Below are 55,474 nucleotides of genomic sequence, written 5' to 3'. Positions count from 1 at the left end.
TGCTTCAATGGGCGGTGGCGCGATGCTTGCCGGTCCGCCCCCAGCTTGCCGTCCGGAGCGCTGCCGCCCGCCGCCACCCGCGTGCGTCGGCACGCTTCGCCCCCGGTGCAGCTTTGTCCGGGATCGGAGTCCAACGCTGAAGCATACGCTCCGATCGACCGTTTTACATGGGGCCCGAGCAGGCGCTCTAACGCCGAGCCGGGTCGATATCGGAGATCGCCCATGCGCATTGCCCAGATCGCACCGCTCTACGAAGCCGTTCCGCCGAAACTCTACGGCGGCACCGAGCGCGTCGTGTCCTACCTCACCGAAGCCCTCGTCGAGCTCGGCCACGACGTCACGCTGTTCGCGAGCGGCGACTCGGTCACGTCCGCCCGCCTCGAAGCGGCCTGGCCGCGCGCGCTGCGGCTCGATCCGTCGATCCGCGATTCGATGGCACCCCATATGCGCCTGCTCGAGCAGGTCGCCCGGGTCGCGCACGAATTCGACGTGCTGCACTTCCATCTCGACTACCTGCCGTTCTCGCTGATGTCGCGCCTCGACACGCCGTACGTGACGACGCTGCACGGGCGGCTCGACCTGCCGGAGCTGCAGCCGGTGTTCGACGCGTTCCCCGACGCGCCCGTCGTGTCGATCTCGAACAACCAGCGCAAGCCGCTGCCGCAGGCCGCGTGGGCCGGCACCGTGTATCACGGGCTGCCCGACACGCTGCTCACACCGCGACCTGGCGTGAAGCCCGAGTACCTCGCGTTCCTCGGCCGGATCTGTCCGGAAAAGCGCGTCGACACCGCGATCCGGATCGCCGCGCAAAGCGGACTGCCGCTCAAGATCGCCGCGAAGGTCGACAAGGCCGACGCCGACTACTTCAAGGAAGTGATCGAACCGCTGCTCGGCGAGGCGCACGTCGAATTCATCGGCGAGATCAACGAGGCGCAGAAGCCCGCGTTTCTCTCCGGCGCGAAGGCGCTGCTGTTCCCGATCGACTGGCCGGAGCCGTTCGGCCTCGTGATGATCGAGGCGATGGCGTGCGGCACGCCGGTCGTCGCGTTCAACCGCGGCTCGGTGCCGGAAGTGATCGAGGACGGCGTGACCGGCTTCATCGTCGAGGACGTGCAGGGCGCGGTCGGCGCACTGCACCGGATCGACAGCCTGTCGCGCGACGCGATCCGCGCGCGCTTCGACACGCGCTTCAGCGCGAAAGCGATGGCGCAGCGCTACGTCGACACCTACGAAACACTTTGCGCGGCGACCAAACAGCCGGCATTGCGCCGGGTCGCAGGCGGCTGACGCCCCGCGCAAATTCACCCGGAAACGGGCGAAGCGCGGCCGAAGAACGGTCGAAGAGCGGACGAGAAACGGGCGTGGAAATGCGCGCCGAAATCGGCCGCGAATCGGTCTCGAATCGACCGCAAATAGCGAAAGAGCCACATCGACGATGCGGCTCTTTTCGTTAGGTCCTCTGCATCAGCCGATCAGAAAACGGTCGCGGTTTTTGCCGACGATCCAATTCGGCGGCTTGCCTCGGCCACTCCAGGTGGCGCCCGACTTCGGGTCGCGGTATTTCGCCGGCAGCGGCGCCTTTTTCGGCGGACGGCCGCGCCGCGCGCGCTCGGCAAATCCCAGATCCTGGGCGGTCAGCCCGTATTCGGCGATCACCCGCTGAACATCGGCAATTACCGCCTCGACTTCCTGGCGGCGCACTTCATCCGCCTGGACCTGCAAATCAGCGATCTGCGCCTTGAGTTTCGCGTATTGAGACATTTTCGGCTCCCTGTTTCATGATGCGGCCCCGGCAATTCCAGCCTAGACACAAAGCATCCGTTACGCAATCCGCACTGCCACCGTGCCCGTCGCAATAAATGCTGGCATTTTTAACCGAAACGGCTATATCGAGAATGCGGACTTATTCTAATAAAAGCCGTTCGTCCAGCATTCCTATTTAACAATCGTTGACCCTCTTGGCCCCGATTCGTTTCCTATAATCCAGACCAAATCAGGGCGGCGGCGGCAAGCGTGCGCCGCCGTCGTCTCTCACTCCATTTGAACGAAATGACCTACATGAACCTTTCTCAGCGGCTGGCGGCAGAAGTATTCGGCACCTTCTGGCTGGTGCTCGGCGGGTGCGGCAGCGCCGTGCTGGCAGCGGCCTTTCCGGGGCTCGGCATCGGTTTCGCCGGCGTCGCGCTGGCCTTCGGTCTCACCGTGCTGACGATGGCGTTCGCGATCGGACATGTTTCGGGGTGCCATCTGAATCCTGCGGTGAGCGTGGGCCTGACGGTTGCCGGCCGCTTCCCGGCGCGCGATCTCGTGCCGTACATCGTCGCGCAGGTGATCGGCGCGACGCTCGGCGCATTCGTGCTGTACCTGATCGCGACCGGCAAGCCCGGCTTCGACGTCGTCGGCAGCGGCTTCGCGACGAACGGCTTCGGCGAACGCTCGCCCGGCCACTACGCGCTCGGCGCGGCGTTCATCTGCGAAGTCGTGATGACCGCCTTCTTCCTGTTCGTGATTCTCGGCGCGACCGACAAGCGCGCGCCGGTCGGCTTCGCACCGATCGCGATCGGCCTGTGCCTGACGCTGATCCACCTGATTTCGATTCCGGTCACCAACACGTCGGTGAACCCGGCCCGCTCGACCGGCCCGGCGCTGTTCGTCGGCGGCGAGGCGATCGGGCAGCTCTGGCTGTTCTGGGTCGCGCCGCTGATCGGCGCGGCGCTCGCCGGGGTCATCTATCCGCTGGTCGCGGGGCGCGACGACGCCCTCGACCGGCTGCCGTCGGCATCCACCCGCACAAGCGCATAAAACACTACGGGGTCAAGCGGGCAGGAGCAGCGAGCCTCACGCTGTCGAATAAAAGCGAGGCAGGCAGATTCAACGGGCGCCGTCGGCGCCCGTTTTTCATTTGGGCTGTTCACACGAATGACGGGCTTGCGCCGGCCGCCGGGAATGCACTTCGTAAACCAGAAGATTCAGCGCCCCGCGACGTCGCCCTCGAGCGCGAACAGCACACGCAGATGGCGCGCGACGCCCGCGTCGAAGTTGTTGCCGATCCGCGGAATGTGCGGCAGGCGCGCGACGAGGTCGGGGTTCGCGTTGTTCATCATGAACGCGTGGCCCGCGGTTTCGAGCAGGTCGATGTCGTTCATGTTGTCGCCGAACGCGATGCAGTGGCCCGTCTCGACGCCGATCCGCCCGAGCACCGCGCGCAGCGCGCGGCCCTTCGACACGTTCGCCGCCATCACTTCGAGACAGTCGGGCAGCGAGTACGTCACGTACAGCGCGTCGCCAAATTGCGCCTGCAACCGTTCGGAGACGACTGCCAGATCCGCCGGCTCGCCGATGTACAGCACCTTCGCGATGTCCGTGCCCGCATGCGCCGCCATGTCGATCACGTCGTAGCGGAAACCCGAATCCTGGTGGAAATCGAGCAGGTGCGGCGCATCGCGGTCGATCAGCCAGCCGTGATCGGCGAACAGGTTGACGATTACGCGGCCATGCGCGCCGGCGATATCCGGCTGCACGAGACGGCGCACGATCGCCGGATCGATGTCCTGCGCGTGGATCGTCGTGTCGTCGGGCGCATGCACGCGCGCGCCGTTCGACGTGATCAGGTACGGCCGGATGCCGAGCAGGTCGCGGATGCCCGCGACGTCCGCATAGTGCCGCCCCGTCGCGATGATGAACTGCAGGCCGTCGCGGTCGAGACGACGCACGGTCTCGATCGTGTACGGGTCGAGCTGGTGATCGCTGTTCAGCAGGGTGCCGTCGAGATCGGTGGCGATGACTTTGTACATGGGACGGGATAAGACGCGGTTGGCTCTGCGGAATCGCTATTCTAGCGTCGCGCGCCGGGCCGCGTCGGGCAGTTGTCAGGTTCGCGCGCGGCTTGGCCGGTGCCGCCCCCGGCAAGCCGGCGCCGCTCGGCCGCCCTGCGCCGCCTCAAATGCGAACCTCGGACGCGAACCTCAGCGCGAGCCTCAGCGCGCCGTGCGCGGAATCCTCGAGCGGCGCGCGCAGCCGCCCGGCGTGGCGCGCCGGCACCGCGGGCGCGAGCGCGTCGGCGAGCCCGCCGCACAGCGCGACCGGCAATGCACGCTGCGGATCGAGCGCGTCGATCATCTTGCCGATCTCGTCGCCCGCCTGCGCGATCAGCGCCGCCGCATATGGATGCGTGCGATGCGCGAAGACGATCGGCGCCAGGCGCGCATAGGCGGTCTGGTTCGCGTCGCACGACCACTCGACGAGCGTGTCGCGATCCGTCGCGCCGATCTCGGCAAGCAGCGCGTCGGCCAGCGCATCGCGCGGCACCCGGCCGTCGAGCGCCTGCTGCGCATGCGCGAGCGCGCGCAGGCCGAGCCACGCGCCGCTCGCCTCGTCGCCCGACGGGAAGCCGAAGCCGCCCGCGATCCGGCAGGCGCCGGCCGGATCGAGCGCCGCCGCGATGCTGCCGGTGCCGAGCGCGACGATCAGCCCCGGCGCGCCGCCGTGCGCGCCGACGACCGTCGTATACGCGTCGCTCTCGACCACCAGCGCGTCGAGCGGCGCCTGCGCGCGGAACGCCGCGAGCCAGCTCGCGTTGTTGACGCCCGCCAGCCCGCAGCCGAGCACGCAGCGCGACCAGTCGAGCGCGAAACCCGCTTGCGTGAACGCGTCCGCGCACGCGACGCCGATCGACGCCCACGCGCGCTCGATGCCGAGGCCGAGCCCCGACGGGCCGCCGCGCCCCTGCGCGAGCTCGCGGCCCTGCCGATCCGCCAGCACCGCGCGGGTGCCGGTGCCGCCGCCGTCGATGCCGATCGCGAAAAGAATATCCGTCATCACTTCATCCTGCCGATTCGAACAGGCGCCAAGCTTAACCGGATCGGCGCCGCGCGCCCATCCGCCGTTCGGCCGGCTTTGCCGCGTACCGGGCTTCCGCTATGCTGGCGCGATCGAATCGATACGGGAAGCGAGGCACACGATGTCGCAGCGGTGCAACTGGGTGAGGACGGAAGCGGACGCTCACTATCACGATACCGAATGGGGCGTGCCGTCGCACGACGACCGCCATCTGTTCGAGATGCTGATCCTCGAAGGCGCGCAGGCGGGGCTGTCTTGGTCGACGATCCTGAACAAGCGTGCCGGCTACCGCGCGGCATTCGCCGATTTCGACGTCGACGCCGTCGCGCGCTTCACCCCGCAACGCGTCGAGAAGCTGCTGCAGGATCCGGGCATCGTGCGCAACCGCGCGAAGGTACAGGCCGCGGTCGCGAACGCGCGGGCCGTGCAGCGGATTCGCGACGAGCACGGCTCGCTCGCCAAATTCCTGTGGTCGTTCGTCGATCACGCGCCGATCCAGAACGCGTGGCAGTCGTATCGCGACGCGCCCGCGTCGACCGAGCGCTCCGACGCGCTCAGCAAGGCGCTGAAGGCTTACGGCTGCAAGTTCGTCGGCTCGACGATCTGCTACGCGCTGATGCAGGCGACCGGCATGGTCAACGATCACGAGGTCGGCTGCCCGTGCCACGCGCAGTGCGCGGCGCTGGGCGGCAAGCGGCCGGCGCGCGGGCGGATAGCAGCGGGCGCCGCCCGTTAGCGGACGGGCGGCGCGTCTGTCCCGCGCCGCTCGCGCCCGCCTGGGCGCCGCCCAAAAGCAAAACGGCGGAGCGGCTTCTTTCGAAGCACGCTCCGCCGTTTCGCGGCGAACCGTCAGACGCTCTTAGTGGAGCTTCTTCGGCAGCATCTGGCTGCGCAGGCGCTTGTGCAGGCGCTTGACGGCAGCTGCCTTCTTGCGCTTGCGGACTGCGGTCGGCTTTTCGTAGGACTGGCGCTCGCGCAGTTCAGCGATCAGGCCATTTTTTTCGATAGCGCGGCGAAAGCGGCGAATCGCCACTTCGAACGGCTCGTTTTCTTTCAGAAGAATCGTCGTCATGTCGTTCCTAAATTGCTTAAACGGTCAAAAACGTAGCGGCCAAGCGCCACGCACCGGCCATCCGGGCGTTCCCACAACAGGCGAAACGAGCGGAAATACGGCCTCGGAGGCCGGAAAAGAGAGGCGGAAAGCACCGCGAGTACGCTTCACAAGCCGCGTGCAGCGCCGCGTTTGACTGCCAGCAAACGTGCCGAGCCGGCACAGGCGTGACAGAAAATCTCAATTCAGCCCGCCATCATATCAGGGAATCACAGAGAAAACCACCCTTTTCGCGACCGCCGCCGAAGGCCCTCACGGGCCGCGGCCAGACGGGCGACTTGCGGGCCGGCCGCCGGAACCGTCCGGCGCGCCCGCCGGCCTTGTGCTGGCCGAGGATTGGCCGAGGTCCGCGGGGCCGCCCGATCTTTCCGTCCCGAATTTCCTTGTACAACCCTCTAAAGTTTTCGCCGGGTGCCGCCGTCAACCAGGAAAGGCGGCCAGCGCAACTCGCGATAAGCGCAACGCCGAGATTGAAAACCTGCCTCACACAGGCGTTTTCCCAAACGAGGAAGCAAATGCTGAACATCAACACCAACATCCTGTCGCTGTCGACGCAGACGAACCTGTCGGGCACGCAAAACGCGCTGTCGCAGGCAATCAACCGCCTGTCGTCGGGCAAGCGCATCAACACCGCAGCTGACGACGCGGCAGGCCTCGCGATCTCGACGTCGCAAACGGCAGCGATCAACGCGCTGACGCAAGGCGTGGCAAACGCGAACAACGGCATCTCGATGATCCAGACCGCCAACGGCGCGCTGCAATCGACGATCGACAACCTGCAACGTATCCGCGTGCTGGCTCAACAATCGGGCGACGGCTCGCTGGATTCGGGCGCCCGCGCGAACCTGCAAGCTGAAGTGACGACGCGTCTCGGCGAAATCGACCGTGTCGCGACGCAAACGACGTTCAACAGCCAGACCATCCTGAGCGCGGCCGGCAACGTCACGTTCCAGATCGGCGCAGCAGCGAACCAGACCGTCGCCGTCAACTTCGGCGCAACGGTGTGGAACAGCTCGGGCATGAACGTGAACACGCTGAGCGTCAGCGACCAGACGGCAGCACAGTCGGCACTCACGTCGATCGACGCGGCACTGAAGCAAGTCAACACGTTCCAGGCACAGCTGGGTGCAGCACAGAACACGTTCTCGGCTGCGATCTCGACGACGCAAACCCAGGCAACCAACATGAGCGCTGCTCGCTCGCAGATCACCGACGCGGACTTCGCGACGGAAACGGCGAACCTGAGCAAGGCGCAAGTGCTTCAACAAGCAGGCATCTCGGTTCTGGCGCAAGCGAACTCGATGCCGCAGCAAGTCCTGAAGCTCCTCGGCTAATCGAGAAGCACGCGCGGCGGGCAATTCGCCCGCCCGCCTCCGGGCCCGGCGGCGTCGCCACGCCGCATCGCGACGCCGCCGGCACAGCCCCGACACGAATTCTCCAGGGAGGCATGCCTCCCTCTTTGCATTGAACCGCGGCCACCCGCCGCATCGCGCGCGTTGATTGCGCGGACGACCGGAGCAACGGCATGACCACTACCACCCCCGTCAGCAGCGCGGATATCAGCAGCATCCTCGCCCAGGCCGGGCAATCGCTCATCAGCGGCTCGACCAATTCGACGCTCGACGTCAATTCGCTCGTGACGACGCTGGTTCAGTCGAAGACGGCCGGACAAGCGGCCATCCTCAACGGCAAGCTGACCACCGACAACACCCAACTGACCGCGATCGGCCAGCTGAAGTCAGCGTTGTCCGCGCTGCAGACCGCGATCACCGGCCTGTCGAACGGCAGCACGCTCTCGAGCCTCGCCGCGACGGCGAGCGGCACCGGCATCACGACGACGATCAAGAGCGGCGCCGGCGCAGTGGCGGGGTCGTACCAGGTCAATGTCTCGCAGTTCGCGTCCGCCAACAAGCTGACGTCGGCCGGCCTCACGTCGTCGGATACGATCTCGGCCGGCTCGCTGAGCATCACGTACGGCAGCAACCCCGCGTTCAACGTCAACGTATCGGCCGGCGCGGCGCTGTCCGACATCGCCACGTCGATCAACTCCGCGTCGGGCAATCCGGGCGTCACCGCGTCGGTCGTCACGGGCTCGGACGGCCAGCACCTCGTGCTGCAATCGAACCAGACCGGCGCAGCCAATACCATCGCGATCACGGGCACGGGCGTCAATTCGAAACTGACGTCGGGCTACGCGACGACCACGCCGGCCGCCGACGCGAAGCTGACGATCGACGGCACGCCGGTCACGAGCGCATCGAACAGCGTATCGGGCGCGCTGACGGGCGTCACGCTGACCCTGGCGCCGGGCACCCTCGCGCTCAACACGCCGCAGACGATCACGCTGGCGCAGGACACGTCCGCGATGACGACCGCGATCAACAGTTTCGCGACCGCGTACAGCAACTTCGTGACCACCGCGAAACAGCTGTCGTCCTACGATCCGACGACGTCGAACGCCGGCCCGCTGCTCGGCGACTCGATGCTGACCTCGATCCAGAACACGCTCGCGACGGCGCTCAGCAGCGGCGTCACGACGGGCGGCAAGACCTATTCGCTCGCCTCCATCGGCATCAACCTGAACGCCGACGGTTCGCTGAAGGTCGACACGCCCACCCTGACCACGGCCCTCACGTCGAACAGCTCGGCAGTGTCGGCGATCTTCAACACGACCAACGGCATCGGCCAGACGCTCAATTCGCTGATCACCGGCTACACGCAGACGAACGGCCTGATCGACCAGCGCACCAAGGCGATCAACGCGGACGTGGCGAACCTGACGAATCAGCAGACCCAGCTGTCGACCTACGCGGCCCAGCTGACGAAACAGTACAACGCACAGTTCACCGCGCTGAACACGCTGATGGCGACGATGGCGAACAACACGAAGTACCTGACCCAGCTGTTCGGCGGCCAGAACAGCGCCGGCGCGCTCGCCACCAACAAGTAAGCGCCCGCTGCACCGCCCCCTCGGAGCCGAACCATGACGACCGACACCCTGTCCCGCGCCTTCGACCTGACCCGTGCCATGCAGTCGGCGACCGACGCGCGCGACTGGGTGCGCGTCGCCGCCCTCGCCGACGAACGCTCGCCGCTGCTGATGGGCCTGTCCAGTGACCAGACGCCGGACGCGCTGGACCTGCTCCGGCAGATCATGGCGATCGACGCGTCGATCACGAAGCAGGCCCATGCGGACCGGAACCGTCTGAGCGTGGAATTTGCGCAGTCCAGCGACCGGATCAAGGCCGCGAGCCTGTACCAGACCACCGGCATGCTGTGACCGGCCGGGCGCTTCGGGCGCCGCGCCTTTCGAACCACAAGACGCCGCCAGTCGAGCGGACCGTTGTCGCCGTACCGTCGAGCCGCTTCAGTGCGGCTTTTTTTTGTCCGATTGCAGGAAGCAACGGCCGGCGCGGCGCGCACGCCGCGCCGCACCCTTACCCGCGCGCCGCCGGCTCCCGCTCCGCGCGTTCGACGGCCGCGTCGACCATCTGCGCGAATGCCGTTTCCAGATGACGCGCAAAACGCGCCGCATCGCACAGCGGCGAGCTCAGCAGGCGCTCGCGCAGCCCCGCGCGCACCGCCGCGAGCCGCGGCAGGTCGCTCGCGAACGCGGCCGCCTTCGCGACATAGTCGTCGTCGTCCTGCGCGATCCATTCCGGCATGTCGAGCGTATGCAGGATGCTCTCGCCGATGTGCGACAGGAACCGCTCGCCGCGCCGCGTGACCAGCGGCACGCCCATCCACAGCCCTTCCAGGCTCGTCGTGCCGCCCGGATACGGGAACGGGTCGAGCGCGATATCGATGTCGTTGAACGTGCTCAGGTGCGCGAGCCGCGCCGAGCCCCCGCGCATCGGCAGGCGCTCCGCGGTGATGCCATGGGCGGCGAACCGTGCGGCCAGGCTCACGCGCAGCGCCATCTCGTCGAGCTGCGGCGATTTGAGCAGCAGGCGCGACCCCGGCACCGCATGCAGCACGCGGGCCCACAGCGCGATCACCGCGTCGCCGAGCTTGTTCGCGTTGTTGAGGCTGCCGAACGTCACGACCCCGTTGCCGGCGGCCGGCAGCGGTCCGACGGCAAGCGGCTGCTGCGGCGGCGTGAAGCACAGGTAGCTGTCCGGCAGGCGCCACGGCCGCTCGACGAAGTGCGTCTCCTCGCCGGCCGGCAGCACGTGGCGGTCGCCGATGATGTAGTCGATCTCGGCGATGCCGGTCGTCGCGAAATAGCCGAGCCAGGTCGCCTGCACCGGCGCGGGCTTCCACGCGAACAGCGGCAGGCGGTTCAGCGACGTGTGCCCGCTCAGGTCGATCAGGACGTCGATGCCGTCGCGCGCGATCAGGTCCGCCGCGGCCTCGTCGTCGAGCGCGGTGATGTCGCGCCAGACCGCGCAGTGCCGCTTCAGTGCGGCCGTCGTGGCGTCCTCGCGCGACTGCGTCGCGTACGCGGCGAGCACGACCTTCGACGGATCGAGCGCCGCCGCCACACCGAGCAGGAACACCGTGACCGGATGCGAGCGCAGGTCGCCGGACACGAGGCCGACGCGCAGCGTCCGCCCGCCAGCCGCGCGCGGCGTGTGCCGCCGCGGTGACGCCCGTTCCGCCATCCGCGCGCCGAATTGCATCGCATGGTCGAGCAGCTGCGCGGGCGGGCAGCACTCGATGCTGGCCTGGTAGAACAGGCGGCCCGAGTGCGCGCCGGCATAGGACGGATCGAGCTCGAGCGCGCGATCGTAGCTCGCGAGCCCGGCCTCGAAGTGCCACAGCGTACAGAGAATTTCCGCGGACACGGCGTGCATGTGCGCGGTCTGGCCCGGCAGCGCGAGCGCGATCCGGCAGCTTTCGAGCGCTTCCGGCCGCTTGCCCTGCCGCACCAGCACCTGCGCCAGATGGTGATGCAGCTCGGCGCGGTCGGGCGTCGCGGCGATCGCGCGCCGCAGGCTCGCCGCGGCGCTCTCGAGATCGCCCGCGCGGTCGAAGGCGGCAGCCAGGTTGAGAAGGGCTTCGGCGCTGCCGCCCTGCGACGCGCGCGTCAGGCTCTCGATCGCGGGCTCGAGTTCGTCGCGCTCGAACAGCACGCTCCCGAGGCTGAGATGCGCCTGGTGCAGGTCCGGCTGCAGCTCGACCGCGCGCCGGTAGCAGCGCACCGCGTCGTCGAGCCGGCCTTGCGCGCGACACACGTTGCCGCGGTTGTAGTGCGCGTCCGCATAGGCGGGCTCGAGCGCGATCGCCTTGTCGTATGCGCGCGCGGCGGCGTCGAGCTCGTCCTGGTCGCGCAGCGCGTTGCCGAGGTTGTTGAACGCCTGCGCGTAATCGGGGCGCAACGCGAGCGCCTGCGCGCAGCTCAGCATCGCGGCGTGCGGATCGCCCGCGTCGCGCAGCGCATTGCCGAGGTTGCTGTGCGCCTCCGCGTAGTCGGGCTTCAGCGCGACCGCGTGCCGGTAGGACGCGATCGCGTCGTCGAGCCGGCCGTGCGCGCGCAGCATGTTGCCGAAATTGTTCAGATAGACCGGATCGGCGCGCAGCGCGATCGACCGCTCCATCAATGCGATGCCGGCGGGAAACTGGCCGAGCTGGCAAGCGAGCAGGCCGAGGAAATGCGTCGCGTCGGGCTGGTCGGGCTCGCTGCGGCGAATCGCTTCGTACAACGCGCACGCGTCGGCCAGGCGGCCTGCCTGATGATGCGCGAGCGCCGCGTCCAGTTGCCGGGCGATGTCGCTCATCGCGCGTCCCCGGCGCTCGCGTCACCCTTCGCGTAGACGTCCCACATGCCGTGCAGCGCGTCCTCGAGGTTGCGCGCAAAGCGCGCCGCATCGCACAGCGGCGACGCCAGCGTGCGCTCGCGCAGCGTGGCGCGCAGCGTCGCCAGCCGGTCGCGGTCGCGCGCGAACGCGACCGCCTTCGCGAGGTACGCCGCTTCGTCGGCCGCGATCCATTCCGCCATCCCCGCCGCGTGCAGCAGGCTTTCGCAGATGTGCGTGACGAACCGGCTGCCCTTCATCCCGATCACCGGCACGCCCATCCACAGCGCTTCGGCCGTGGTCGTGCCGCCCGGGTACGGGAACGGGCTCAGCGCGATGTCGATGCGGTTGTACGCGCCGAAGTATTCCGCGCGCGGCGAGCCGCCTTCGAGGATCAGCCGGTCCGCGCCGATGCCATGGCGGGCGAAACGGTCGAGCGTCGCCTGGTTCAGGTCGCCGGTGCCCAACTCGAACGCCTTCAGCAGCAGGCGCGCGTCCGGCAGCGCATGCAGGATGCGCGACCACAGCGCGACGACGTCGTCGCTGATCTTGGTCAGCTTGCCGAAGCAGCCGAACGTGACGCCGCCGCCCGCCGCCATCGGCGGCGGGCCGACCGCGACGTCGTACGGCGGCGGCGTGAAGCACAGGTAGCTGTCCGGCAGCCGCCACGGCTTCTCGACGAAGTGGTGCGCCTCGTCGGCCGGCAACGTATGCGCATCGCCGATGAAATAGTCGATCGCGCCGCAGCCGGTCGTCGCGAAGAAACCGAGCCAGCTCGCCTGCACCGGCGCGGGCTTGTGTCCGAAGATCGGCACGCCGCTCCAGTTGGTGTGGCCGGCCATGTCGATCAGGATGTCGATGCCGTCGTCGTAGATCACCTGCGCGGCCTGCTCGCGGCTCATGCAGGTCAGCTTCGTCCAGCTCGCGAAGCCGGGCTTGAGCCGCGCGGTCACGTCGTCCTCGACGACGAAGGTCACGTACGCATGCGGCTCGATGCGCGACCGGTCGAGCCGCGCGAGCACGCTTTCCAGGAAGATGCCGACCGGGTGCTGGCGCAGGTCGCCCGACACGAAGCCGACGCGCAGCGGCCGCCCCCGCGCCTGCGCGACGCGCGCTGCGCGGTCGTGCACGAACGGGACCGCGTCGCGCGCGAGATATTCGCCGTAGCGCCGCGCTTCCGCGACCCACTCGTCGGGCGTGAACGCAGGCGAGCTCGACATGTTGAACATCAGCCGCGCGTACGCGCGATACGGGTCGTGGTCGATCGCCACGCGGAACGCGTCCATCGCACCGGCGAAATCGCGCTTCGCCCACCGGATGTCGCCGAGCGTCAGCTGGATCTTCACGGGATCGACGCCGAGCTCCCGCGCGATCTCGTAATGCTTCATCGCCTCGTCGAGCTTGTCGAGCCGGAACAGCGCGGCGGCGAGGTTGTGATGCGCGTCGGCATCGTCGGGGTTCAGGTCGATCGCGTGCCGGTGGCTCAGCTCCGCGGCGGCCATCCGGTCGAGGTTGTGATACGCGAGGCCGAGGAAGTTGTACGCGTCGGCCAGCTCGGGATCGAGCTCGATCGCGCGCCGGCACAGCTGCACCGACTGCTCGTATTCGCCCTGCTGGCCGCGCAGCTCGCCGAGCCGGGCCCACGCCTGCGCATGCGCCGGGTCGATCGCGACCGCCTGCTCGAACAGCTTGCCCGCGTTGTCGAAATCGTTCATGCCGCGCAGCAGTTTGCCGACCACGTAGTGCGCGTCCGCGTCGTGCGGATCGAGCCCCGCGCGCGCATGCTCGAGCGCGCCGTGCGGATCGCCGGCCGCGATCAGCGTCGCGCTCAGCCCCTGGTGCGCGACGCGAAACTCCGGCTGCAGCGCGAGCGCGCGGCGATAGGCGTCGGCCGCCGCGTCGAGCTTGTCCTGCGCGCGCAGCACGTTGCCGAGATTGTTGTATGCCTGCGCGTACTGCGGGTTGTGCGCGACCGCCTTGCCGTAGCTCGCGGCCGCCGCTTCGTGCTCGCCCAGGTCATGCAGCGCGTTGCCGAGGTTGTTGTACGCCTCCGCGTAGCCGGGACGCAGCTCGATCGCACGCGCGCAGCTCGTCATCGCGGCCGCCGGGTCGCGCGCATCGCGCAGCGCATTGCCGAGGTTGTTGTGCGCTTCCGGATAGTCCGGACGCAGCTCCACCGCGCGGCGGTAGTGCGCGATCGCGTCGTCGAGCCGGCCGCATTCGCGCAGCATGTTGCCGAGGTTGTTGAAGTACGACGCGTCCGGCCGCTCGACGAGCGAGCGCTGCATCAACGCGATCCCCGCGTCGTATTGCTTGAGCTGGCATGCGAGCAGCCCGAGGAAATGCAGCGCGTCCGGCTGGCCCGGTTGCGCAGTGAGAATCGCGTCGTACAGCGTCTTCGCTTCCGCGAGACGTCCCGCCTGATGATGCGCGAGCGCGGACTGCAGAGTGTCGTGGATATCGTTCATGCTTGGTGTGCCGTGTCCGTATAGCGTTGCCACATGCCGAGGAACGCCGCTTCGAGATGCGCCGCGAACCGGCGCGCGTCGCACAGCGGCGAAGCCAGCAATTGCGCGCGCAGCCCGGCGCGCAGCGCCGCGAGCCGCTCGCGGTCGCGCACCGCGTCGATCGCCTTCGCGAGATAGGCGTCCTCGTCGTCCGCGATCCAGTCGCCCATCCCCGCCGCGTGCAGCACGCTCTCGCAGATGTGCGTGACGAACCGGCTGCCCTTCATGCCGAGCACCGGCACGCCCATCCACAGCGCTTCGGCCGTGGTCGTGCCGCCCGGGTACGGGAACGGGCTCAGCGCGACGTCGATGCGGTTGTACGCGGCGAAATAATCGGCGCGCGGCGTCGCGCCCTCGAATTCGAGCCGGGCCGCGTCGATGCCGTGCCGCGCGAAGCGCGCGATCGTCGCGTCGCGCACGCTCGCGCGGTCGAGCTCCTGCGCCTTGAGCAGTAGCCGCGCCGCCGGCAGTTCATGCAGCAGCCGCGACCACGCGCGCACGACGTCGTCGCCGATCTTCACGAGCTTGCCGAAGCAGCCGAACGTCGGATGGCCGCGCGCCGCCATCGGCAGCGGGCCGACCGCGACGTCGTACGCCGGCGGCGTGAAGCACAGCCAGCTGTCCGGCAGCCGCCACGGCTTCTCGACGAAGTGATGCGCCTCGGCGTCGGGCAGCGTGTGGGCATCGCCGATGAAGTAGTCGATCGCGTCGCAGCCGGTCGACGCGAAGAAGCCGAGCCAGCTCGCCTGCACCGGCGCGGGCTTCCAGCCGAACACGGCGAGCCCGCTGTCCTGCGTATGGCCCGCGAGGTCGACGAGGACGTCGATCCCGTCGTCATGAATCATCCGCGCGGCCGCTTCCGGGGCGAGCCCGGCGATCGAGCGCCAGCCTCCCGCGTGCGGCTTCAGCCGCGCGGTGATCGCGTCCTCCTCGTCCGACGTCACATAGACGCGCAGGTCGATGCGCGTGCGATCGAGGTGCGCGAGCACGCTTTCCAGGAAGATGCCGACCGGGTGCTGGCGCAGGTCGCCGGACACGAAGCCGACACGCAGCGGCCGCCCTTGCGCGCGCGCGGCCCGCTCGCGCGGATCGTGCACGTAGCGCGTCGAACGCGCGGCCAGGTGCCGGCCGTAGCGCCGCGCATCGGCCAGGTAGTCGGCGGGGCTCACGCACGCGGACGCCGCCGCGCTGAACAGCAGCCGGCCCAGCACTTCGGCCGCGCCGTCGTCGGCGTCGTCGCGCATCAGTGCAAGCGCATCGCGATACGCGGGAACCGCCGCGTCGACGTTGCCCTGCGCGCGCAGGATGTCGCCGAGATTGACGTACATCGATGCGTTCGGCGCGCCGGCGTCCAGCGCACGCCGGCAATACGCGAGCGCCTCGTCGAGCCGGTTCAGCTTGAGCAGCACGACCGACAGGTTGTGGCACGCGCCGGCGTCCGCCGGATTCAGTGCGACGGCCGTGCGATAGGCGGCCTGCGCCGCGTCGAGTTGCTCCAGCCCGTGATACGCGTTGCCCGCGTTGTTGTGCGCGTCGCCGAGGTCCGGCGCGAGCCGGATCGCGTCCTGCGCATGCGCGAGCGCTTCCGCGTAGCGCATCTGCCGGCGACGCACGCCGCTGAGGTTCGCGTGCGCGACCGCCATCGATGCGTCCAGTTCGATCGCCCGGCCAAAGTGCGCGGCGGCGCCGTCGAGGTCGCCGGTGTCGCGCAGCAGGCCGGCGAGATTGTTGTGAACGCTCGCATCGTCGCTTTCGGCCGCGATCCGCAACGTGCTCACGGCTTCGTCCAGTGCGCCCTGCGACCACTGCACGAGGCCGAGACCGTGACGCGCGACGTGCAGGCCGGGCTGCAGCGCGAGCGCGCGGCGATAGGCGTCGGCCGCCGCGTCGAGCTGGTCCTGCGCGCGCAGCACGTTGCCGAGATTGCTGTGGGCTTCCGCGTACTGCGGGTCATGCGCGACCGCCTTGCCGTAGCTCGCGATCGCCGCGTCGTGCTCGCCCAGGTCCTGCAGCGCGTTGCCGAGGTTGTTGTACGCCTGAGCGTAGCCGGGACGCAGCTCGATCGCACGCGCGCAGCTCGTCATCGCGGCCGCCGGGTCGCGTGCGTCACGCAGCGCGTTGCCGAGGTTGTTGTGCGCTTCCGGATAGTCCGGACGCAACGCCACCGCGCGGCGGTAGTGCGCGATCGCGTCGTCGAGCCGGCCGCATTCGCGCAGCATGTTGCCGAGGTTGTTGAAGTACGACGCGTCCGGCCGCTCGACGAGCGAGCGCTGCATCAACGCGATCCCCGCGTCGTACTGCTTGAGCTGGCATGCGAGCAGCCCGAGGAAATGCAGCGCGTCCGGCTGGCCCGGCTGCGCGGTCAGAATCGCGTCGTACAGCGTCTTCGCTTCCGCGAGACGTCCCGCCTGATGATGCGCGAGCGCCGCCTGCAATGCCTGTGCGGTTCCGTCCATCTCGTCTGCCCGGCTCAATACGGATGCGGGTCGCGTCCGAAATCGATCAGGCTGCCGCCGTGCTCGATCATCACGGCCGACGCCGCGATCCCTTCGCGGGACATCTCGGCGACGATGTCGCGCGCGCGCCATTGGGTCGGGATGATGATCACGTCGGCCGGCGCGGTTTTCAGCGCGTCGCGGAACACGATCTGCTGCCCGGTGCCCGGCACGTAGGTACCGACCTTGTCGGGATCGGAATCGACGACGAGCGGGAAGCGGCCCGCGTCGGCGTCGAAGTAATGGATGAACGCCGCCGCCTTGCCGGTGCCGCCCCAGATCGCGACCCGCCGGCCCGACGTCGCCAGCTCGGCGAGCTGTTGCGCGATCCCCGCGCGATGCTCGACCGAGCGGGCCGCGAAGCGCGCCGCCGCGTCGGCGCGCGCGCGCACGGGCGCCGGCACGCCGAGCCGGACCAGCGCATAGACGACTTCGCCGTCGTAGCCGTGCGCGAGCGTGACGATCTCGCCGGCGCGCGCCATCAGCGCGCGGAACGATTCGGTGGTGAACTGCGACACGTGCTCGTAGAAGAAATCCGCGAGCCGCTCGGTCTCGAACACGCGGTCGATGCACGGCACCTCCGCGAACAGCCAGCACGGGTTCGGCTGGCTCGCCGCGCCCCACGCGAGCTGCTCGACGAGCTTCGCCGGCTCGGTCAGGTGTTCGAGCACGTGGCGAATCACGATCGCGTCGGGCTTGAACGCCGCCATGTCGGCGAGCGGTTCGAACAGGCGCGCATGGAACTCGATGCCGTTGCCGGTGCCGACGCTCGCGTTCGGATCGAAGCCGATGAAGCGCCCGCCGTTGCTCGCCTGCGCGAGGCCGCGCACGAAATGCGCTTCGCCGCAGCCGATCTCGACGACCGTCGGCGCGGCGGACAGGTTGCCGAGCAGCAGGTCGCGCGTGGCCGCCAGATGCCCCTTCCAGATGCCGCCGCTGTTGAACATGCGGTTCGGATTGCTCTGGTACGGAATCGCGTCGTAACGGAAGCGGTGGTTCCACACGTGCGAGCAGCGCGGGCATTGCACGAACTCGAGCGCATGGCGCGGCAGCGCGCGCGCGCATTCCGCGGAATTCGGCCACGCGAGCGTCGCCAGCGTGCAGGCGCCGGCATCGAAGAACGGCGCGGCGACCGCGTGCGCGCAGACGGGGCAGGCGGCGTCGATCAGTGTGAGACTCATGCTTTCACCAGGTTGCGGAAGTAGGCGATCGTTTCCTTCAGGCCGTCCTCGAGCTGGACGCCCGGCTGCCAGTCGAGCCGCCGGCGCGCGCGGCCGATGTCGGGCCGGCGCTGCAGCGGATCGTCGGTCGGCAGCGGGCGGTATTCGATGCGGCTCTTCGAGCCGGTCAGGCGCAGCACGCATTCGGCCAGCTCGCGGATCGTGATCTCGCTCGGATTGCCGAGGTTCATCGGCCCGGTGTCGTCGTCCTGGTCCATCATCCGCACGAGCCCTTCGACGAGATCGTCGACGTAGCAGAACGAGCGCGTCTGGCTGCCGTCGCCGTACAGCGTGATCGGCTCGCCGCGCAGCGCCTGCATGATGAAGTTCGACACGACGCGGCCGTCGTCGGCGCGCATGCGCGGGCCGTAGGTGTTGAAGATCCGCACCACGCGGATGTCGACGCCGTGCTGCCGGTGGTAGTCGAAGAACAGCGTTTCCGCGCAGCGCTTGCCTTCGTCGTAGCACGCGCGCGGCCCGGTGGGATTGACGTTGCCCCAGTAGCTCTCCTGCTGCGGATGCTGCTGCGCGTCGCCGTACACCTCGCTCGTCGACGCCTGCAGGATGCGCGCGCCGCACCGTTTCGCGAGGCCGAGCATGTTGATCGCGCCGAGCACGGCCGTCTTCACCGTCGACACCGGGTCGCTCTGGTAATGGACCGGGCTCGCGGGGCACGCCATGTTGAACACGCGGTCCGCCTCGACGTACAGCGGCAGCCACACGTCGTGACGGATCACCTCGAAATTCACGCGGCCGATCAGGTGCGCGATGTTCTGCTTGCTGCCGGTGTGGAAGTTGTCCACGCACATCACGTCGTGGCCGGCGCTCACGAGGCGCTCGCACAGGTGCGAGCCGAGGAAGCCCGCGCCGCCGGTGATCAGGACCGATGCGCCGTTCACGCGGACGCTTCCGGCGCGGCTTCGACGTGGCGCGCCCACATCGCGTGCAGCGCGTCCTCGAAATTGCGGGCGAAGCGGGGCGCATCGCACAGCGGCGACGCGAGCAGCTGCGCGCGCAGCGTCGTGCGCAGCACCGCCAGCTCGGCCGGCTTGCCGACCTGCGCGACGGCCTTCGCGACATACGCGTCGTCGTCGTCAGCGATCCACTCGGGCAGCCGCGCCGCATGCAGCAGGCTTTCGGCGATGTGCGACAGGAACCGGTCGCCGCGCCGGCACAGCACGGGCACGCCCATCCACAGCGCTTCGGCGGTCGTCGTGCCGCCCGGATACGGGAACGGGCTCAGCATCAGGTCGACGCGCCGGTACGCGGCCAGGTACTCCGCGCGCGGCGAGCGGCCTTCGAGGATCAGGCGCTGCGCGTCGATGCCGTGCGCCGCGAAGCGCGCGGCGAGCGCCTGCTGTTCGCGCGGATCGTCGAGATGCTCCGCCTTCACGAACAGCTTCGCGCCCGCGACCGACTGCAGCACGCGCGACCAGACCGCGACGACGCGATCGGTGATCTTCGCGAGCTTGCCGAAATAGCCGAAGGTCGGATGGCCGTTCGCGAGCATCGGCAACGCGCCGACGTCGATCGCATCGGCCGGCGGCGTGAAGCACAGATAGCTGTCCGGCAGATGCCACGGCCGCTCGGTGAAATGCGCGGCCTCGGCGGGCGGCAGCACGTGGCGATCGCCGATCACGTAGTCGATCGCGCGCACGCCGGTGCTCGCGAAGTAGCCGGGCCAGCTCGCCTGCAGCGGCGCCGGCTTCCACGCGAACAGGGGCAGGCGGTTGTAGATCGTGTGGCCCGATGCGTCGAACAGCACGTCGATGCGGTCCGCGCGGATCCGCGCGGCCGCCGCCTCGTCGCTCAGGCCGGCGAGGCAGGTCCACGTCGCGAAAGTCGGCTTGATGCGGGCCGTGACGTCGTCCTCGACGTCGCGCGTCGGGTACGCATGCATCTCGACCCGGTTCGCGTCGAGATGCTTCAGCATGCTCTCGATGAAATAGCCGACCGGGTGCGACTTCAGGTCGCCCGACACGATGCCGACCTTGAGCGGCCGCCCGACGCGCGCGGTCAGGTCGACGAGCCAGTCCGTCCACGGCTTCGCGCGCCGCGTGACGAGTTCGTCGTAGCGCGCGGCCTCGGCGAGATACGCGTCGTGGTCGAACGCCTCGCTGCAGTGGCTCGCGAACAGCAGATTGCTGCGCGGCTCCGGCAGTTCGGGGTGCAGCGCGACCGCGTGCTGGTATGCCTCGAGCGCGGCCGGAATCTCGTTCAGGTCGAACAGCGCGTTCGCAAGGTTGTTGTAGGCCTTGGCGTTGTCCGCCTGCAGCGAGATGACCTTGCAGAACGAATCGACGGCCGCGCGGGCGTCGCCGGCGAGCCTCTGCGCATTGCCGAGGTTGTTGTACGCGTCGACGTAGTCGGGCCGCAGCTCGATCGCGAGGCGGAAGCACTCGACGGCGGCGGCATGGCGGTTGTCCGCCTGCATCACGTTGCCGAGGTTGTAGTAGTAGATCGCCTCGGGCTTGACCTCGATCGCCGCCATGATCAGGTTGGACGCCTCCTGGTAGCGCCCGTACTGATGGCCGATCAGGCCGAGGAGGTGGAGCGCGTCCGCGTGCCGGGGATCGGTGTCGAGGATCTGCCGGTACAGGGTCTCGGCCTCTTCGAGGCGGTCGGCCTGATGGTGCGCCAGCGCGTGTTCGATCGTGGCGGTGGCGGGGGAAATGGGCATCATGAGATCTGTCGTCCTGCTAGTTCGAAACGCGGCCGCGCCGTGTTCGGTAAGGTCCTGAACCCTCTCCAGCCGACGGGCGCAGGTGAGTCGGTCACGTCGGCGGTGCGTCATCCGGTCGCAGTTCCACGAGGCCGTGCGGCGCCGCGCACGGACAGTCCCCGACGTGTCCGAATTCTCTCCGCGCGCAGCGCGTTCCAATCCGGCGATCAGGCGCCGGAATTGGTCGTATTTCCCGCGACTGCAAGCCCGCCGAAATCCTCGCCGAACACCGCGCATCCATCGAAATGCGGGGTGAAATGGGCCGCTAATCCGACATTCGATCCTGACGGCGGTCGATAGACTTGATCGCAGAAAGATGTCCGACTTGCGACATGCGGACGGCCGTGCATCCAGATGCGGGCGCAGCGGGCACGCGTTCGTCCGGTCTCACCCTTTGTGCCTGGAGCCTTGTGTATGCACGAATCAGCGATCATCACCAACGCAGACGGCGATCAGCTCGCGGCGCGCCGCGAACTGTTCGACCTGATGCAGACCTATCCTGCGACGCGTGAGGAGCTGGAACGCTCGCTCGGCCTGTTCGTGCGCGGCTCGCTGCTCGCGCGCATCCTGGCGACGTTCGAGGTGTACCAGCGGATCGTGCCGCTGCCGGGCGCGATCCTCGACATGGGCACGTGGCGCGGGCAGACCGCCGTGCTGTGCGAGAACTTCCGCGCGATTCTCGAGCCGCTGAACTTCCAGCGCCGCATTCACGCGTTCGATACGTTCACGGGCTACACGGGCTTCAACGAGAACGACGCGCGCGACCGCAAGCTGTTCTCCGACGGCACGTACTCGCTGTCGAGCGAGTACGCCGACCTGCTGCGCAAGCTGCTGAACCTGCACGAGCGCAACAACGCGATGGGGCACGTGCATGACAAGCACCGCGTGTGGGAAGGCGACTGCCGCGACACGCTGGCGGCGTTCGACGAAGCGCATCCCGGCGAGATGGTCGCGCTCGCATGGTTCGACCTGAACGTGATCGAGCCGACCCGGCACGCGTTCGAAGCGGTGATGGAGCGGCTGGTGCCCGGCGGCGTCGTTGCGTTCTGGCAGCTCACCCGCGGCGGCCAGTTGCCGGCCGAAGGCATCCATTACCTGCGCGACCTGCTCGGCAATCGTCCGCACCAGATCCACAAGGCGGCGGCGTATCCGTCGCTCTGCTACCTGTCGTTCCCCGAAGGCGGAGGCGCACGCAAATGAAAATCGCAATCCTCGGCAACGGCATTCTCGGTTTGATGACGGCCCGCGCATGGCAGCAGGCCGACCCGGGCGTCGAGCTCGTCATCGTCGGCCACGCGCATCGGCCCGGCTCGGCGACGCGCGCGGCGGCGGCAATGCTCAACTCCTTTACCGAGCTCGAAGGCGACTCGCTCGGCACGCCGATCGACCGCTTCAAGTTCGAACTGAGCCGCGCGGCGACGGCAGCCTGGCCCGCCGTGTTCGCCGAGATCTGCACGCCGGAACGCGCGGTCGCGCACGGCTTCGGCACCTTCGTGCTGAACAACGCGGCAACCGACGCGCTCGACGACGAGAACTTCGCGGCCATGCAGCGGTTCTGCCGCGAATTCGAGGAGCCCTGCGAGGCGGTCGATCCGTCAGGCATCCCGAACTATCACCCCGACCCTCGCTATCGCGCGCTGAAGGCGGTGTTCCTGAAGCGTGAAGGCTGGGCCAATCCGAAGCAGTTTCTCGATGCGCTGACCGAGTCCGTCGCGCAGGTCGGCAACGCGCGCTTCATCGACGCCGAAGTCGAGCGGCTCGACACGGCCGGCGGGCGCGTCGTCGCCGCGCGGCTGTCCGACGGCAGCGTGCTCGGCGCGGACCGCTTCATCCTCAGCAACGGCGCCAACCTGACGCGCGTGCTGCAGGCGAGCCTGCCGGAGCTGCCGGTGCAGCGGATGTTCTACGGCATCGGCATGTCGGTCGAGCTGCAGAGCGCGGAGAACGTGCACACGCACTGCGTGCGCACGACCAACCGCGGCCTCGCGTGCGGCGTGTATTCGGCGCCGTACGGGCCGGACCGCACGCTGGTCGGCGCCAGCAACTACATCAGCCCGGTGCCGCACGAGCACGGCCACGCCGGCAGCGCGTACACGCTGCTGAAATCCGCGATGGACCAGATCAACACGCGCTTCTCGCGCGCGAACCTGGTCAACGTCAACGTCGGCTGGCGGCCGACGACGTCCGACCTGTATCCGCTGTTCGGCGAAACCAGCGTGCGGGACCTGTGGATACTCGGCGGGACCAAGCGCGACGGCTTCCACCTGTCGCCGGTGCTGTGCCGCGACCTCGTCGCGGCGATGCGCGGCCAGCCGATCGATCCGCGCTACGCGGAACTGGCGCCCGAGCGTCCGCTGATCCGCAACATGACGCGCGAGGCCGCGATCGCGAAGACGGTGCGCCATCAGATCAATGCGGCCTACCAGCACGATTTCGTGCCGGCGCGAAACCGCATGGTCGAGCAGCTCCAGAACGCGATGCGCGCGGACCTCGAAGCGCTGCACGACAGGCTGGGCGCGACGGACTGGGGCATTCCGCCCGAGCTCGTCGACATGTACCGGTACGGCCACATCCCGGCATGAGCGGCACGCCCATGAGCCGCGACGCGAAGCGGGTGGCGATCGTCCAGTCCAACTACATCCCGTGGAAGGGCTACTTCGACCTGATCGCCGCCTGCGACGAGTTCATCCTCTACGACGACGCGCAGTACACGCGCCGCGACTGGCGCAACCGCAACCAGATCAAGACGCCGCAGGGCGTGCAATGGCTGAGCGTGCCGGTGAAGGTGAAGGGCAAGTATCACCAGTCGATCCGCGAAACGGAAATCGACGGCGCCGACTGGGCGCCGCTGCACTGGAAGCGCCTGCAGCAGAACTACGCGCGCGCGCCGCACTTCGAGCGCTACGCGGACGAGCTCGAAGCGCTTTACACCGGCCGCACGTACGGGATGCTGAGCGAGCTGAATCGCGCGATGCTGACGTGGGTTCTCCGGCAACTGGAGATCGACACGCGCGTGTCGTCGTCTTCGGACTACGAACTGCATGGCGACCGCACCGAGAAGCTGCTGAACCTGTGCGTGCAGGCGGGCGCGACCGAGTACCTGTCGGGCCCGGCCGCGCGCAGCTACCTGGACGAGAAGCTGTTCGCCGACGCCGGGGTCGCGGTGCGCTGGTTCGACTACCCGGCCTATCCCGAGTATCCGCAGCAGTGGGGCGACTTCGTCCACGGCGTGACGGTGCTCGACGTGCTGTTCCACTGCGGTCCCGATGCGCGCCGGTACGCGCTGACCTCGAAAGCGTGAGGTGATGCACATGAGCGATACCCCGCATGCAAGCCTGCTGCAGGAAGTGGCCGCGTACTACAGCGCGCGGCTGGCGGAGCACGGCGCCACCGCGCGCGGCGTGGACTGGAACGGCGAAACCGGCCAGTTCCTGCGCTTCGAGCAGCTGACGAAGATCCTGCCCGCGTCCGGCGGCCACTCGGTGAACGACATCGGCTGCGGCTACGGCGCGCTGGTCGATTTCCTGAAGGCGCGCGCGCTGCCGGACGGCTTCGCGTATGCGGGCAACGACATCTCGTCCGACATGGTCGACGCCGCGCGGCAGCGCTATCGCGACGACCCGAACGTCGCGTTTCATGTCGGCGCGACGCCGCAGGCCGCGTCGGACTACGGGATCGCGTCCGGCATCTTCAACGTCAGGCGCGGTCACGGCGACGACGCGTGGCTCGACTACATCCACGCGACGCTCGACACGCTGCACGAGACGAGCCGCCGGGGCTTCGCGTTCAACTGCCTGACGTCGTATTCCGATCCGCCGTTCATGCGTCCGGACCTCCTGTATTACGCCGACCCGTGCGCGCTGTTCGACCGCTGCAAGCGCCGCTATTCGCGCCAGGTCGCGCTGCTGCACGACTACGGCCTGTACGAATTCACGATCCTCGTCCGCAAGGACGCCTGAGCGCGCCGCGCGCACGCCGCGCGGCCGATCGTCCCACCCCTTACCGCGGAGCCTGACCATGTTCGGCCCACCCAATCTCGACAGCATTCCGTTCGGCCGCCCGTTCGTGGTCGGCAAGGAGCTCTACTACATCGCGAAAGCGGTCGAGCAGGGCGGCCTCGCCGGCGACCAGGCGTTCACGAAGCTCTGCCACCGCTGGCTGGAAGCGCGCATCGGCTGCCGGCGCGCGCTGCTCACGCACTCGTGCACGGCCGCGCTCGAGATGGCCGCGATCCTCGCCGACGTGCAGCCCGGCGACGAAGTAATCATGCCGTCCTACACGTTCGTGTCGACCGCCAACGCATTCGTGCTGCGCGGTGCGACGCCGGTGTTCGTCGACATCCGCCGCGACACGCTGAACCTCGACGAGACGCTCGTCGCCGCCGCGATCACCGAGCGCACCCGCGCGATCGTGCCGGTGCACTATGCGGGCGTCGCGTGCGACATGGACGTGATCGGGCAGCTCGCGGCGGACCACGATCTGTGGGTGATCGAGGACGCCGCGCAGGCGCTGCAGTCGACGTGGAACGGCAAGCCGCTCGGCAGCCTCGGCCACCTCGCGTGCCTCAGCTTCCACGAGACCAAGAACGTGATTTCCGGCGAAGGCGGCGCGCTGCTGGTCAACGACCCGCGCCTCGTCGAGCGCGCGGAGATCATCCGCGAGAAAGGCACCAACCGCAGCCAGTTCTTCCGCGGGCAGGTCGACAAGTACACGTGGGTCGACGTCGGCTCGTCGTTCCTGCCGGGCGAGCTGATCGCGGCGTTCCTGTACGCGCAGTTCGAGCACGCGGACGTGATCACCGCGCAGCGGCGCGCGACCGTGCAGCGCTACCAGGACGCGCTGCAGCCGCTGCACGCCGACGGGCTGGTCGAGCTGCCCGCGATTTCGCTCGCCGAGCGCGGCAACGGCCACATGTTCTATTTCCTCGCGCGCAACCTCGCCGAGCGCACCGAGCTGCTGCAGCAGATCCGCGCGCTGGGCGTGAACGCCGTGTTCCATTACGTGCCGCTGCACAGTTCGCCGGCCGGCCGGCGCTACGGGCGCTGCGGGTCCGGGCTGCCGGTGACGGACCTCGTCGCCGACCGGCTCGTGCGGCTGCCGCTGTACCACGACATGACCGAAGCCGAACAGGACCGCATCCTCGACGTGGTCTTCGATTTCTACCGCACCCGATAACGATGACGATTCCGACTTCCGGCCCGACGCACCGCGGGTCGCGCATCTTTGCGCGGCTCGACCACCCGTACTACGTCTGCGCACCGAAATTCCGGCAGACGTCCGGCGGCGTCCGCGCGATGCACTACCTGTGCCACGTGCTGAACCTGCTCGGCCACGAAGCGTACGTCAACACGGATGGCGTGCATCCGGACCTGCGCACGCCGCATCTGACCAACGACGTCGCGCAGGCGCACGCCGACGCGAATCGCAGCCCGATCGCCGTCTATCCGGAAATCGTCTCCGCCAATCCGTTCGGCACGCGCTGCGTCGCGCGCTATCTGCTTGCCGAACCCGGCCGCGTCGAGGGCAACGCGATCGACCTGCAGCCGAGCGACCTCGTGTTCACGTTCGGGCCGACGCTGGTGCCTGCGGGATGGCAGGCGGACCTGCTGCGCATGCCGCTGGTCGACACGCGCATCTTCAACAGCGACGGCGTCGACGACGCGCGCCGCAGCGGCACGGCCGTCTTCATCAACCGGCACCTGGTGCGCGGCGGCAGCCTGCATCCGGTCACCGCCGATTCGATCGAGATCTCGAACCGCGTGCCGGAACGCTCGGCGCACGAGCTCGCGGCGCTGTTTCGCCAGGTCGAATGCGTGTACATGTACGAGTGGTCGACCGCCGCGTTCGAGGCGCTGCTGTGCGGCTGTCCGGTCGTGTGCATCCTGAACGACGCGTCGATGCCGAAGGCCGAGCGCTGGGTGATGGACGGCAAGGGTATCGCGTGGGGGCTCGACGAAGCGGAGATTGCCCGCGCGAAAGCCACCGTTCACGAAGCGCGCGACGCGTACCTGCAGGAAGAGGAAACGTTCTGGCGGCAGTTGCAGACGTTCATCGACAAGACCCAGGCCCGCGCGGACGAACTCGACGCGCAGGCCGTCGCGGCCGGCGCCGCCGGCCGCCAGGCGGCCTCGCCGCGCAAGCGCATCGCGGTCGTGACCGCCGAGCCGGCCGCGCACGCACGCGCCAGCGTGCGCTTCGCGCAGCCGTTCGCCAGGCTGGAGCGCGAATGGGAGCTGAGCTTTCCCGTCTCGCAAGCCGGCCTCGATGCGGACGCGCTGCAACGCGCCGACCTGATCGTGCTGCAGGGCGACACGCCGGGCCTGCTGTCTCCGGCTGCGCTGGAACAGCTGTTCGCGCTCGGCAAGCCGGTCGTCTACGAGATCGACGCACCGCTCGACACGCTGCTCGCCGGCGCGCCCGGGGCCGCCGACAACGCGCGCCGCAACGCGAACATCCGCTACGCCGCGCAGCGCGCGCATGCGCTCGTCGTGCCGTCGGAGGCGCTGGCGCGGCAGTACCGGCAGGTCAACGCATCGGTCCACGTGCTGCCGACCGACATCGATGTCGAGCAGTTGTACCGCGCGGCACCCGGCGTTCGCGATCACGTGAACCTCGCGGTATCCGGCGCCGGGCTCGACGGCCCTCGTCTCGAACAGGCCCGGCTGGGGCTCGCCGAACTGCGGCGCCGGTATCCGGGCAAGCTTCGCGTGTCGTTCGTCGGGCCGGCGCTGCCGGCCGGCTGGGACGGCGATCCGGACGTCACGCTGATCGCGTCGCCCGCGCCCTATGACGCGTATGCGGACCAGTTGAAGCGCGCCGAGCTCGACCTCGCGCTGGTCGCGGCGCCGCTCGCGCCGCGCGACGACGATCCGCCGCGCGAATGGCTCGAATACTCGGCAGCCGGCGCGGCCACGGTGCTCGTCGTCGCGCCCGCTGAACGCAGCGCGATCGTCCACGGCCGCACCGGCTGGCTCGTCGCCGACGCCGCCGACGCGTGGGTCGACGCGATCGCGCACCTGATCGAGCATCCGCAGGCGCGCGCGCAACTCGCCGCAGCCGCGCAGGACACGATCCGCGCGCGGCACGACGTCGGCCGCAACGCCGCGCGCCACGGCGCGCTGTATGCGCGGCTGCTGGAGCAGAACCGGACGCCGGCGCCCGTCGCCGCGAGCGCGGACGCCGCGCCGCGCCGCAAGCGGCTCGTCGTGTACTCGGTCGAGCCGCCCGAAAGCGCGTCGGCGCGGATTCGCCTCGTGCAGCCGTTCGACCGGCTGCGCGACGAGTGGGAGCTCGTCTGGGGCATTCGCGACGGCCGGATCGACAGCAGCGTGCTGGCCGACGCCGACGCCATCCTGCTGCAGCGGATGACGCCCGGCGTGCTGACGGACGAAGGCTTGTGGGCCATCTTCAGCCTCAAGAAGCCGGTGATCTACGACACCGACGACCTGCTGACCGACCTGCCGGCCGCGCATCCGCTCGCCGCGCAGGGCGCGACGGCCCGCGCGGGGATCGAGTTCACGCTGCGCAACGCGGCTGCCGTGATCGTGTCGACGCCGTTCGCCGCGAGCCGCTACCGGATCGAGACCCCTCGCATCCACGTGCTGCCCGACAGCGTGGACTTCGTCCGCTTCTACCGCCCCGTGGCGACGCGCAGCGACGACTGCGTGACGATCGGCATCGCCGGCGCGGCGCTGCGCGCCGACAACTTCGCGCTTGTCGACGCGGCGCTGCAGGCGATCTGCGCGCGCCATCCCGGCAAGGTCAAGGTGTGCTTCGCCGGCCCCGGCGCGCCCGCCGGCTGGGCCGCGCACCCGGCGGCCACGTTCGAGCCCGCGCTCAACGACTACGACGCGTATGCGCAACGCCTGAAGGAGCAGCGCTGGGACATCGCGCTGCTGCCGCTCGCCGACGACGACTACCACGCCGGCAAGAGCACGATCCGCTGGCAGGAATACGCGGCGGCGGGCATCGCCGCGATCGTCAGCGACCGGCCCGCCTATCGCTTCGCGCTGAACGACGGCTGCGACGGCCTGCTGGTCGCGGATACGCGCGAGGCCTGGATCGACGCGCTCGACCGGCTGATCGCGAACCCGGCGCTGCGCCGCGGGCTCGCACGCACCGCGCAGGCGAAGGTCCGCAAGCATCACGCGCTGCAGCAGGCGCTGCCGCGCCATGGGCAGGTGTATCGGCAGTGCGTCGACAAGGGCGCCGTCGGCAGCCTGCCCGTCCGGCAGGACGCGCCGATTCCGGGCGCGCTGATCCTCGACGCCGAAGGCGACCTCGACAAGGTCCGGCTGAGCCTGCAGGCCGTCGCGACGCGGCCGGAACAGGATCTGCTGGCGGTCGTGCTGACCACGTCGCAGGCGCCGCTGCCCGAGTGGACCGACAAGGTGCGCTATCTGCACACGGCCGCGCACGACTACACGGCCACCGTCGAGCAGCTCTGCGCGCTGCCGGCGTTCGACTGGACGCTGATCGTCGAGGCGGGTGGCGGAGAGGCGGCGCACGCGCGGGCGGATGCGGTGACGGCCTAGCGCCCCCGGCTCACGGCGATTCGGCCGACCGCCGCCACGGCGCTACGCCGTGGCGGCGGTCCCACTTTCGCCGTCGGGGCCGAGCCGCGCACGCGCGCTCGCGAGCGCGCGCTCGATCCGCTCGATCGTCGAGCGCGTCGCCGCGCTGTCCGGGCTCGCCCGCAGCACGAGCCGCAGCCACGTCAGGCGTCGCGCAAGCATCGGCATCGCCAGTGCTTGCACGACCAGTCGCTGATCCCGGTCGGCCGCGTCGAAGCGCAGGCACGCGTCGGCGAGGGTCTCCACGGTGAGATCGGCATTGGTCAGGCACGAGAAGAGGTTCATCGGGCAAGCAGCCGTCCCCGTCACGGCGAACGGCGTTCGAAAGAGGCGCGCCGGATCGCGCGCGGCTTCGGGCGGCTTGCGCGCGCGGCGGCACGGAATCCGCGCCCCGCGCGCCGGCCGGCTTCACGCGGCCGCATCCGGCCGCGTGTGCTGCGGCGCGTGCGGCGTCAGAACGTCTCCCACGCCGCGCCGTCGGGCGTCGCGACCGCCGTTGCCAGCTTCGGCCGCTTGGGCGCGGCATGCGCGATCGCGGCGCCGGCCCGGGCACGTGCCGGGGCGTGCGCCGGGGCACGCGCATCCGCGATGCTGAATACGGCCATCGCGTCCTTCAGGCTGTCCGCCTGATCCTCGAGCGAGCGCGCCGCGGCGGCCGCCTGCTCGACGAGCGCCGCATTCTGCTGCGTGACGTCGTCCATCTGCACGACCGCCTGATTGACCTGCTCGATGCCGCGGCTCTGCTCCTGCGACGCGGCGGCGATTTCGGCGACGATGTCGGACACCTGCTTGATCGCCACCTTCACCTGCCCCATCGTCGCACCGACGTCGGTCGCCTGTTTCGCGCCGTCGTGGATCATCGCGACCGACGACGCGATCAGCTCCTTGATCTCCTTCGCGGCCGCGGCCGAGCGCTGCGCGAGATTGCGCACCTCGGTCGCGACGACCGCGAAGCCCCGCCCCTGCTCGCCCGCGCGCGCCGCCTCGACGGCCGCATTGAGCGCGAGGATGTTGGTCTGGAACGCGATCGACTCGATCACGCCCGTGATGTCGGAAACCCGGCTCGAACTGGCGCTGATCTCCTCGATCGTGCCGACCATGCCGAGCACCGCGTCGTTGCCGGCGTCGGCGATGCCCGACGCGCGCGTCGCCAGCGTGTTCGCCTGCTGCGCGTTGTCCGCGTTGTGCTTCACCGTTTCCGCGAGCTCGGTCATGCTCGCCGCGGTCTGCTCGAGCGACGCGGCCTGCGCTTCGGTGCGCGCCGACAGGTCGGCGTTGCCGCTCGCGATCTGGTGCGCGGCGATCGTCACCGATTCCGCATTGCGCTTGATGCCCCGCACCGTGTCGCCGAGCTGCCGGTCCATCACGGCCAGCGCGTCGAGCAGACGGCCGAATTCGTCGTGCGAATCGACGACGATCCCGTTCTCGAGCCGGCCGGCCGCGATCTCGCCGGCGACCCGCACCGCGCGGTCGAGCGGCCGCGTGATCTGCCGCAGCAGGTAGGCCGATACGCCGACCGCGACCAGCACGCCGACGCCGACGAGCGCGATCGCGGCATAGAAGATCCGCGCGAACGTCGCGGCGCTGTCCTCCGCGAACGTTTTCGCCTGGACGATGTTCAGCGCGATGTTGTCGTCGATCGCGCGCCGCAGCGCGTCGGCGGTCGGCGCCAGCCGGTCGAGGGCCGCGCCGGGCGCGTCGCTGCCGCTTTCCAGCACCGCGAGCGCGTCGTCCGTCCCGGCCCGGAAGCCGGGCAGCAAGTCCCGCATCCGCTCGGCGATCCGGCGCTCGCCGTCGCTCGTCACCGCGTCCGGGAAATAGCGGGCCCACGTCGCGTCGAGCCGCGCCTGCTCGGCGCGCACCGTCGCGATACCGGCCCGGGTCCGCGCCGGGTCGCGATCGAGCTGCATCTGGCGCAATTTCAGCAGGATGCCGAACTCGGCGGCGCGGATTTCGGACAGTTCGCTGATCGGCACCGTATTGCCGGCATACGCATTGGCGACGTTCGAATTGAGGCGGGCAAGGCCGTTGATTCCGAATAAGCCGATCGCCGCCATCAGGGCGACGCAGGCAGCGAATGCGAGAACGACCTTGAATTTGATGCTGTGCGCGAAGTACTTCATTTCAAGCCTCATCGTAAAAGTACGAATCAATGCAAAGTTGAATTTCCTCTTATGCATTCGTCGTTTACGGAGGTCTTTCGAATTTCTTTAATCTATTTATTTTTACATCGACTGAAATTGTTTTTTTATTATCTCAATAATATCTGTCGAGGCAATTTTTCAGCGCGGACGAGCTTTCAATTAATTAAGTCAGAAGCGGCATTCGATCGATTTCATCGTGATATCGCATGGCGTCATCGGCCGCCGCTTTTATCTCAAATTAAAAAACCCGAGCGCGGCCGGCCGTGCTCGCATCGCGTTCAGCTGCTCGAACATCCGCCGCAACTGCTCGAGCTGCATGAACTCGACGAACTGCACGAGCTCGACGCGCCGCAGGAACTCGAACTGCTGTTGTCCCCCGCATCCGAGTCGGACGAACCGCTCGACCCGCCGGTTTTCGCGGCGACGACGGGCGGCGGCGCCATCAGCGCGCCGATATGCTCGGCCCACACGGTGCCGGCGAGTGCACCGGCGCCGAACAAGGCGGCCGTCCACAGCAGCCCGTCCGGGGTTGCGCGGTCGCCCTGGCGTTCGTTCCGGTGCGCGTCGAGCGCCGCCTGGCCGCCGTGCGTCACGCCGCCGCGCCCGATGCCGGGCAGGCGTCCGACCACGAAGTGGTACGCCGCCATGAACGCCGCCATGAAGATCATCAGCAGCAGCACCGGCCGGCCGCGGCTCAGGCCGATCGCGAGTTTCACCGCCCCCGCGCCGAGCACGAGCAGCAGGATCGCGCGCGCGGCCATCCACGCCGCGCGCATCTCGCCCGGCGCCCAGAGCCAGCCTTTCCGGTGCAATGCAACCTCACAGTGGCCTTCGCGCGATGCGAGATGCTGACGAAACGCGTGGTAGCTCGTCTCGCCGCCGAACTCCTTCCTCAGCCATTCCCAGTCGGCGCCATAGGCGCCCGCGTGTTGCGGATCGCCGATCCGCACCCGCCAGCCGTTGGCCTGGCGCACCAGTTCGATCGCGCCGCCATGCACGAGCGACAGCGTCGCGACCTGCGCCATCCGCGAGCCGCCGCCCGCGAGATAGGCCGCTTCCTCCGCGCTCAGGTCGGGCGACGATTCGCGGGCGCGCGTTCCCCACGCGCGGTATCGGTACTCGATCCACTGCAGGCCGGCGATCAGCAGCAGCGCGGCGATGCAAAGCGGCACGTAGAACGCGAGAAACTCCGGTCCCGGGAGGTCCAGCACGTTGAAGTCGCTCGCGGACGCGCAAGTCGCCGCGACGCTGATCGCCGCCGCCGGCCACGCGAACTTCGCGACGCGCCGCCAGCCTTGGGCGCGCGCGGCACGCGACGGCGCGGCGCGCTCGTCCGACGGGCCGTCGCGCGGTTCGGCGCGCTGCGCCGGGGCGTCGGCGGGCGCGGCCAGGGGGCGCGGCCAGATCGCCGCGGGCGGCTCGCAGCCGAACAGCCGCCGGTAGCTGTCGAGCGTCTGCCGGTAGTGCTGCGCGTACTTCGCGGCCTCGTCGGGCGCGCCCACGCCCGGCACGTGATGCAGCGGCGCGCGCAGCACGTCGGCGCAGAACACGCTCCAGTATTCGTGCGTGTATTGCAGATGCAGGTGCCATGCGGCATCGACCGCGTGCGACGGCGTGACCGGATGGCCGGCCACCTGCGCGAGGAACGCGAAGCGCTTGTATTCGTCGATCACGGCCAGCGCATGCGCGTATGGCCAGTGCTCCGCTTCGGCGAGGCGGCGGCTGTAGGGCAGCGGCGCATCGGGTGCGTCGGGCTTATAGGCCTGCAGGCGTGCGAGCAGCGCGCGTTGCGGATCGGTCAGCGCATCCGCATCGGTTGCGGCGGCGGCGACGGAAGTCGGGAATGGAGCCATCGGAGGTCGGCGCGATGCGCGGACGGCCGCCGCGATCGACGCTTGCTGTTGTCGTTGCGGGGGATTCTCGCATGACGGCGCGGCGCGCGGCACGCGCTGCGCGTCGGCACGCTTGCCGTAGAATTTCACGCCCTTCCATCATCCCGCGCGAGGAGACGACATTGCCGACGAAGCAGAAGATCCTGGTCAGCATGTGCGTGCTCGGCCAACCGGTCCGCTACAACGGCTCGGCCAAGACGGCCGCGCATCAGGCGCTGGACCAGTGGCGGCGCGAAGGACGGCTCGTGCCGATCTGTCCCGAGCTGTCGGCGGGATTCGGCGTGCCGCGGCCGCCGGCCGAAATTGCCGACGGCGAATCCGGGCAGCGGGTGCTGGCGGGCGTCGCCCGCATCGTCGACATGAACGGAACGGACGTCACCGCGCCTTTCCTCGCCGGCGCGGAGTCGGCGCTGGCGCTGGCCCGCGCGCACGACTGCGGTTTCGCGCTGCTGGCCGACGGCAGCCCGTCATGCGGCAGCAGCTTCATCTACGACGGCAGCTTTGCGGGCAACCGACATGCCGGCGCGGGCGTCACCGCCGCGCTGCTGCGGCAGCACGGCATCGAGGTGTTCGCGGATACGGAGATCGATGCGCTCCTCGAGCGGCTGGCGCAGCAGGGGTGAGCGGCGCGTCAACCCCTGCCTTCGGAGTTTTACCTACGCATCGCCCTCCCTTTCCCATCAAGGCCCTGCGCCACTCTCCCACCGCAAAACCAAGGCTGCACAAGGTCAATCAAGGCCTCGCCAGTTCATCCAAGCTGCAATCCGGCTGCACGGCCCTGCCCCGCCGGCGGCCCTGCCGCGCCCGTTCCTGAAGCGTAAGACGCCCCGCCCGCCCGGACACGCACCGCGCTGCGTGCCCGGGCGGACGACGCACGCCGCTCGTTGAGCCCCGCCGCGCGAAGTTCGAACATGAGAACCCTCTTCACTGACTCACGGTTCGACACCTCGCCATGCCAAGCAACTCGACATCGACATTCTTCCGCGTCGCGTCGGCACCCGCGGCCCGCGACGCTCGCGCCGTCCGGCACCGAGGGGGCCGGCCATGATCGTGCGCACGCTGCAAGGCGACACGGTCGACGCACTGTGCTGGCGGCACTACGGCCGCACGGACGGCACCGTCGAAACCGTGCTCGAGGCCAACACCGGCCTCGCCGATCTCGGCGTCGTGCTGCCGACCGGCACGCCCGTCTACCTGCCGCCGCTCGACACCGTGTCGAGCACGAAGCCGCTGCTGCAACTGTTTGACTGACCCTGGAACGCCGCCATGGCCGAACCGAATACCACCACCGCCGCGGTGCTGTCGACCGCGATCGGGCTCGCCGGCCTCGCGCCCGGCATCGACGGCAACGCGCTGATCGGCGCGTTCACGGGCGCGGCGCTCGTCGTCGTCACGTCGAAGGAGATCGGCGTCGCGCGGCGCGCGGCCTACCTGCTGATTTCGCTCGTGATGGGCTATCTCGCCGCGCCGGAAATCGTCAGCGCCACGCCGATCCATTCGACCGGCGTCGCCGCGTTCTTCGCGGCCGCGCTCGTGATCGCCGTCACGCTGCAGCTCATCGAGCGGGTCAAGACCCTCGACCTGCTCTCGCTGTTCCGCAAAGGGGGATGACATGCACGTCCCGCTCGCGCTGATCGCCCTCGCCGCGCACCTCGCCGCGCTCGTGCGCGTGCTCGCCTACCGGCGCAACGGCGCGCGGCACCGGCGCCATGTGTCGTGGGTCGCGTGGGCCCTCGTCGTGGTGACGGGCGGCGCATCGATCGAGCTGCTGCTGCATGCCGAAGCCGTCGGCTTCTTCGAAGCGGCCACGGCGGTCCTGCTGGCGATGTTCGTGTACGCCGCGCGCGGCAACGTCGCGCGCCTTCTGCGAAGAGAGTGAATCATGAAAACCCGCCGCCTCGGCGACCACGGCGACGACGTGGGCCTGCTGCAACGCCGCCTGATCCGCGCAGGTTATCCGGTGCAGGTCACGCACATCTATGACGCGGCCACCGAAGCCGCCGTCATCGCGCTGCAACGGAAAACCGGCCTCGTCGACGACGGCGTCGCCGGCCCCAAGACGTACGCCGCGCTCGCCACCGGCCAGCGCGATCCGCAACACCTGGCGCTGGCCGATCTCGAACGCGCCGCGCGCACGCTCGGCGTGCCGCTTGCCTGCGTGCGCGCGGTCAACGAAGTCGAATCGCGCGGCGCCGGCTTCCTGCCCGACGGCCGGCCGGTCATCCTGTTCGAGCGGCACATTTTCTGGAAGCGGCTGCAGGCGCGCGGCATCGATCCGGCGCCGTTCGCGGCGAAGCAGCCGGACATCGTGTCGCAAACGCGCGGCGGCTATCGCGGCGGCACCGCCGAATACACGCGCCTCGCCGCGGCCGAAGTGATCGACGCCCGCGCGGCGTGGGAGTCCGCGAGCTGGGGCGCGTTCCAGGTGATGGGCTATCACTGGCAACGCCTCGGCTATGCGGGCATCGACGACTTCGTCGCGCGCATGGAAAGCGGCGAGGCGGAACACCTCGACGCATTCGTGCGGTTCGTCGCCGCGGACGCCGGGCTGCTCGCCGCGCTGCGCACCCGGGACTGGGCCGCGTTCGCGCGCGGCTACAACGGGCCCGATTACGCGGCGAACCTCTACGACGTCAAGCTCGCGCGCGCCTACGACCGGTATGCGTCACAGCCCGTTTCGCCGGCCGTTTCGCCGGCCGACGACGCCGATGCCGCGGCGGCAGCATGAGCGAGCTCGCCGCGAAACTCGCCGCCGGGCTGCTCGTGCTTGCCGCCTGCGCGGCCGGCGCGCTGTACGTGCGCGCGCTGCATGCCGATCTGGCCGCCGCCCGGCAGCAACTCGGCGACGCGCGGCAGGGCCTGGCCGACCGTGACGGCACGATCCGGCGCCTGCAGCAGGACGCCGCCGACCGCGCCAGCCAGCAAGCGCGGCTCGACCGCACGCAGAACGCGATCGCGTCGAAGCTCGACGCCGTTCGACTTGAAAACCGGAGATTGATCGATGAAAACGCCGCGCTTCGCGCCTGGGCTGACACTCGTTTGCCTGACGACGTTGTCCGCCTGCAAGCCACTCCCGCTCTCACCGGCGCCGACGATTACGTCGGAAGCCTGCCAGACGGTGAGCCCGTGCACGCTGCCGGCGCTCGCGCCGCGCACCAACGGTGAGCTCGACGCTGCGCTCACGACCGTCAAGGCGGCGTGGGCGACGTGCGCGGCCAAGGTCGACATGATCGCGACGTGCCAGGCGAAAACGCAGCCGGCCGATAACGGGGAGCATCCGCATGAATAAGCCAGACAGCCTGCGGCGCGCGCTCGTCGCCGCGGTTCCCGCGCTCGGGACCGACCCGGGCAAGCTGATCGTGCTCGTCGAGCAAGGGTCGCTCGCCGCGACCGGCACGCTGACGCCGTCGTTCGAATACCGGTACGCGGCCCGCGTGCTCGCGCCGAATTTCACCGGCGACGCGGACCCCGTGTTCGTCGCGCTGGTCGAATGGGTGCGCGCGAACCAGCCGGACCTCGTGACGAACCCTGCCGCGCGCGCCGACGGCATCACCTTCGAGATGAGCGTGCGCGATCCGGCCGCGGTCGATCTGTCGATCAAGCTCGCGCTGACGGAAAGCGTCGTCGTGACGACCGGACCGGACGGCAAGCAGGTGATCACGCATGTCGACGACACGCAGGTCGATGCGCGCGACACGCTGACGTGGGTCGCGCTGCCGCAGCGAGGTGCCGCATGACGGCCGCCGCGCTCATCGATCTGTCGAGCCTGCCCGCCCCCGACGCGCTCGAGGCGCTCGATTTCGAAACGCTGTACGCACGCAGGAAGGCCGCGCTGATCGCGCTCTGGCCCGCTGACGACCAGGCCGAAATCGCGGCGACGGTAGCGCTCGAATCCGAGCCGCTCGCGCGCCTGCTGCAGGAAAACTGCTATCGCGAGCTCGTGCTGCGCCAGCGCATCAACGACACCGTGCGGGCCGTGATGCTCGCGTTCGCGAAGGGCAGCGACCTCGACCAGCGCGCGGCGCTGTTCGGGATCGAACGGCTCGTCGTCACGCCGGCCGACCTTCCCGACAATATTCCGGCCGTCTACGAGGACGACGAGTCGCTGCGCCGTCGCATCCAGCTCGCGCCGCAGGGCTTCAGCGTGGCCGGCCCGGCTGCCGCGTACGAATCGAAGGCACTTGCCGTCGACGGCCGCCTGCTCGATGCGAAGGCCACGCGCCCGCGGCCGGGCGACGTGCTCGTCACGCTGCTGTCGCGCGACGGGGACGGCACGGTGGACGATGCGCTCTGTCGCGCCGTCGAGTCCGCGCTGTCGGCCGAGGATCAACGGCCGCTGAACGACACCGTACTCGCGCGCCCGGCCGAGATCGTCCGCTACCGCATCCGCGCGAAGGGCTATACGCGCTCGCCGGTCGGCGCCGACGTGCTGATCGCGCAGGCGACGAAGAACGCCCGCGCGTATGCGGACAAGGTGCGCCGCCTCGGCGTCGGTGTCGCGGAATCGGCGATCAAGGGCGTCTGCCAGGCTGCGGGGCTGTCGAAGACCGAGCTGATCGAGCCGGCCGGCGACCTCGCGATCGGCCCGACGCAGGCGTCCTGCTGCGTCGATATCGTCATCGAATACGGCGGCATCTATGAGTGACTTGCTGCCGCCGAACGCGACGCCGCTCGAGCGGCGCGCCGCGCGTGCGCTGGCCGCCGCCGAGCGCCTGCCGGTTCCGATCCGCGATTACTGGAATCCGGATCGCTGCGCGGCGGCCCTGTTGCCGTATCTCGCCGCCGAAGTGTCGGTCGACGGGTGGGAGCTCGCCGAGTCCGACGATGCGCGACGCGCGCTCGTCCGGGGTGCGATCCAGCTGCACCAGAAGCGCGGCACGCCGTGGGCGGTGCGCGAAGTGATCCGCAGGCTCGGCTTCGGCGAGGTGACGATCGTCGAGGGCCGGCGCGTGCGCCGGCGCGACGGGTCGGCGACCTACAACGGCGACTACGTGCACGGCCGGGAAACGGCGTGGGCGGAATACATCGTCAAGCTGTCGCGGCCGATCACGCGCGACCAGGCGGACAACCTGAAAGCGGTGCTGGAGCGCTATGCGCCGCGACGCTCGATGCTGGCGTCGCTCGACTACCGCGAGGCACCGATTCGCTACAACGGCTTCGCGCATCGCGACGGCCAGTACAACAGAGGGAGTATCAAGTCATGACTGACCTGGTTGAAAGCTCGACCTGGACGCCTGGTATCCGCCAGTTCGAAACGTCCGATCCGGTCGAAGGCGGGCCGGACGGGATCGACAACGTGCCGCTGCGGCAGTTGGCGAATCGGACGCGGTTTTTGAAGGACAGGCAGGACGCGCATGAAGGGGCCGTCGATCCGTATCCGCAATACGCGACGAAGGCGGATCTCGCGCAGAAGGTGGCGGCACTCGTCGATCAGTCGCCCGAGGCGCTCGATACGCTCCGGGAGCTGGCGAATGCGCTCGGCAACGATCCGAGTTTTGCGACGACGGTGACGAATGCGCTGGCGCAGAAGGCGCCGATCGAGTCGCCGGTTTTTACGGGGGTGCCGAAGGCGCCGACGCCAGGGCAGTTCGATAGCAGTGACAAATTGGCGCCGACGGGATTTGTGCAGCGCGCGCTCGGCAATATGCAGACCGGTACGCGGATTCAGTCGATTGCAAATTCCGTATTTTCCGCATCTCACGCGGGCGGCTCCTACTCGCTTGAAGTTGCGTCGACGACTTATACACTGCCGGCGCTTTCGTCTGTAAAGCCCGGAGCGACGTTCGAATTCCTCGCAACGGTGAATGCCGCGATCATTTCGACTGCCGGCACTGACAAGATGATGACCGGATCGCTGGTATCTGCGTCAACCTGCGTTCTCAATAACGGGGACACGGCGCGCTTCGTTTCAGACGGCGGGTTTTGGGTTCTCGTCGGTGGCTCTGCTGCTTTGCGCTTGTCGCTTGGGGATTTCGGAAATTCGATTGCATCGAGCGGCTTCCAGAAGCTGCCGAGCGGGCTGATTATCCAGTGGGGCTATGCGAACACGGCCGCGTCCATTCCTGGCGCGACGGTCGCTTTCCCGATTGCATTTCCTAACTCATGCCTATGGACATTCGCCGGGACCGCTGGGGGGAATAACACCTCAAACGTATCACCCTGGACTAAGACATCTGTTTCAATTACGACGTATCAGGGCACCAATCAGTCGCCGATCGCAGTGACTGGCGTTCCATACCTCGCAATCGGCTACTGATCGAGATAAATCATGGGTCAAAAATTCGCAGCCTTCGACGCGCAAGGCAATATCACCGCGTTCTACGACAGCATCGACAGCCCGGTTCCGTCCGGCGTCACGAGCGTCATCCAGATCACGCAGGCGCAGTGGCAAACGTGCATCAGCCAGCCGGGTCAGTGGCATGTCGTGAGCGGCGCGCTCGCGCAGGTTCCGCCGCCGACCGCTGCCGAGCAGCTCGCATCCGCCAAGGCATCGACAATCGCGGCGCTGAACGCAGCATGCCAGGCCGCAATCCTGGCGGGTTTCACGTCGTCGGCCATCGGCTCGGCAACGTTCTATCCGACGACAGACACCGATCAGCGCAACCTTCAGAGCTCCGCTCAGGCTGCCGCGTGGAGCGCTGGGACAGCGGACTGGCACGTATCCCTGTGGTGCCGGCACGGCGACGCATGGACGTATGTCGCGCACACGGCGCAGCAGGTGCAGCAAGTGAATGCAGATTGGGTGACTTTCCGCACGACTTCGCAGCAGAGGTATGCGGATGCTATTGCCCAGGTGCATGAGGCAACGACGATCGACGCAATGCGGGCTATCGCGGCAACAACCTGACCGTATCTTTCCCCTGTCCATCAATCCGGGGACGACTCCGCCCCGCGGATTCGCCACGACGCCCCCGCGTCATGCTGACCGGCGAAGGCCTCCCGATTCGCGTCCGCTGGACGGCCGTCGTTGTCATCGCCTGAACGATCGATGACGACGACGCCGCAATCACGCCCGACACGCCTGTCCGTCTGACCAACGTCGTCGCCGCGCTCGACCCGTCCCGCAAGACAGGTGACCTGCGCCGCACGCTCGATGAGATCGGTCGACGAATCGCCCCCCTCACGATTGCCCGGACCCGCCGTGGTCGGCCGCGCACAACGCCGCGTCCGGCACCACAATTCCACGAAACGTCCGCCTGACGTTCCGCGCGACGTCCATCAGCGCCTCGACGCTGCGCCCCCCTCGAACAAGAAGCTCAATCGGCCGCAATCATGGCGTCGGCCAGCATCCCCATTTCATCTCCGTGAAGGTGGAGAAAAAAGACGTGTTGCGCATGCCACACGTGCCACCACACCGATCGATGTGCATGTCTCGCCCCATTCGCCTCACACCCCTTCCGTCCTCACCGCCACGACACACGCAATCGCTCGCCCCACCGGCCCCCACCCGGCACCATGACCACATGGACGCTAACGAAATTCAACGGCAAGCACGCAACGCGGTGCGCAAAGGCACGATCCTCGCGGTCGACCATGGGGCCGCGTTGTGCCGCGTCTCGGTCGGCACGCCCGACGAAGACGGCGGCGGACTGCAAACCAACTGGATTCCATGGATCGCCTGCACCGCGGGCACCACGCGCGAGTGGCTGCCGCCGACCCCGGGCGAGCAGGTCGTGCTGCTCTGCCCGATGGGCGATCCGGCCCAGGGCGTCGCGCTGCGCGGCCTCTATTCCGACGCCGCCCCGGCGCCGGCGTCGAGCCCCGACACCCACACACGCGTCTATCCCGACGGCGCAAGCATCGCATACGACCACGCCGCGCATGCGCTCAAGGCCGAACTGCCCGCCGGCGCGACCGTGCTCGTCGTAGCACCAGGCTCGGTCACCGTGCAGACGAAGGAAGCGACCGTGCGCGCCGACACCATCACGCTCGACGCACAGCAGACCACCTGCACCGGCGCGATGACGGTCAAGGGGCCGCTCGCGTTCGAGTCCGGCATGACCGGCAAGGGCGGCGCAGGCGGCGCCACGATGCAGATCGACGGCGCGGCCAGCTTCACCCGAGAAGTGACTTCGCAAGGCATCAGCCTCCCGCATCACACGCATCGCGAACAAGGCGATGGACAACTGGTGAGCCAACCGCAATGAAGGGCATGAACGCGAACACCGGCCGCTCGATTTCGGGCCTCGGCCACTTCTACCAGTCGATCGGCAAGATCGTGACGACGCCGCTCGCGTCGTGCGTGAAGCGCCGCACGTTCGGCTCGGAACTGCCCGACCTGATCGACGCGCCCGGCAACGGCGCGATGCGCACGCGCCTCTATGCGGCCGTCGCGACGGCGCTGATGCGCTGGGAGCCGCGCCTCACGCTGACCCGCGTCGTACTCGCCGCGGACGACTCGAACGCCGCCGCCGGCGCGATCTATCTCGACATCGAAGGCTGGACGAGCGAGAGCGGCACGGCCGTGACGACGCGCGTGCCGGTCGCGCAAGGGAGCCCGGCATGAGCGTGACCCCGATCGATCTCTCTCAGCTGCCGTCGCCCGACGTCGTCGAAACGATCGACTACGAAACGCTGCTGGCCGAACGCAAGGCGCGGCTCGTGTCGCTGTATCCGGCGGCCGAGCACGCCGAGATCGCCGCCACGCTCGCGCTCGAATCGGAGCCGATGGTGAAGCTGCTGCAGGAAAACGCGTACCGCGAGCTCGTGCTGCGGCAGCGTGTGAACGACGCCGCGCGCGCGGTCATGCTCGCGTATGCGATCGGCGAGGACCTCGACCATCTCGCGGCGCTGTTCGGCATCCGCCGCCTGACGATCACGCCCGCCGACCCGGAACACAACGTTGCGGCAGTCATGGAAAGTGACGTAGACCTGCGCGCCCGCACGCAGCTCGCGCCGCAAAGCTTCTCCGTCGCCGGCCCAGAAGGCGCGTACGTCTCGCATGCGCGCAACGCGGACGGCCGTGTGCTCGATGCTTCGGCGGTCAGCCCTGCACCGTGCGAAGTGCTCGTCACCGTGCTCGCGCGCGACGGCGACGGTACGGCGGACCAGAAACTGGTCGACGCCGTGAAAGCCGCGCTGCAGGCCGACGACGTGCGGCCGCTCACCGACAAGGTGACGGTGCGCGCCGCGGAAATCCTGCGCTACGCGATCCGCGCACGGCTGGTGTTCTTCGCCGGACCGGATCGCGCCGTGGCGCTCGCTCAAGCCAACATGGCGATGAAGAAATACGCCGACGACATGCACCGGCTCGGGATGGAAGTCACGCTGGACGGCATCTACGCGGCCGCCCGCGCGGCAGGCGTGCAGAAGGTGATCCTCGAAAGCCCGCTCGCCGGCATTCCGGCGACGAAGCAACAGGCGCCGTACTGCACCGGGATCGAGTTGATCGACGGCGGGGTGTACAGCAATGAATGACATCCTGCCGCCGAATGCGACCCGGCTCGAGCGCAATCTCGCCGCAGTAAATGCGCGCATCGACGATGTGCCGACGCCGCTCGCGATGCTGATGAACCCGGACGCCATCCGCTCCGATCTGCTGCCGTGGCTCGCGTGGCATCTCGGCGTCGACGCATGGAAGGACTACTGGCCCGAACACGTGAAGCGCGCCCGTGTCAGGCAGGCGATTCCGATCGCGCGCCGCAAGGGCACTGCCGCGGCCGTGCGCGAAGTCGTCGCGACCTTCGGCGGCAACCTCGTGCTGCGCGAATGGTTCGAGCAGGCGCCGCCGGGCCGGCCCGGCACGTTCGACGTCGTGATGACGGTCAGCGGCCAGGAGGGCGAACCGCCGACCGCCGAATACGTCGCCGACATCGTCGCGGAAATCGACCGGACCAAACCGGTACGGGCGCACTACACGTTCACGCAGGGCTTCGCGATGCGGGGCCGGCAACGGATCGGCGCCGCCGCGCGCGTGGCGGTCTATCGCCGCCTGACTCTCACGGACTACTGATCGCATATGGCAACCCAGATCCTCATCACAGACGCCGGCCGCGCCGCGCTCGTCGCACCCGGCAACGGTGGCACGAACGCCCACCAGGTCGTGGCAATCGGTCTCGCGAATGCGCCCTTCGTCGCCGACAAGGGGCTCACGAAGCTGCCGAACGAGCTCAAGCGCATCACGACGTTCGGCGGCGCCAACATTGCGCCGGACACGATTCACGCGACGCTGAAGGACGACACCGCGGACCAGTACTCGCTCTACGGGTTCGGCCTCTATCTCGAGAACGGCGTGCTGCTGGCCGCCTACGGCCAGGCGACGCCGATCATGGAGAAGTCGCCGGCCGCGCTGCTGCTGATGTCGACCGACCTGCAGTTCGCGACGATCGACGCGACGCAGCTCGTGTTCGGCGACGCGTCGTTCCTCAATCCGCCGGCGACGACCGAGCGGCAGGGCGTGGTCGAGCTGGCGACGCAGGCGGAAGTGAACGACGGCGCAGACGATACGCGCGTGCTTACGCCGAAGACCGCCGCGTCGCGGTACGCGGCATTGACCGGCGCGAAATTCACCGGTCCCGTCGTCACCGAGTTCGACGCGGGCCCGAACACCGCGCACGTCACGGTTCGCCCGCCGTCCGGCAAGACCGGCCGGGAAAGCCGCATGCGCCTGCACGGCACGTTCGGCGGCAACAACGCTGATACCGGGACGCGCCTGATCGCGACGGTACGGGCGGGCTTCGACAATGGGGCGTGGGGGCGCGAATACGTCGATTTCTGGCTCAACAAGACCGCCAACGACACCGACGCCGATGCGAACCAGGCCCGCGCCGTACGCATCACCTACGGCGGCCGCGTGCTCGTCGGCGACGTCGCGAACGACGACGGCCGCAACGTGATCCAGGCCGGCGGAAGCGCCACATTCAAGGGTGGGGTGACGTCACGCGAGCTGGATGCCGGAGGCGCGAATTTCCGGATGACGTGCGGCGACTACGGCGCGTTCTGGCGCAATGACAGCACGAACGTCTATCTGCTTTCGACGAAGAAAGGCGATCCGGATGGCACGTTCAATGACTACCGGCCGTTCACGCTAAATCTTGAAACCGGGCGCGTCACGATTGACAACGGAGGTTCCGGCACGTGGATCGGCGGGGAACTTTCGGTCGGCCGCACCGCACCCGAAGCACGCATCAGACTCGGCCCCATCGACGGTTACCTCTACGGCAATACCAAGTCGTTTGGCTGGTACACCGGTAACAATGGCTCGTTCCAGTATTTCGTGGACGACCATACCTTCCGGATCGATGGCAAGCCGGTATGGCACACCGGAAACCTGACGCCGCTCGATCGCACCAAGGGCGGCACGATGTCGGGCGACCTCTGGTTCGATCCGGGCAAGCGGATTTACCTGGCGGAAGGCAGCGCGCAGGCGCCGTCGCTCACGTTCATCAACGACGGGGCACCGGACACGGGCCTCTACCACACGAGCGACGGGGTGTTCGGCGTCACGTGCAACGGGATCCCGCAGGTCTCGTTCACGCCGGGCGGCACCACCTTCCAGACGCCCGTGCAGGGCCCGACGCCCGCCGCAGGCGATCGCTCGAAGGCGCTCGCCACCACGGAATGGGTACTGGCCGCCCTCTCGACGACATCCATCGGCCAGATCGTATTCGAGCCTCGCACGACGGTGCGCGCCGGCTTCCTGAAGGCAAACGGTGCGCTCGTCAACCGCTCGGACTATCCGGGTCTGTGGGCATACGCCCAGGCAAGCGGCGCGCTCGTGTCGGAAGCCGATTGGGGGAAAGCTCACTGGGGCTGCTTTTCCAGCGGTGACGGCGCGACGACGTTCCGCGTCCCGGAAATGCGCGGCGAGTTCATCCGTTGCTGGGCGGACGGGCGGGACGACATCGATCCGAAACGGGATATCGGTTCGTTTCAGGACAGCCAGAACCGATGGCACGGCCACGGTGCGAGCGCAGCGGGAGTGGGCGACCACTCGCACTCGGCCTGGACCGACGCACAGGGCTGGCACGGTCACCACGGCTGGACCGCCGGCGTCGGCGACCACCAGCACGTTTCGCCTTGGGGCGAAAACCCGAGCTACCAGCCGCCGTGGGGAACATGGGGAGCCGCCAACAACGTCGGCTCCTCGAGCACTGATAGCGACAACCGGTGGGGGATGACGAGTCCGGCCGGCAGCCACAACCACGAATTCAACACGGAAGGCGCCGGCAACCACGGCCACAACATCGGTGTTGGCGGTTCCGGCGCACACAGCCACGCCATCACCGTCAACGGTGACGGCGGAGACGAAGCGCGCCCGCGCAATATCGCGCTGCTCGCCATGATCCGCGCCTATTAACCTGGACACCGAAACATGCTGATCCACCACTACAGCCCTTCGACCGGCGAATACCTGAGCAGCAGCCAGCCCGACGCCGATCCGCGCAACTCCGAACGCTGGCTCGTCCCGTCGTCGGCCACGTTCGACGAGCCGCCGGCGCGCACGTCGACGTCCTGGCCGTTCTACCGCAACGGCGCATGGGTTCTCCTGCCGGACTACCGCGGACGCACCTGCTATCGCACCGAGACCGGCGAGCCGGTCGAAATCACCGTCGCCGGCAAGACGCCCGACGAGCTCGGCCTGACGACCGAACCGCGGCCGTCATCGCGCCACGCTTGGATCGACGGCGCATGGACCGTCCCGCCCGAACTGCTCCAGCGCGAGAAGCGCGACGCCGCGATGGCCGAGTTCGAACAACGCCTGGAAACCGCTCGCAAGGCGAACGCCGGCAAGGCCGATGCGTACGCCGCGGGCCTGCTCGACGACGAAGGCACCTACTACTTCAAGGCCTGGTCGGCATACCAGATGGCGCTCGTGTCGGCCATCCAGGCGGACACGTTCCCCGATGCGGTGGCGTGGCCCGCCACGCCCGCGCCCTACGTACCGCCGCCGGCCGAGCCGAGCGCACCCGCAGCTCCGGTCGCGGAAACCGCGACCTGATCCGCACGGGATTCATCCCGTTTTCTCTCTTCCGTAAGCCAACACAGGAGCCACACACCATGCCGCAGGATTACCACCACGGCGTACGCGTCATCGAAATCAACGAAGGCACCCGTCCGATCCGCACGATCTCGACGGCCGTGCTCGGCATCGTCTGCACGGCAGACGACGCCGACGCCACCGCCTTCCCGCTCAACACCCCGGTCCTGCTGACCAACGTCGTCGCCGCGCTCGGCAAGGCCGGCAAGAAAGGCACGCTGCGCCGCACGCTCGACGCGATCGGCCGCCAGACCAAGCCCGTCACGATCGTCGTGCGCGTCGCCGAAGGCAAGGACGCCGCCGAGACGAACACCAACGTGATCGGCGCCGTCACCGCCGACGGCAAGTACACCGGCATGAAGGCGCTGCTCGGCGCGCAGTCGCGCTTCGGCGTGAAGCCGCGCATCCTCGCGGCGCCGGGCCTCGACACGCAGCCGGTCGCCGCCGCGTTCGCGACGATCGCGCAATCGCTGCGCGCGTTCGCCTACGTGTCGGCCAACGGCGCCAAGACGAAGGAAGAAGCCGTTGCGTATCGCAAGCAGTTCAGCCAGCGCGAAATCATGGTGATCTGGCCGGACTTCCTCGCGTGGGACGACGCGACCAACTCGACCGTCGTCGTGCCGGCCACCGCGTACGCCGCGGGCCTGCGCGCGAAGATCGACAACGACACGGGCTGGCACAAGACGCTGTCGAACGTCGGCGTGAACGGCGTCACGGGCATCAGCGCGGACGTGTCGTGGGATCTGCAGGATCCGGCAACGGACGCCGGCTTCCTGAACGAGCAGGACGTGACGACGCTCGTGAACCGCAACGGCTTCCGCTTCTGGGGCTCGCGCACGTGCTCGGACGATCCGCTGTTCGCGTTCGAGAACTACACGCGCACCGCGCAGGTCATCGCCGATTCGATCGCCGAAGCGCAGATGGCCATCATCGACGGCCCGCTCAATCCGTCGCTGCCGCGCGACATCATCGAGACCATCAACGGCAAGTTCCGCGAATGGACGTCGCAGGGCTACCTGATCGGCGGCTCGGCCTGGTACGACCCGGAGCCGAACACGACCGACGTGCTGAAGTCCGGCAAGGCGTATCTCGACTACGAGTACACGCCGGTGCCGCCGCTCGAAAACCTGATGCTGCGCCAGCGCATCACCGACCGCTATCTCGCCGATTTCGCCGCGCGCGTGAGCGCGTAACGGTCGGCCTCACCAGGAGTCAAACAAGATGGGTATGCCTCGCAAACTCAAGGGATTCAACCTGTTCCAGAACGGCGAGAACTTCGTCGGCCAGGTTGTCGAAGTCACGCTGCCGAAGCTCACGCGCAAGATGGAGGACTACCAGGGCGGCGGCATGAGCGGCCCGATCAAGGTCGACTTCGGGCAGGAAGGGATCCAGCTCGAATGGACCTGCGGCGGCTTCATGCGCTCCGTGCTCGGCCAGTACGGCATCACGAAGCACGACGGCGTGCTGCTGCGCTTCGCCGGCGGCTACCAGGCCGCGGATTCGACCAGCGTCGACGCGGTCGAGATCGTCATCAAGGGCCGTCACAGCGAAATCGACATGGGCACCGCGAAGCCGAAGGACGACACCACGTTCAAGGTCACGACCGTCGCCAGCTACTACAAGCTGTCCGTCAACGGCGTGGACCTGATCGAGATCGACTTCATCAACATGATCGAAAAGTACAACGGCACCGACCTGTTCTCGGCGCTGCGCAACGCGATCGGCCTGTAAGCCGCGGCCCGGCCGGCATTCCCGGCCGGGCCCGCCCGCCGTATTCCCTTCATCACCGCCAGGACCACCATGTATCCGACCCAATCCGAACAAGCCGCGACCGACCTGCAGGCCGACGCATCCGCCGCAGCCGTCACCGAGGCAGCGCCCGCGCAGGACGATCCGGCCACGCACATGCTCGACACGCCGCTCGTGCGCGGCAACCAGACGATCACGACGATCACGCTGCGCAAGCCGAATTCGGGCGAGCTGCGCGGCGTATCGCTGTCCGACCTCGTCAGCCTCGACGTCGTCGCGCTGTCGAAGGTGCTGCCGCGCATCAGCACGCCGATGCTGACCGAAGCCGACGTCGCCAACATCGACCCCGCCGACCTCGTGCAACTGGGGGGCATCTTCGCGGGTTTTTTGATGCCGAAGGCCGTGAAATCCCGACTGGCCTCCCAGACCGCATAGAAGACCCGATGGCGGACATCGCGGCGGTGTTCGGCTGGACACCGCCCGTGATGGACGCCTTCAGCCTGGCCGAGCTGATGGACTGGCGCGAGCGCGCGCGAGTGCGCGCCGGCGCCGAATGAGCGAAACGATCGACGATGGACAACACCCTGAAACTGCGCGTCATGTTCGACATGGTCGACAACATGACGAAGCCCCTGCAAATGATGCTGACCGGCAACAAGGGGCTGGCCGGCTCGCTGAGGGATACCCGCCGCGAGCTGGATGACATGGCGAAGACGCAGAAGCGCATCGGCGAGTTTCGCGAAATGCGCAAAGGTCTCGCCACTACTGCGTCCGAGCTCAAGGCGGCGCGCGCGCGCGTCGACACGCTCGCCCAGTCGCTGCGCGCGACACGCTCGCCGTCGCGCGAGATGATCAGTGACTTCGACAAGGCATACCGCGCGGCCACGAACCTGACGAATTCGCACGAGTTTCAAGCGCGCCGTGTACAGGCGTTGCGCACCCAGCTCGCCGGCTCGGGCATCGACACGCGCAACCTGTCGCGGGACGAGCGCAACCTGCGCGCGGCCATGGCGTCGCGCACGTCGATGATCGACGCGGGGGTGCGCGGGTACGACGCCCAGCGCCAGCAGCGCGCCGACGCCAGGCGCGCAAGGATCGAGTCGCTGCGGGGCGTCGGGGAGAAATTCTCGGCACGCGGCCAGGCCATCAAAGGCGTCGGCAAGGACATGTTCGGCATGCTGTCCGAGCCGCTCGACCTCGCAAAGCAGGCCGAGAGCGAAACGCTGCGCATGCGCGCGCAGGGTGCGTCGGCCGATGCGGTGAAGTTCGCGCGTGCGCAGCAGGCCTACGGCCAGTCGACCATCGACAACCTGAGCCTGATGCGCGAGTCGCTGTCGGCACTGGGCGGCGACGAGCAGCACGCACGGGTCGCGATGCCGATGCTCGCGAACATGAAATTCGCGAACGAGGCGCTGTTCGGCGCGGAAGACGCGAAGAAGAACGTCGACCAGTTCATGGGCATGCTGAAGGTGATCGACCTGCGCGGCGGTACCAGGAACGAAGCGGCGTTCGGCGCCGAAGCGAACATCGTGCAGAAGATGATGACGGCAACCGGCGGCAAGGTCAGCGGCGACGAGTGGAGCAATTTCGCCGAATCGGGCGGCGATGCGGCCAAGAAGTTGCGCACGGACGCGTTCTACTACCAGATGCAGCCGCTCATCGAGAAGCTGGGCGGCAAGGCGACCGGCGCAGGCCTCGCGTCGCTGTACGGCAGCGCGTTCGAAGGCAAGGCGTCCGGGCCCGCTGCGCAACGGCTGGCGGCGCTCGGCCTGGTCGATCCGAAGCTGGTCGAGCACAAGAAGAACGGCGCGATCAGCGGACTCAAGCCGGGTGCGCTGACCGGTAGCGACAAGCTGCAGGCGTCGCCGCTCGAGTGGCTCGAAAAGGTGCTGCTGCCGAAGCTCGCCGCCAAGGGGATCACCAGCCCCGACAAGGTGAAGGCCGAGCTTGCGAAACTGTTCCCCGACAAGGCCGCGGGGAACCTGCTCACGACGATGTACGAGCAGCGCGAGCAGATCCACGACACCGAACGGCAGAGTGCCGCCGCCGACGGCGTCGACGGGATGAAGGCGAAAGGCGCGGAGTCGACGCACGGCCGCGAGCTCGCCGCGCTCGCGCAGCTGCGCGACCTGAAGCTCGAGATCGGCGAGCGGGTCACGCCGATCTACAACAAGGCGCTCGACCTCACGGCAACCGCGATCGGAAAAGTTGTCACGTTCATGCGCGAGCACCGCACGGCCGCGAACGTGATCGTCACGACCCTGACGGTGCTCGCCGGGCTGTTCGTCGTCGTCGGCACGCTCGCGAGCGCGTTCGGCACCGTGCTCGGATCGATCGCGGTGCTCCGCTTCGCGATGTCGACGGTCAGCGCGTTCAACGTCGTCGGGCAGGCGCTGCTGGGCCTCGGCCGGCTGGCGCTGGCGAACCCGCTGCTGGCCGTGATCAGCCTGATCGCGATGGGCGCGGTCTACGTCTGGCAGAACTGGGACACGCTCGGCCCGAAGTTCATCGCGCTGTGGGACACCATCGCGGGTGCATTCGGCGCGGCTGGCGACTGGATCGCCGCGAAATGGGACGCCACGGTCGAGTGGGTGAAAGCCGCATTGGCCGGCATTGGCGACTGGTTCGGCAACATCGGCGCCCGCTTCATGGAAATCGGCGGCAACCTGATTTCCGCGCTGATCGACGGCATCACGAATCGCCTCGGCGCGCTGAAGGACACGATCGGCAACCTGGGCAGCTCGGCGCTCGGCTGGCTCAAGGAAAAGCTCGGCCTGCAAGCGTCGGACGCGCCCGGCGCAGCAAGCGGCCAGGGGCGCGTGGCGCTGACCGCCGCCACGATCACGACCGCGGCGGCCCTCGCCGGCCCGCCCGCCTACGCCGCGAACCCGTCGGCCACCGCCGCGTCGCCGCTCGCACGCTATAACACGTCGCTCGACTACCGCCAGCCGCTCATGGCGCCGGCCGCCGCCGCGAGCGCCGCGCCTGCATCCGGCCCGGTCGTCATCAACTTCACCGCTCCGCCCGGCATCAACGAGGCGGAGGTCGCCCGTCTGGTGCGCGTCCAGTGGGAACGCGCCGAACGCGAAAAGGCCTCGCGCACCAGCTCGCGCCTGTCCGATTGATTGTCCGCTTCAACGAAAGGAAACCCGCCATGATGATGTCGCTCGACCAGTTCGTTTTCAGCCTGGCGACCACGCCTTACCGGGAGCTCCAGCGCCAGCGCAACTGGAAGCACCGCGCCACCGCGCGCATCGGCGTGCGCGACGCGAGCCAGTTCACCGGCGCCGGCGACGACACGATCACCCTCAGCGGCACGGTCGCGCCCGAGAACGGCATCGGCGAGATCGCGTCGATCGAGACGCTCGCGCGGATGGGCGACGTCGGCGACGCGTACGTGCTCGTCGACGGCAACGGCTACGTCTACGGCGCGTACATCATCGACAGCCTGAACGTGACGGGCACGTATCACACGAAGGAAGGCGTGCCGCGCAAGATCGACTTCACGCTGACGCTCAAGCGCGTCGACGACGGCGTGCTGGCCGAAGCACGGCCGACGGAAGACGACGGCGCGCCGGCCAACGAAGACAACGGAGCAGCCCAACGATGAGCACGTTCGATTGCAAGCCGGGCGAACGGCCGACCCGCACCGGACGCACGCAGCCGCAGGCCGACTACCGGATCACGCTCGACGGCCGCGACCTGTCGCGCCTGATCGCGCCGAACCTCGTCAGCCTGTCGCTGGCGGAATCGCGCGCGGACGAGGCCGACATGCTCGACCTGGTGATCGACGACACGCAGAACACGTTCGCGATTCCGCTGCGCGGCGCGAACATCGCGGTGTCGATCGGCTGGGTCGGCGAGCCGCTCGTCGACAAGGGCACGTTCACCGTCGACCAGGTCGAGCACAGCGGCGCGCCGGACATCATCACGATCAAGGCGCGCTCGGCGTCGATGACGAACCGCATGCACGAACGCCGGGAAAAGAGCTGGCACCGGCAGACGATCGGCGCGATCGTGCAGGCCATCGCCGCGCGCCACGGGCTGAAGCCGACGGTCGACGCGACGCTCGCGCAGATCCTGATCGACCACATCGACCAGACGCACGAATCCGACATGTCGTTCCTGACGCGCGTCGCGAAGCGCTACGACGCCGTGATGACCGTGAAGACCCGCCATCTGCTGTTCCTGCCGATCGGCGGCGGCAAGACGGCGAGCGGCAAGCCGCTCGACGTGCTGCCGCTCACGCGCGCGAGCGGCGACCAGCATCACTACCAGATCATGCAGCGCGACAGCTACGCGGCCGTGCGCGCGCACTACCATTCGAACGGCAAGGCGCAGCGCAAGTCGGTAGTGGTCGGCGACGAGAAGGGCAAGAACACGAAGGTGCTGCCGCAGGACTATGCGACCGAAGCGGAAGCGCGCGCGGCGGCGCAGGCCGAATACGCACGCATCCAGCGCCAGCAGGCGACGCTGAACTACACGCTCGCGCTCGGCCGGCCCGAGCTGTTTCCCGAGATGCCCGTCACCGTGTCGGGCTTCAAGCCGGAAATCGACGACACGCCGTGGCTCGTGAAGAAGGCGACGCACAAGATCGGCAGCGAAGGCTTCACGACGGAGCTGGAGCTCGAGGTGCGCAAGGATTCGAAGAAGAAGCAAGGCGGCGCGGCGTCCGGCAAGCACTAGCGCGGCGCCGGATGCGCGGCCCGGATCGGGCGGAAGGAAAGGAAGGAGAGGCCGGACGGAAAGCCGGCCTGCGTGGCGATGCCTGGCGCCGTCGCGCGACCGGTCGCGACGGCGTCAGGCATGACCGCGGCTCAGCGGGAGGTCTGCTGCCCGCCGAGATTCAGGCGCGCGTCCCGCCCGTCGACGCATTGCGTCAACGTCGCGCGCGCATCGCGCAAGTTCGCCATCGCCTGCAGCGCGGCCTCGAGCACCTGGCCGACCGACTGCATCGCGGTGTCGATCGCCGCGTGCGCGTCAGCCCGCTCATCGTCGGTCAGGTCCGTACGGATTCGCGGGGTGAACATCGACGACCCGCGCGTGTCCGCGTGATGATCAGCCGGCATCGACGCGCCAATCGTGCCGGTGTTGTGCTCACTGTTGCTGTTCATTATTCCGGTCTCCACAAACACAGTCATCAACCGGCGGGGCCGCCTGACGCGACGGGGGTAGCCTCGGAATTCCCACCATCGCCAGCCTCGCCGGCTTTCAGAATGCTAAACCAATACTGTATGGATATACAGTGATTGTTCGGATTTTATCCGATGCGTTTGCGAAACGTCCGAACGCCACGGCCTGGCGCGTGCCCGCGCGCGGCAGCATGCGCCCGGGCCGCCGGCGGCGGGCACTTCAAGCGAACGGAAGGCGGGATTTCGCCGGATGGCGGGATGGCGGAACGACGGCGAAGCGGAAACGCCGGCGCCGTCCCGGCCGCCACTTGCGGCAGCCGGATGCAAAAAGGCCGGCGCGCGGCGCCGCGACCTACTTCTTCGGTTCCTTCGCCGCGCGCTCGGCCTTCAGCCGCTCGAGCTCGGCCATCGCGCGATCGACGTTTTCGGCCGTGCGCTGGTCGAGCGCCGCGCGGCGATTCTCCGGCAGGCGCTTCGCGCGCCGCGGCGTCGCCGTCTGCAGCATCGCGCCCGTGTTGATGCAGCTGGCGAGGAACGCATGCAGCGACGCCTTGCCGGCTTCGTTGAGCTGCCGGTACATCGCGAGCACTTCCGCCTCGTCGGCATCGCGCTCGCCCTGCTCCGCCGCCGCTCCATCGACGGCGAGCCGCTCGCCGGTCAGCACGTAGCCGATGTCGACGCCGATCTCGCGAACGGCCAGCAGATAGGCCGCGTCGGGAGAGCGTTCGTCCGACTCGTACGCGGACTGCGAGCGTCTCGCGACGCCGCCCACGGTCGCAAACTCATCCTGGCTGAGTCCGATCCGCAAGCGCTCGTCTCGCAAGCGACTCCCGATTTGTGTCATAAATTACCCATTAACAATTGACGCGTCGTTTTTTGCTCATTAGACTAGCCTCACCGTAACGCAAGACTATCTCAACAAAGTATACCGACCATGACCACCTCCAAAGGCCCACGCCGTTCGCCGCGCGGCACGATGTCGAACAAGCCCGTCTACGTCGGGCTGACGCCGACCGAACGCGGCGAGCTCGAGCAGCTCGCCGCGCAGCGCAACCGCTCGATTTCCAGCATGGCGCGCGAGCTGATCCGCATCGGCGCGAGCCATCTTCGGGCGATCGCCGCGCCCCGCTCCCGCACCGCGCGCCATTGAACCGACGCGCGTTCATGCCCCTCGATCCCGCCCGCGACGTGTCGATTCTGGACCACGTGCGCGCACACGCCCACTCGCCAATCGGCCAACGTTGCATCGCGCCGGCCGCACGGAGCAAGACCACATGCGAATCCTGAACCGCTGCCCGCACTGCCGCACGCGCGCCACCGCGCGCAGCAGCCGCGAAATGTCGCTGACCTTCCGCGAAATCACCTTCCAGTGCACGAACCCCGAGTGCGGCCACACGTACGTCGTGAACATGGAGTTCGCGCGCACGCTGTCGCCGTCCGCGATCCCGAACCTGTCGCTGCAGCTGCCGCTCTCGCCGCACGTGCGCGAACGCCTCGCGGCGCAGCTCGAGCTGCCCGTCTGACGCCCTAACTCCCGCCCCCTGCTTGCCCCCTCGCATCGCGCCTGAACGGCGCGAGGGGCTTCTTTTTGCCGTCGAAAAGGACACGTCATGATCCCGCCCCTTGCATCGACCCTTGCATCGCCCGTTCCCTGCCGCGCCGCCCGGCGGCTTGCCGGCCACGCGATTTGCCGCCGCGCGGCGCACCCCGCCCGCACGTTCGCCGGGGAGGCGCGCGCATGAACCGCTTCCTCGAACCCGCGCCGCACGACGCCGCGCTCCGGGCCGCGATCGCGGCGGCCGCCGACGCGCAGCGCTTCGACAACCCGCCGGACAGCGCCGCGCGGCAACACGCGCTCGCCTGCTTCATCGCGGCCCTCGGCGATCGCCTCGCGCTCGGCTTCCCGCAATCCGCCGCCGCGCTGCGCGCGCTCGTCGCGTCGCCCGCCACGACCGGCAATCCGGCGCAACACCTCCGGCAGCAACCTGACCAGCAGCAATAAACGATGGCTTCGATCGACCAACTGAAACGGCACATCGACCTGCACGACCTCGCCGGCCGCCTCGGCCTGAAGCGCGGCCGCGGCGGCGAGCGGGCGCTCTACCACTCGCCGCGGCACGAGGACCGCAGCCCGTCCCTGTCGATCTACGTGAACCACCCGAAGCACGGCACCGGCTGGCGCGACCACAGCGCCGACGCCGGCGGCTCGTGCATCGACCTCGTGATCCATGCGCGCGGCGGCACCGTCGCCGACGCCGTGCGCTACCTCCACGACGCCTACGGCCTCCCGCCCGAGCGCCCGGCGCCGGCGGAGCGCCGCGAGAAATCGACCGTCGAGTACATCGCCGATCGCTGCGTCGCCGAGCGCGGCCG

56 protein-coding genes (1 of these 56 cut by a window edge) are annotated in these 55,474 nt (G+C 68.6%); 41 read left to right on the top strand and 15 right to left on the bottom strand.

What is annotated here, in order from left to right:
- The first annotated feature begins 222 nt into the window (after window positions 1–222).
- Window positions 223–1,287: a glycosyltransferase family 4 protein gene (locus tag HWX31_RS27835; protein WP_174960457.1), complete on the top strand. Its 1,065-nt coding sequence runs from the start codon at window positions 223–225 to the stop codon at window positions 1,285–1,287.
- 177 nt (window positions 1,288–1,464) lie between these two features.
- Here HWX31_RS27835 and HWX31_RS27830 read toward each other — a convergent pair whose 3' ends face one another.
- Window positions 1,465–1,761, bottom strand: coding sequence for an H-NS histone family protein (locus tag HWX31_RS27830; protein ID WP_174960459.1), 297 nt, complete (start codon window positions 1,759–1,761; stop codon window positions 1,465–1,467).
- 297 nt (window positions 1,762–2,058) lie between these two features.
- On the opposite strand from HWX31_RS27830, the gene aqpZ reads away from it, so the two are divergent.
- The gene (aqpZ, locus tag HWX31_RS27825; RefSeq protein ID WP_174960461.1) at window positions 2,059–2,802 is read left to right on the top strand and encodes an aquaporin Z; all 744 of its coding nucleotides are present in this window, start codon (window positions 2,059–2,061) and stop codon (window positions 2,800–2,802) included.
- A gap of 167 nt (window positions 2,803–2,969) precedes the next feature.
- Here aqpZ and HWX31_RS27820 read toward each other — a convergent pair whose 3' ends face one another.
- Together HWX31_RS27820 and HWX31_RS27815 are read right to left on the bottom strand one after the other, a co-directional pair.
- On the bottom strand, window positions 2,970–3,794 hold the full coding sequence (locus tag HWX31_RS27820; protein ID WP_174960463.1) for a Cof-type HAD-IIB family hydrolase: 825 nt from the start codon (window positions 3,792–3,794) through the stop codon (window positions 2,970–2,972).
- A gap of 145 nt (window positions 3,795–3,939) precedes the next feature.
- Complete coding sequence (locus HWX31_RS27815) at window positions 3,940–4,818, bottom strand: glucosamine kinase nucleotide-binding domain-containing protein (protein ID WP_174960465.1); 879 nt, start codon at window positions 4,816–4,818, stop codon at window positions 3,940–3,942.
- Window positions 4,819–4,960: 142 nt separating this feature from the next.
- Here HWX31_RS27815 and HWX31_RS27810 point away from each other — a divergent pair, with 142 nt between their 5' ends.
- Window positions 4,961–5,575 (top strand): DNA-3-methyladenine glycosylase I, encoded by a 615-nt coding sequence (locus HWX31_RS27810; RefSeq protein ID WP_174960467.1) that lies wholly within the window; start codon window positions 4,961–4,963, stop codon window positions 5,573–5,575.
- Window positions 5,576–5,698: 123 nt separating this feature from the next.
- On the opposite strand, the gene rpsU is transcribed toward HWX31_RS27810, so the two are convergent.
- The gene (gene rpsU / locus HWX31_RS27805) at window positions 5,699–5,911 is read right to left on the bottom strand and encodes a 30S ribosomal protein S21 (protein WP_006401410.1); all 213 of its coding nucleotides are present in this window, start codon (window positions 5,909–5,911) and stop codon (window positions 5,699–5,701) included.
- A 554-nt stretch (window positions 5,912–6,465) separates the two neighbouring features.
- Between rpsU and HWX31_RS27800 the strand changes: the two genes are divergently transcribed.
- The 3 genes from HWX31_RS27800 (at window position 6,466) to HWX31_RS27790 (ending at window position 9,230) form a co-directional block, all read left to right on the top strand.
- Window positions 6,466–7,284 carry a flagellin domain-containing protein gene (locus HWX31_RS27800; RefSeq protein WP_076481806.1) on the top strand — a complete coding sequence of 273 codons (819 nt, stop codon included), beginning with the start codon at window positions 6,466–6,468 and terminating at the stop codon, window positions 7,282–7,284.
- Window positions 7,285–7,475: 191 nt separating this feature from the next.
- Window positions 7,476–8,900, top strand: a complete 1,425-nt coding sequence (gene fliD, locus HWX31_RS27795) for a flagellar filament capping protein FliD (protein ID WP_174960469.1) — start codon at window positions 7,476–7,478, stop codon at window positions 8,898–8,900.
- 33 nt (window positions 8,901–8,933) lie between these two features.
- Window positions 8,934–9,230 carry a flagellar protein FliT gene (locus tag HWX31_RS27790; protein ID WP_174960471.1) on the top strand — a complete coding sequence of 99 codons (297 nt, stop codon included), beginning with the start codon at window positions 8,934–8,936 and terminating at the stop codon, window positions 9,228–9,230.
- A 157-nt stretch (window positions 9,231–9,387) separates the two neighbouring features.
- Here HWX31_RS27790 and HWX31_RS27785 read toward each other — a convergent pair whose 3' ends face one another.
- The 6 genes from HWX31_RS27785 to HWX31_RS27760 are packed head-to-tail and all read right to left on the bottom strand — an operon-like array spanning window position 9,388 to window position 20,593.
- Complete coding sequence (locus tag HWX31_RS27785) at window positions 9,388–11,670, bottom strand: tetratricopeptide repeat protein (protein ID WP_174960473.1); 2,283 nt, start codon at window positions 11,668–11,670, stop codon at window positions 9,388–9,390.
- Window positions 11,667–14,156 (bottom strand): tetratricopeptide repeat protein, encoded by a 2,490-nt coding sequence (locus HWX31_RS27780; protein ID WP_174960475.1) that lies wholly within the window; start codon window positions 14,154–14,156, stop codon window positions 11,667–11,669. The genes HWX31_RS27785 and HWX31_RS27780 overlap by 4 nt, the downstream gene beginning before the upstream one ends.
- Window positions 14,153–16,651 carry a tetratricopeptide repeat protein gene (locus HWX31_RS27775; RefSeq protein WP_174960476.1) on the bottom strand — a complete coding sequence of 833 codons (2,499 nt, stop codon included), beginning with the start codon at window positions 16,649–16,651 and terminating at the stop codon, window positions 14,153–14,155. Before HWX31_RS27775 ends, HWX31_RS27780 begins: the two co-directional genes overlap by 4 nt.
- 14 nt (window positions 16,652–16,665) lie before the next feature.
- Entirely contained in the window at window positions 16,666–17,871 is a 1,206-nt protein-coding gene (locus tag HWX31_RS27770) for a class I SAM-dependent methyltransferase (protein ID WP_174960478.1), read from the bottom strand.
- The gene (locus HWX31_RS27765) at window positions 17,868–18,809 is read right to left on the bottom strand and encodes a UDP-glucuronic acid decarboxylase family protein (protein WP_174960480.1); all 942 of its coding nucleotides are present in this window, start codon (window positions 18,807–18,809) and stop codon (window positions 17,868–17,870) included. The genes HWX31_RS27770 and HWX31_RS27765 overlap by 4 nt, the downstream gene beginning before the upstream one ends.
- Entirely contained in the window at window positions 18,806–20,593 is a 1,788-nt protein-coding gene (locus HWX31_RS27760) for an O-linked N-acetylglucosamine transferase, SPINDLY family protein (protein WP_174960482.1), read from the bottom strand. The genes HWX31_RS27765 and HWX31_RS27760 overlap by 4 nt, the downstream gene beginning before the upstream one ends.
- Before the next feature lie 453 nt (window positions 20,594–21,046).
- On the opposite strand from HWX31_RS27760, the gene HWX31_RS27755 reads away from it, so the two are divergent.
- From HWX31_RS27755 to HWX31_RS27730, 6 genes are read left to right on the top strand one after another with little or no spacing between them, the layout of a single operon-like run.
- Complete coding sequence (locus HWX31_RS27755; protein WP_059614793.1) at window positions 21,047–21,832, top strand: TylF/MycF/NovP-related O-methyltransferase; 786 nt, start codon at window positions 21,047–21,049, stop codon at window positions 21,830–21,832.
- Window positions 21,829–23,214, top strand: a complete 1,386-nt coding sequence (locus HWX31_RS27750; RefSeq protein ID WP_059609391.1) for an NAD(P)/FAD-dependent oxidoreductase — start codon at window positions 21,829–21,831, stop codon at window positions 23,212–23,214. Before HWX31_RS27755 ends, HWX31_RS27750 begins: the two co-directional genes overlap by 4 nt.
- Complete coding sequence (locus tag HWX31_RS27745) at window positions 23,211–23,933, top strand: WbqC family protein (RefSeq protein WP_244143861.1); 723 nt, start codon at window positions 23,211–23,213, stop codon at window positions 23,931–23,933. Before HWX31_RS27750 ends, HWX31_RS27745 begins: the two co-directional genes overlap by 4 nt.
- A gap of 10 nt (window positions 23,934–23,943) precedes the next feature.
- A complete protein-coding gene (locus HWX31_RS27740) occupies window positions 23,944–24,591 on the top strand; it encodes a class I SAM-dependent methyltransferase (RefSeq protein WP_174960484.1) in 648 nt (215 codons plus the stop codon).
- Between the two features lie 58 nt (window positions 24,592–24,649).
- The gene (rffA, locus tag HWX31_RS27735) at window positions 24,650–25,807 is read left to right on the top strand and encodes a dTDP-4-amino-4,6-dideoxygalactose transaminase (protein WP_174960486.1); all 1,158 of its coding nucleotides are present in this window, start codon (window positions 24,650–24,652) and stop codon (window positions 25,805–25,807) included.
- Between the two features lie 2 nt (window positions 25,808–25,809).
- Complete coding sequence (locus tag HWX31_RS27730; protein WP_174960488.1) at window positions 25,810–29,166, top strand: glycosyltransferase family protein; 3,357 nt, start codon at window positions 25,810–25,812, stop codon at window positions 29,164–29,166.
- Window positions 29,167–29,208: 42 nt separating this feature from the next.
- Here the strand turns inward: HWX31_RS27730 and HWX31_RS27725 are convergent, their stop codons facing one another.
- From HWX31_RS27725 to HWX31_RS27715, 3 genes are all read right to left on the bottom strand, one after another.
- Window positions 29,209–29,490 (bottom strand): hypothetical protein, encoded by a 282-nt coding sequence (locus HWX31_RS27725; RefSeq protein ID WP_174960490.1) that lies wholly within the window; start codon window positions 29,488–29,490, stop codon window positions 29,209–29,211.
- 167 nt (window positions 29,491–29,657) lie between these two features.
- Window positions 29,658–31,328 carry a methyl-accepting chemotaxis protein gene (locus HWX31_RS27720; RefSeq protein WP_174960493.1) on the bottom strand — a complete coding sequence of 557 codons (1,671 nt, stop codon included), beginning with the start codon at window positions 31,326–31,328 and terminating at the stop codon, window positions 29,658–29,660.
- Between the two features lie 299 nt (window positions 31,329–31,627).
- The gene (locus HWX31_RS27715; protein WP_174960496.1) at window positions 31,628–33,202 is read right to left on the bottom strand and encodes a TIGR04222 domain-containing membrane protein; all 1,575 of its coding nucleotides are present in this window, start codon (window positions 33,200–33,202) and stop codon (window positions 31,628–31,630) included.
- A 191-nt stretch (window positions 33,203–33,393) separates the two neighbouring features.
- On the opposite strand from HWX31_RS27715, the gene HWX31_RS27710 reads away from it, so the two are divergent.
- From HWX31_RS27710 to HWX31_RS27595, 25 genes are all read left to right on the top strand, one after another.
- Complete coding sequence (locus tag HWX31_RS27710; protein WP_174960643.1) at window positions 33,394–33,864, top strand: 2-thiouracil desulfurase family protein; 471 nt, start codon at window positions 33,394–33,396, stop codon at window positions 33,862–33,864.
- A 421-nt stretch (window positions 33,865–34,285) separates the two neighbouring features.
- Window positions 34,286–34,492, top strand: coding sequence for a tail protein X (locus HWX31_RS27705; protein WP_059665902.1), 207 nt, complete (start codon window positions 34,286–34,288; stop codon window positions 34,490–34,492).
- Window positions 34,493–34,507: 15 nt separating this feature from the next.
- Complete coding sequence (locus tag HWX31_RS27700) at window positions 34,508–34,852, top strand: putative holin (RefSeq protein WP_059609396.1); 345 nt, start codon at window positions 34,508–34,510, stop codon at window positions 34,850–34,852.
- Window position 34,853: 1 nt separating this feature from the next.
- Complete coding sequence (locus HWX31_RS27695; protein WP_059614783.1) at window positions 34,854–35,120, top strand: phage holin family protein; 267 nt, start codon at window positions 34,854–34,856, stop codon at window positions 35,118–35,120.
- Between the two features lie 3 nt (window positions 35,121–35,123).
- Window positions 35,124–35,969: an N-acetylmuramidase domain-containing protein gene (locus HWX31_RS27690; protein ID WP_174960497.1), complete on the top strand. Its 846-nt coding sequence runs from the start codon at window positions 35,124–35,126 to the stop codon at window positions 35,967–35,969.
- Window positions 35,966–36,406, top strand: a complete 441-nt coding sequence (gene lysB, locus HWX31_RS27685; RefSeq protein ID WP_174960498.1) for an Rz-like lysis system protein LysB — start codon at window positions 35,966–35,968, stop codon at window positions 36,404–36,406. Before HWX31_RS27690 ends, lysB begins: the two co-directional genes overlap by 4 nt.
- A complete protein-coding gene (gene lysC / locus HWX31_RS35060) occupies window positions 36,294–36,530 on the top strand; it encodes an Rz1-like lysis system protein LysC (RefSeq protein ID WP_230463663.1) in 237 nt (78 codons plus the stop codon). Before lysB ends, lysC begins: the two co-directional genes overlap by 113 nt.
- Window positions 36,523–36,978, top strand: a complete 456-nt coding sequence (locus HWX31_RS27680; protein ID WP_174960499.1) for a phage tail protein — start codon at window positions 36,523–36,525, stop codon at window positions 36,976–36,978. The genes lysC and HWX31_RS27680 overlap by 8 nt, the downstream gene beginning before the upstream one ends.
- The gene (locus HWX31_RS27675; RefSeq protein WP_174960500.1) at window positions 36,975–37,886 is read left to right on the top strand and encodes a baseplate J/gp47 family protein; all 912 of its coding nucleotides are present in this window, start codon (window positions 36,975–36,977) and stop codon (window positions 37,884–37,886) included. Before HWX31_RS27680 ends, HWX31_RS27675 begins: the two co-directional genes overlap by 4 nt.
- Window positions 37,879–38,445 carry a phage tail protein I gene (locus tag HWX31_RS27670; protein ID WP_174960501.1) on the top strand — a complete coding sequence of 189 codons (567 nt, stop codon included), beginning with the start codon at window positions 37,879–37,881 and terminating at the stop codon, window positions 38,443–38,445. Before HWX31_RS27675 ends, HWX31_RS27670 begins: the two co-directional genes overlap by 8 nt.
- Complete coding sequence (locus tag HWX31_RS27665; RefSeq protein WP_174960503.1) at window positions 38,442–39,497, top strand: gp53-like domain-containing protein; 1,056 nt, start codon at window positions 38,442–38,444, stop codon at window positions 39,495–39,497. Before HWX31_RS27670 ends, HWX31_RS27665 begins: the two co-directional genes overlap by 4 nt.
- A 12-nt stretch (window positions 39,498–39,509) precedes the next feature.
- Entirely contained in the window at window positions 39,510–40,088 is a 579-nt protein-coding gene (locus tag HWX31_RS27660; RefSeq protein ID WP_174960505.1) for a DUF4376 domain-containing protein, read from the top strand.
- Between the two features lie 616 nt (window positions 40,089–40,704).
- A complete protein-coding gene (locus HWX31_RS27655) occupies window positions 40,705–41,388 on the top strand; it encodes a phage baseplate assembly protein V (RefSeq protein WP_174960507.1) in 684 nt (227 codons plus the stop codon).
- On the top strand, window positions 41,385–41,747 hold the full coding sequence (locus tag HWX31_RS27650) for a GPW/gp25 family protein (protein WP_059609406.1): 363 nt from the start codon (window positions 41,385–41,387) through the stop codon (window positions 41,745–41,747). Before HWX31_RS27655 ends, HWX31_RS27650 begins: the two co-directional genes overlap by 4 nt.
- Window positions 41,744–42,658: a baseplate J/gp47 family protein gene (locus HWX31_RS27645; protein WP_174960509.1), complete on the top strand. Its 915-nt coding sequence runs from the start codon at window positions 41,744–41,746 to the stop codon at window positions 42,656–42,658. The genes HWX31_RS27650 and HWX31_RS27645 overlap by 4 nt, the downstream gene beginning before the upstream one ends.
- Window positions 42,651–43,193, top strand: coding sequence for a phage tail protein I (locus tag HWX31_RS27640; RefSeq protein WP_059725295.1), 543 nt, complete (start codon window positions 42,651–42,653; stop codon window positions 43,191–43,193). The genes HWX31_RS27645 and HWX31_RS27640 overlap by 8 nt, the downstream gene beginning before the upstream one ends.
- A gap of 6 nt (window positions 43,194–43,199) precedes the next feature.
- Window positions 43,200–45,539 (top strand): phage tail protein, encoded by a 2,340-nt coding sequence (locus HWX31_RS27635; protein ID WP_174960511.1) that lies wholly within the window; start codon window positions 43,200–43,202, stop codon window positions 45,537–45,539.
- Window positions 45,540–45,554: 15 nt separating this feature from the next.
- Window positions 45,555–46,181, top strand: a complete 627-nt coding sequence (locus HWX31_RS27630; protein WP_174960513.1) for a tail fiber assembly protein — start codon at window positions 45,555–45,557, stop codon at window positions 46,179–46,181.
- Window positions 46,182–46,240: 59 nt separating this feature from the next.
- On the top strand, window positions 46,241–47,413 hold the full coding sequence (locus HWX31_RS27625; RefSeq protein WP_059614759.1) for a phage tail sheath protein: 1,173 nt from the start codon (window positions 46,241–46,243) through the stop codon (window positions 47,411–47,413).
- A gap of 28 nt (window positions 47,414–47,441) precedes the next feature.
- Complete coding sequence (locus HWX31_RS27620) at window positions 47,442–47,951, top strand: phage major tail tube protein (RefSeq protein WP_029226832.1); 510 nt, start codon at window positions 47,442–47,444, stop codon at window positions 47,949–47,951.
- A gap of 69 nt (window positions 47,952–48,020) precedes the next feature.
- Complete coding sequence (locus HWX31_RS27615; RefSeq protein ID WP_174960515.1) at window positions 48,021–48,404, top strand: phage tail assembly protein; 384 nt, start codon at window positions 48,021–48,023, stop codon at window positions 48,402–48,404.
- A gap of 8 nt (window positions 48,405–48,412) precedes the next feature.
- Window positions 48,413–48,526, top strand: a complete 114-nt coding sequence (locus HWX31_RS27610) for a GpE family phage tail protein (RefSeq protein ID WP_010095898.1) — start codon at window positions 48,413–48,415, stop codon at window positions 48,524–48,526.
- A gap of 15 nt (window positions 48,527–48,541) precedes the next feature.
- Window positions 48,542–51,094 (top strand): phage tail tape measure protein, encoded by a 2,553-nt coding sequence (locus HWX31_RS27605; protein ID WP_174960517.1) that lies wholly within the window; start codon window positions 48,542–48,544, stop codon window positions 51,092–51,094.
- Window positions 51,095–51,123: 29 nt separating this feature from the next.
- Window positions 51,124–51,579 carry a phage tail protein gene (locus HWX31_RS27600; RefSeq protein ID WP_174960519.1) on the top strand — a complete coding sequence of 152 codons (456 nt, stop codon included), beginning with the start codon at window positions 51,124–51,126 and terminating at the stop codon, window positions 51,577–51,579.
- A complete protein-coding gene (locus HWX31_RS27595) occupies window positions 51,576–52,655 on the top strand; it encodes a phage late control D family protein (RefSeq protein WP_174960520.1) in 1,080 nt (359 codons plus the stop codon). Before HWX31_RS27600 ends, HWX31_RS27595 begins: the two co-directional genes overlap by 4 nt.
- 131 nt (window positions 52,656–52,786) lie before the next feature.
- Here the strand turns inward: HWX31_RS27595 and HWX31_RS27590 are convergent, their stop codons facing one another.
- The gene (locus tag HWX31_RS27590) at window positions 52,787–53,083 is read right to left on the bottom strand and encodes a hypothetical protein (protein WP_059609416.1); all 297 of its coding nucleotides are present in this window, start codon (window positions 53,081–53,083) and stop codon (window positions 52,787–52,789) included.
- 370 nt (window positions 53,084–53,453) lie between these two features.
- Complete coding sequence (locus HWX31_RS27585; RefSeq protein WP_373374736.1) at window positions 53,454–53,945, bottom strand: helix-turn-helix domain-containing protein; 492 nt, start codon at window positions 53,943–53,945, stop codon at window positions 53,454–53,456.
- A 90-nt stretch (window positions 53,946–54,035) separates the two neighbouring features.
- On the opposite strand from HWX31_RS27585, the gene HWX31_RS27580 reads away from it, so the two are divergent.
- From HWX31_RS27580 to HWX31_RS27565, 4 genes are all read left to right on the top strand, one after another.
- The gene (locus tag HWX31_RS27580) at window positions 54,036–54,251 is read left to right on the top strand and encodes a hypothetical protein (RefSeq protein WP_010095910.1); all 216 of its coding nucleotides are present in this window, start codon (window positions 54,036–54,038) and stop codon (window positions 54,249–54,251) included.
- 124 nt (window positions 54,252–54,375) lie between these two features.
- The gene (locus HWX31_RS27575; protein ID WP_010095912.1) at window positions 54,376–54,624 is read left to right on the top strand and encodes an Ogr/Delta-like zinc finger protein; all 249 of its coding nucleotides are present in this window, start codon (window positions 54,376–54,378) and stop codon (window positions 54,622–54,624) included.
- Between the two features lie 215 nt (window positions 54,625–54,839).
- Window positions 54,840–55,103: a hypothetical protein gene (locus HWX31_RS27570; RefSeq protein ID WP_174960522.1), complete on the top strand. Its 264-nt coding sequence runs from the start codon at window positions 54,840–54,842 to the stop codon at window positions 55,101–55,103.
- Between the two features lie 3 nt (window positions 55,104–55,106).
- Window positions 55,107–55,474, top strand: the 5' portion of a protein-coding gene (locus tag HWX31_RS27565; RefSeq protein WP_174960524.1) for a toprim domain-containing protein. Its footprint extends 2,425 nt past the window's final position; the window shows 368 of its 2,793 coding nt (coding positions 1–368); it begins with the start codon at window positions 55,107–55,109; the stop codon falls past the right edge of the window.

Origin of the sequence: Burkholderia ubonensis (assembly GCF_902833085.1) — a bacterium.
GTDB lineage: Bacteria > Pseudomonadota > Gammaproteobacteria > Burkholderiales > Burkholderiaceae > Burkholderia > Burkholderia ubonensis.
The sequence above is the reverse complement of the archived record's forward strand: the minus strand, read 5'-3'. Positions and strand labels throughout refer to the sequence as shown.

Bases quoted from the DNA above. Each gene is read 5' to 3' on its own strand.
- HWX31_RS27595 (WP_174960520.1), top strand. From the start codon at position 51,576: ATGAGCACGTTCGATTGCAAGCCGGGCGAACGGCCGACCCGCACCGGA.
- HWX31_RS27800 (WP_076481806.1), top strand. From the start codon at position 6,466: ATGCTGAACATCAACACCAACATCCTGTCGCTGTCGACGCAGACGAAC.
- HWX31_RS27720 (WP_174960493.1), bottom strand. From the start codon at position 31,328: ATGAAGTACTTCGCGCACAGCATCAAATTCAAGGTCGTTCTCGCATTC.
- HWX31_RS27815 (WP_174960465.1), bottom strand. From the start codon at position 4,818: ATGACGGATATTCTTTTCGCGATCGGCATCGACGGCGGCGGCACCGGC.
- HWX31_RS27740 (WP_174960484.1), top strand. From the start codon at position 23,944: ATGAGCGATACCCCGCATGCAAGCCTGCTGCAGGAAGTGGCCGCGTAC.
- HWX31_RS27785 (WP_174960473.1), bottom strand. From the start codon at position 11,670: ATGAGCGACATCGCCCGGCAACTGGACGCGGCGCTCGCGCATCATCAG.
- HWX31_RS27830 (WP_174960459.1), bottom strand. From the start codon at position 1,761: ATGTCTCAATACGCGAAACTCAAGGCGCAGATCGCTGATTTGCAGGTC.
- HWX31_RS27730 (WP_174960488.1), top strand. From the start codon at position 25,810: ATGACGATTCCGACTTCCGGCCCGACGCACCGCGGGTCGCGCATCTTT.
- HWX31_RS27750 (WP_059609391.1), top strand. From the start codon at position 21,829: ATGAAAATCGCAATCCTCGGCAACGGCATTCTCGGTTTGATGACGGCC.
- HWX31_RS27630 (WP_174960513.1), top strand. From the start codon at position 45,555: ATGCTGATCCACCACTACAGCCCTTCGACCGGCGAATACCTGAGCAGC.
- HWX31_RS27605 (WP_174960517.1), top strand. From the start codon at position 48,542: ATGGACAACACCCTGAAACTGCGCGTCATGTTCGACATGGTCGACAAC.
- HWX31_RS27675 (WP_174960500.1), top strand. From the start codon at position 36,975: ATGACGGCCGCCGCGCTCATCGATCTGTCGAGCCTGCCCGCCCCCGAC.
- HWX31_RS27665 (WP_174960503.1), top strand. From the start codon at position 38,442: ATGACTGACCTGGTTGAAAGCTCGACCTGGACGCCTGGTATCCGCCAG.
- HWX31_RS27670 (WP_174960501.1), top strand. From the start codon at position 37,879: ATGAGTGACTTGCTGCCGCCGAACGCGACGCCGCTCGAGCGGCGCGCC.
- HWX31_RS27770 (WP_174960478.1), bottom strand. From the start codon at position 17,871: ATGAGTCTCACACTGATCGACGCCGCCTGCCCCGTCTGCGCGCACGCG.
- fliD (WP_174960469.1), top strand. From the start codon at position 7,476: ATGACCACTACCACCCCCGTCAGCAGCGCGGATATCAGCAGCATCCTC.
- HWX31_RS27710 (WP_174960643.1), top strand. From the start codon at position 33,394: ATGTGCGTGCTCGGCCAACCGGTCCGCTACAACGGCTCGGCCAAGACG.
- rpsU (WP_006401410.1), bottom strand. From the start codon at position 5,911: ATGACGACGATTCTTCTGAAAGAAAACGAGCCGTTCGAAGTGGCGATT.
- HWX31_RS27610 (WP_010095898.1), top strand. From the start codon at position 48,413: ATGGCGGACATCGCGGCGGTGTTCGGCTGGACACCGCCCGTGATGGAC.
- HWX31_RS27680 (WP_174960499.1), top strand. From the start codon at position 36,523: ATGAATAAGCCAGACAGCCTGCGGCGCGCGCTCGTCGCCGCGGTTCCC.
- HWX31_RS27755 (WP_059614793.1), top strand. From the start codon at position 21,047: ATGCACGAATCAGCGATCATCACCAACGCAGACGGCGATCAGCTCGCG.
- HWX31_RS27775 (WP_174960476.1), bottom strand. From the start codon at position 16,651: ATGGACGGAACCGCACAGGCATTGCAGGCGGCGCTCGCGCATCATCAG.
- aqpZ (WP_174960461.1), top strand. From the start codon at position 2,059: ATGAACCTTTCTCAGCGGCTGGCGGCAGAAGTATTCGGCACCTTCTGG.
- HWX31_RS27580 (WP_010095910.1), top strand. From the start codon at position 54,036: ATGACCACCTCCAAAGGCCCACGCCGTTCGCCGCGCGGCACGATGTCG.
- HWX31_RS27585 (WP_373374736.1), bottom strand. From the start codon at position 53,945: ATGACACAAATCGGGAGTCGCTTGCGAGACGAGCGCTTGCGGATCGGA.
- HWX31_RS27760 (WP_174960482.1), bottom strand. From the start codon at position 20,593: ATGATGCCCATTTCCCCCGCCACCGCCACGATCGAACACGCGCTGGCG.
- HWX31_RS27620 (WP_029226832.1), top strand. From the start codon at position 47,442: ATGGGTATGCCTCGCAAACTCAAGGGATTCAACCTGTTCCAGAACGGC.
- HWX31_RS27645 (WP_174960509.1), top strand. From the start codon at position 41,744: ATGAGCGTGACCCCGATCGATCTCTCTCAGCTGCCGTCGCCCGACGTC.
- HWX31_RS27745 (WP_244143861.1), top strand. From the start codon at position 23,211: ATGAGCGGCACGCCCATGAGCCGCGACGCGAAGCGGGTGGCGATCGTC.
- HWX31_RS27790 (WP_174960471.1), top strand. From the start codon at position 8,934: ATGACGACCGACACCCTGTCCCGCGCCTTCGACCTGACCCGTGCCATG.
- HWX31_RS27725 (WP_174960490.1), bottom strand. From the start codon at position 29,490: ATGAACCTCTTCTCGTGCCTGACCAATGCCGATCTCACCGTGGAGACC.
- HWX31_RS27835 (WP_174960457.1), top strand. From the start codon at position 223: ATGCGCATTGCCCAGATCGCACCGCTCTACGAAGCCGTTCCGCCGAAA.
- HWX31_RS27655 (WP_174960507.1), top strand. From the start codon at position 40,705: ATGGACGCTAACGAAATTCAACGGCAAGCACGCAACGCGGTGCGCAAA.
- HWX31_RS27700 (WP_059609396.1), top strand. From the start codon at position 34,508: ATGGCCGAACCGAATACCACCACCGCCGCGGTGCTGTCGACCGCGATC.
- HWX31_RS27715 (WP_174960496.1), bottom strand. From the start codon at position 33,202: ATGGCTCCATTCCCGACTTCCGTCGCCGCCGCCGCAACCGATGCGGAT.
- HWX31_RS27640 (WP_059725295.1), top strand. From the start codon at position 42,651: ATGAATGACATCCTGCCGCCGAATGCGACCCGGCTCGAGCGCAATCTC.
- HWX31_RS27780 (WP_174960475.1), bottom strand. From the start codon at position 14,156: ATGAACGATATCCACGACACTCTGCAGTCCGCGCTCGCGCATCATCAG.
- HWX31_RS27590 (WP_059609416.1), bottom strand. From the start codon at position 53,083: ATGAACAGCAACAGTGAGCACAACACCGGCACGATTGGCGCGTCGATG.
- HWX31_RS27820 (WP_174960463.1), bottom strand. From the start codon at position 3,794: ATGTACAAAGTCATCGCCACCGATCTCGACGGCACCCTGCTGAACAGC.
- lysB (WP_174960498.1), top strand. From the start codon at position 35,966: ATGAGCGAGCTCGCCGCGAAACTCGCCGCCGGGCTGCTCGTGCTTGCC.
- HWX31_RS27615 (WP_174960515.1), top strand. From the start codon at position 48,021: ATGTATCCGACCCAATCCGAACAAGCCGCGACCGACCTGCAGGCCGAC.
- HWX31_RS27600 (WP_174960519.1), top strand. From the start codon at position 51,124: ATGATGATGTCGCTCGACCAGTTCGTTTTCAGCCTGGCGACCACGCCT.
- HWX31_RS27695 (WP_059614783.1), top strand. From the start codon at position 34,854: ATGCACGTCCCGCTCGCGCTGATCGCCCTCGCCGCGCACCTCGCCGCG.
- HWX31_RS27625 (WP_059614759.1), top strand. From the start codon at position 46,241: ATGCCGCAGGATTACCACCACGGCGTACGCGTCATCGAAATCAACGAA.
- HWX31_RS27705 (WP_059665902.1), top strand. From the start codon at position 34,286: ATGATCGTGCGCACGCTGCAAGGCGACACGGTCGACGCACTGTGCTGG.
- rffA (WP_174960486.1), top strand. From the start codon at position 24,650: ATGTTCGGCCCACCCAATCTCGACAGCATTCCGTTCGGCCGCCCGTTC.
- HWX31_RS27635 (WP_174960511.1), top strand. From the start codon at position 43,200: ATGGCAACCCAGATCCTCATCACAGACGCCGGCCGCGCCGCGCTCGTC.
- HWX31_RS27690 (WP_174960497.1), top strand. From the start codon at position 35,124: ATGAAAACCCGCCGCCTCGGCGACCACGGCGACGACGTGGGCCTGCTG.
- HWX31_RS27810 (WP_174960467.1), top strand. From the start codon at position 4,961: ATGTCGCAGCGGTGCAACTGGGTGAGGACGGAAGCGGACGCTCACTAT.
- HWX31_RS27570 (WP_174960522.1), top strand. From the start codon at position 54,840: ATGAACCGCTTCCTCGAACCCGCGCCGCACGACGCCGCGCTCCGGGCC.
- HWX31_RS27660 (WP_174960505.1), top strand. From the start codon at position 39,510: ATGGGTCAAAAATTCGCAGCCTTCGACGCGCAAGGCAATATCACCGCG.
- HWX31_RS27650 (WP_059609406.1), top strand. From the start codon at position 41,385: ATGAAGGGCATGAACGCGAACACCGGCCGCTCGATTTCGGGCCTCGGC.
- HWX31_RS27575 (WP_010095912.1), top strand. From the start codon at position 54,376: ATGCGAATCCTGAACCGCTGCCCGCACTGCCGCACGCGCGCCACCGCG.